Origin of the sequence: Maricaulis sp., assembly GCF_030149425.1 — a bacterium.
Lineage (GTDB): Bacteria > Pseudomonadota > Alphaproteobacteria > Caulobacterales > Maricaulaceae > Maricaulis.
In genome coordinates this window covers 1-56916 of the sequence record NZ_JASBRQ010000053.1, presented here as the reverse complement: position 1 = coordinate 56916, position 56916 = coordinate 1, and the positions used below count along the sequence as shown (strand labels likewise).

At 61.4% G+C, this 56916-nt stretch carries 54 protein-coding genes (1 of these 54 only partly in view); 14 read left to right on the top strand and 40 right to left on the bottom strand.

The window, feature by feature from the left end:
• Window positions 1–179, top strand: the 3' portion of a protein-coding gene (locus Q1V57_RS08945) for a hypothetical protein (RefSeq protein ID WP_300529794.1). The gene continues 409 nt to the left of window position 1, outside the view; only the last 179 of its 588 coding nucleotides appear in the window; its start codon lies off the left edge, out of view; it ends in the stop codon at window positions 177–179.
• Window positions 180–264: 85 nt separating this feature from the next.
• Complete coding sequence (locus Q1V57_RS08940) at window positions 265–1992, top strand: alpha/beta fold hydrolase (RefSeq protein WP_300529792.1); 1728 nt, start codon at window positions 265–267, stop codon at window positions 1990–1992.
• On the opposite strand, the gene Q1V57_RS08935 is transcribed toward Q1V57_RS08940, so the two are convergent.
• From Q1V57_RS08935 to Q1V57_RS08920, 4 genes are all read right to left on the bottom strand, one after another.
• A complete protein-coding gene (locus Q1V57_RS08935) occupies window positions 1989–2501 on the bottom strand; it encodes a DUF6702 family protein (protein WP_300529790.1) in 513 nt (170 codons plus the stop codon). The two genes, Q1V57_RS08940 and Q1V57_RS08935, sit on opposite strands and share 4 nt — an antisense overlap.
• Before the next feature lie 7 nt (window positions 2502–2508).
• Window positions 2509–4944 carry a M1 family metallopeptidase gene (locus Q1V57_RS08930; RefSeq protein ID WP_300529789.1) on the bottom strand — a complete coding sequence of 812 codons (2436 nt, stop codon included), beginning with the start codon at window positions 4942–4944 and terminating at the stop codon, window positions 2509–2511.
• A 70-nt stretch (window positions 4945–5014) separates the two neighbouring features.
• The gene (locus tag Q1V57_RS08925) at window positions 5015–6379 is read right to left on the bottom strand and encodes a polymer-forming cytoskeletal protein (protein ID WP_300529787.1); all 1365 of its coding nucleotides are present in this window, start codon (window positions 6377–6379) and stop codon (window positions 5015–5017) included.
• 53 nt (window positions 6380–6432) lie between these two features.
• Window positions 6433–7200, bottom strand: a complete 768-nt coding sequence (locus Q1V57_RS08920) for a hypothetical protein (RefSeq protein ID WP_300529785.1) — start codon at window positions 7198–7200, stop codon at window positions 6433–6435.
• A gap of 267 nt (window positions 7201–7467) precedes the next feature.
• Between Q1V57_RS08920 and Q1V57_RS08915 the strand changes: the two genes are divergently transcribed.
• Window positions 7468–9129 (top strand): AMP-binding protein, encoded by a 1662-nt coding sequence (locus Q1V57_RS08915; RefSeq protein ID WP_300529783.1) that lies wholly within the window; start codon window positions 7468–7470, stop codon window positions 9127–9129.
• 68 nt (window positions 9130–9197) lie between these two features.
• Here the strand turns inward: Q1V57_RS08915 and Q1V57_RS08910 are convergent, their stop codons facing one another.
• Together Q1V57_RS08910 and lpdA are read right to left on the bottom strand one after the other, a co-directional pair.
• The gene (locus Q1V57_RS08910; RefSeq protein ID WP_300529781.1) at window positions 9198–9863 is read right to left on the bottom strand and encodes a hypothetical protein; all 666 of its coding nucleotides are present in this window, start codon (window positions 9861–9863) and stop codon (window positions 9198–9200) included.
• Between the two features lie 303 nt (window positions 9864–10166).
• Complete coding sequence (gene lpdA, locus Q1V57_RS08905) at window positions 10167–11567, bottom strand: dihydrolipoyl dehydrogenase (protein WP_300529779.1); 1401 nt, start codon at window positions 11565–11567, stop codon at window positions 10167–10169.
• Between the two features lie 262 nt (window positions 11568–11829).
• Between lpdA and Q1V57_RS08900 the strand changes: the two genes are divergently transcribed.
• On the top strand, window positions 11830–12729 hold the full coding sequence (locus Q1V57_RS08900) for a haloalkane dehalogenase (protein ID WP_366145120.1): 900 nt from the start codon (window positions 11830–11832) through the stop codon (window positions 12727–12729).
• Between the two features lie 48 nt (window positions 12730–12777).
• Here Q1V57_RS08900 and Q1V57_RS08895 read toward each other — a convergent pair whose 3' ends face one another.
• The 11 genes from Q1V57_RS08895 to eno form a co-directional block, all read right to left on the bottom strand.
• Complete coding sequence (locus Q1V57_RS08895) at window positions 12778–13149, bottom strand: cupin domain-containing protein (RefSeq protein ID WP_300529776.1); 372 nt, start codon at window positions 13147–13149, stop codon at window positions 12778–12780.
• A 63-nt stretch (window positions 13150–13212) separates the two neighbouring features.
• Window positions 13213–14556 (bottom strand): pyruvate dehydrogenase complex dihydrolipoamide acetyltransferase, encoded by a 1344-nt coding sequence (locus Q1V57_RS08890; RefSeq protein WP_300529775.1) that lies wholly within the window; start codon window positions 14554–14556, stop codon window positions 13213–13215.
• Window positions 14557–14583: 27 nt separating this feature from the next.
• Window positions 14584–15660 (bottom strand): serine hydrolase, encoded by a 1077-nt coding sequence (locus tag Q1V57_RS08885; protein WP_300529774.1) that lies wholly within the window; start codon window positions 15658–15660, stop codon window positions 14584–14586.
• Window positions 15661–15984: 324 nt separating this feature from the next.
• A complete protein-coding gene (locus Q1V57_RS08880) occupies window positions 15985–16392 on the bottom strand; it encodes a GFA family protein (RefSeq protein WP_300529772.1) in 408 nt (135 codons plus the stop codon).
• Window positions 16389–16796 (bottom strand): hypothetical protein, encoded by a 408-nt coding sequence (locus tag Q1V57_RS08875; RefSeq protein ID WP_300529770.1) that lies wholly within the window; start codon window positions 16794–16796, stop codon window positions 16389–16391. Before Q1V57_RS08875 ends, Q1V57_RS08880 begins: the two co-directional genes overlap by 4 nt.
• 3 nt (window positions 16797–16799) lie before the next feature.
• Complete coding sequence (locus Q1V57_RS08870) at window positions 16800–18206, bottom strand: pyruvate dehydrogenase complex E1 component subunit beta (RefSeq protein ID WP_300529768.1); 1407 nt, start codon at window positions 18204–18206, stop codon at window positions 16800–16802.
• On the bottom strand, window positions 18196–18678 hold the full coding sequence (locus Q1V57_RS08865) for a DUF3291 domain-containing protein (protein WP_300529767.1): 483 nt from the start codon (window positions 18676–18678) through the stop codon (window positions 18196–18198). The genes Q1V57_RS08870 and Q1V57_RS08865 overlap by 11 nt, the downstream gene beginning before the upstream one ends.
• Window positions 18671–19084 carry a hypothetical protein gene (locus Q1V57_RS08860; protein WP_300529765.1) on the bottom strand — a complete coding sequence of 138 codons (414 nt, stop codon included), beginning with the start codon at window positions 19082–19084 and terminating at the stop codon, window positions 18671–18673. The genes Q1V57_RS08865 and Q1V57_RS08860 overlap by 8 nt, the downstream gene beginning before the upstream one ends.
• Window positions 19085–19087: 3 nt before the next feature.
• Complete coding sequence (gene pdhA / locus Q1V57_RS08855; RefSeq protein ID WP_300529763.1) at window positions 19088–20080, bottom strand: pyruvate dehydrogenase (acetyl-transferring) E1 component subunit alpha; 993 nt, start codon at window positions 20078–20080, stop codon at window positions 19088–19090.
• Between the two features lie 156 nt (window positions 20081–20236).
• Window positions 20237–20542 carry a septum formation initiator family protein gene (locus Q1V57_RS08850; protein ID WP_300529762.1) on the bottom strand — a complete coding sequence of 102 codons (306 nt, stop codon included), beginning with the start codon at window positions 20540–20542 and terminating at the stop codon, window positions 20237–20239.
• A 93-nt stretch (window positions 20543–20635) separates the two neighbouring features.
• Window positions 20636–21910 (bottom strand): phosphopyruvate hydratase, encoded by a 1275-nt coding sequence (eno, locus tag Q1V57_RS08845; protein ID WP_300529760.1) that lies wholly within the window; start codon window positions 21908–21910, stop codon window positions 20636–20638.
• A 206-nt stretch (window positions 21911–22116) separates the two neighbouring features.
• Here eno and Q1V57_RS08840 point away from each other — a divergent pair, with 206 nt between their 5' ends.
• Window positions 22117–22563, top strand: coding sequence for a hypothetical protein (locus Q1V57_RS08840; RefSeq protein WP_300529758.1), 447 nt, complete (start codon window positions 22117–22119; stop codon window positions 22561–22563).
• Window positions 22564–22640: 77 nt separating this feature from the next.
• On the opposite strand, the gene rpmF is transcribed toward Q1V57_RS08840, so the two are convergent.
• Entirely contained in the window at window positions 22641–22823 is a 183-nt protein-coding gene (gene rpmF, locus Q1V57_RS08835; RefSeq protein WP_300529756.1) for a 50S ribosomal protein L32, read from the bottom strand.
• 129 nt (window positions 22824–22952) lie between these two features.
• Window positions 22953–23603, bottom strand: coding sequence for a head GIN domain-containing protein (locus Q1V57_RS08830; protein WP_300529754.1), 651 nt, complete (start codon window positions 23601–23603; stop codon window positions 22953–22955).
• A gap of 114 nt (window positions 23604–23717) precedes the next feature.
• Between Q1V57_RS08830 and Q1V57_RS08825 the strand changes: the two genes are divergently transcribed.
• A complete protein-coding gene (locus tag Q1V57_RS08825) occupies window positions 23718–25115 on the top strand; it encodes a pyridoxal-dependent decarboxylase (RefSeq protein WP_300529752.1) in 1398 nt (465 codons plus the stop codon).
• A gap of 148 nt (window positions 25116–25263) precedes the next feature.
• Here Q1V57_RS08825 and Q1V57_RS08820 read toward each other — a convergent pair whose 3' ends face one another.
• The 4 genes from Q1V57_RS08820 to tpiA form a co-directional block, all read right to left on the bottom strand.
• Window positions 25264–26892, bottom strand: a complete 1629-nt coding sequence (locus tag Q1V57_RS08820) for a CTP synthase (RefSeq protein ID WP_300529750.1) — start codon at window positions 26890–26892, stop codon at window positions 25264–25266.
• Window positions 26893–26982: 90 nt separating this feature from the next.
• Window positions 26983–27297, bottom strand: coding sequence for a preprotein translocase subunit SecG (gene secG, locus Q1V57_RS08815; protein ID WP_300529748.1), 315 nt, complete (start codon window positions 27295–27297; stop codon window positions 26983–26985).
• Between the two features lie 111 nt (window positions 27298–27408).
• Window positions 27409–28368 (bottom strand): response regulator receiver protein, encoded by a 960-nt coding sequence (locus Q1V57_RS08810; protein ID WP_300529746.1) that lies wholly within the window; start codon window positions 28366–28368, stop codon window positions 27409–27411.
• A gap of 85 nt (window positions 28369–28453) precedes the next feature.
• The gene (tpiA, locus tag Q1V57_RS08805) at window positions 28454–29182 is read right to left on the bottom strand and encodes a triose-phosphate isomerase (RefSeq protein WP_300529744.1); all 729 of its coding nucleotides are present in this window, start codon (window positions 29180–29182) and stop codon (window positions 28454–28456) included.
• Window positions 29183–29336: 154 nt separating this feature from the next.
• Between tpiA and Q1V57_RS08800 the strand changes: the two genes are divergently transcribed.
• Complete coding sequence (locus tag Q1V57_RS08800) at window positions 29337–31283, top strand: peptidylprolyl isomerase (protein WP_300529742.1); 1947 nt, start codon at window positions 29337–29339, stop codon at window positions 31281–31283.
• On the top strand, window positions 31280–32782 hold the full coding sequence (gene trpE, locus Q1V57_RS08795; protein ID WP_300529740.1) for an anthranilate synthase component I: 1503 nt from the start codon (window positions 31280–31282) through the stop codon (window positions 32780–32782). Before Q1V57_RS08800 ends, trpE begins: the two co-directional genes overlap by 4 nt.
• A 1-nt stretch (window position 32783) precedes the next feature.
• Here the strand turns inward: trpE and Q1V57_RS08790 are convergent, their stop codons facing one another.
• A complete protein-coding gene (locus Q1V57_RS08790) occupies window positions 32784–33809 on the bottom strand; it encodes a divergent polysaccharide deacetylase family protein (protein WP_300529738.1) in 1026 nt (341 codons plus the stop codon).
• 100 nt (window positions 33810–33909) lie between these two features.
• On the opposite strand from Q1V57_RS08790, the gene Q1V57_RS08785 reads away from it, so the two are divergent.
• From Q1V57_RS08785 to lexA, 4 genes are all read left to right on the top strand, one after another.
• A complete protein-coding gene (locus Q1V57_RS08785; RefSeq protein WP_300529736.1) occupies window positions 33910–34500 on the top strand; it encodes an aminodeoxychorismate/anthranilate synthase component II in 591 nt (196 codons plus the stop codon).
• 244 nt (window positions 34501–34744) lie between these two features.
• Window positions 34745–35764 carry an anthranilate phosphoribosyltransferase gene (trpD, locus tag Q1V57_RS08780; protein ID WP_300529734.1) on the top strand — a complete coding sequence of 340 codons (1020 nt, stop codon included), beginning with the start codon at window positions 34745–34747 and terminating at the stop codon, window positions 35762–35764.
• Between the two features lie 8 nt (window positions 35765–35772).
• Window positions 35773–36573, top strand: coding sequence for an indole-3-glycerol phosphate synthase TrpC (gene trpC / locus Q1V57_RS08775; RefSeq protein WP_366145119.1), 801 nt, complete (start codon window positions 35773–35775; stop codon window positions 36571–36573).
• A 79-nt stretch (window positions 36574–36652) separates the two neighbouring features.
• The gene (gene lexA / locus Q1V57_RS08770; protein ID WP_300529731.1) at window positions 36653–37366 is read left to right on the top strand and encodes a transcriptional repressor LexA; all 714 of its coding nucleotides are present in this window, start codon (window positions 36653–36655) and stop codon (window positions 37364–37366) included.
• 109 nt (window positions 37367–37475) lie between these two features.
• Here lexA and Q1V57_RS08765 read toward each other — a convergent pair whose 3' ends face one another.
• Complete coding sequence (locus Q1V57_RS08765; RefSeq protein WP_300529729.1) at window positions 37476–39527, bottom strand: ComEC/Rec2 family competence protein; 2052 nt, start codon at window positions 39525–39527, stop codon at window positions 37476–37478.
• 69 nt (window positions 39528–39596) lie between these two features.
• Here Q1V57_RS08765 and gltX point away from each other — a divergent pair, with 69 nt between their 5' ends.
• Together gltX and gltA are read left to right on the top strand one after the other, a co-directional pair.
• The gene (gene gltX, locus Q1V57_RS08760; RefSeq protein ID WP_366145112.1) at window positions 39597–41027 is read left to right on the top strand and encodes a glutamate--tRNA ligase; all 1431 of its coding nucleotides are present in this window, start codon (window positions 39597–39599) and stop codon (window positions 41025–41027) included.
• A 28-nt stretch (window positions 41028–41055) separates the two neighbouring features.
• Window positions 41056–42360 (top strand): citrate synthase, encoded by a 1305-nt coding sequence (gene gltA / locus Q1V57_RS08755; RefSeq protein WP_300529725.1) that lies wholly within the window; start codon window positions 41056–41058, stop codon window positions 42358–42360.
• 51 nt (window positions 42361–42411) lie between these two features.
• Here the strand turns inward: gltA and lpxB are convergent, their stop codons facing one another.
• From lpxB to rpsB, 15 genes are read right to left on the bottom strand one after another with little or no spacing between them, the layout of a single operon-like run.
• A complete protein-coding gene (lpxB, locus tag Q1V57_RS08750; RefSeq protein WP_300529724.1) occupies window positions 42412–43572 on the bottom strand; it encodes a lipid-A-disaccharide synthase in 1161 nt (386 codons plus the stop codon).
• A gap of 2 nt (window positions 43573–43574) precedes the next feature.
• Window positions 43575–44444, bottom strand: coding sequence for a UDP-2,3-diacylglucosamine diphosphatase LpxI (gene lpxI, locus Q1V57_RS08745; protein ID WP_300529722.1), 870 nt, complete (start codon window positions 44442–44444; stop codon window positions 43575–43577).
• Window positions 44437–45231, bottom strand: a complete 795-nt coding sequence (lpxA, locus tag Q1V57_RS08740) for an acyl-ACP--UDP-N-acetylglucosamine O-acyltransferase (protein ID WP_300529720.1) — start codon at window positions 45229–45231, stop codon at window positions 44437–44439. Before lpxA ends, lpxI begins: the two co-directional genes overlap by 8 nt.
• A complete protein-coding gene (gene fabZ / locus Q1V57_RS08735; RefSeq protein WP_300529718.1) occupies window positions 45228–45674 on the bottom strand; it encodes a 3-hydroxyacyl-ACP dehydratase FabZ in 447 nt (148 codons plus the stop codon). The genes lpxA and fabZ overlap by 4 nt, the downstream gene beginning before the upstream one ends.
• Before the next feature lie 4 nt (window positions 45675–45678).
• The gene (gene lpxD, locus Q1V57_RS08730; RefSeq protein ID WP_300529716.1) at window positions 45679–46713 is read right to left on the bottom strand and encodes a UDP-3-O-(3-hydroxymyristoyl)glucosamine N-acyltransferase; all 1035 of its coding nucleotides are present in this window, start codon (window positions 46711–46713) and stop codon (window positions 45679–45681) included.
• A 19-nt stretch (window positions 46714–46732) separates the two neighbouring features.
• Window positions 46733–47323, bottom strand: coding sequence for an OmpH family outer membrane protein (locus Q1V57_RS08725; protein ID WP_300529714.1), 591 nt, complete (start codon window positions 47321–47323; stop codon window positions 46733–46735).
• Window positions 47324–47327: 4 nt separating this feature from the next.
• Window positions 47328–49682, bottom strand: a complete 2355-nt coding sequence (bamA, locus tag Q1V57_RS08720; protein ID WP_300529712.1) for an outer membrane protein assembly factor BamA — start codon at window positions 49680–49682, stop codon at window positions 47328–47330.
• 26 nt (window positions 49683–49708) lie between these two features.
• Window positions 49709–50887 (bottom strand): RIP metalloprotease, encoded by a 1179-nt coding sequence (locus Q1V57_RS08715; protein ID WP_300529710.1) that lies wholly within the window; start codon window positions 50885–50887, stop codon window positions 49709–49711.
• 10 nt (window positions 50888–50897) lie between these two features.
• The gene (gene dxr / locus Q1V57_RS08710; RefSeq protein ID WP_366145111.1) at window positions 50898–52100 is read right to left on the bottom strand and encodes a 1-deoxy-D-xylulose-5-phosphate reductoisomerase; all 1203 of its coding nucleotides are present in this window, start codon (window positions 52098–52100) and stop codon (window positions 50898–50900) included.
• Complete coding sequence (locus Q1V57_RS08705; protein ID WP_300529706.1) at window positions 52088–52888, bottom strand: phosphatidate cytidylyltransferase; 801 nt, start codon at window positions 52886–52888, stop codon at window positions 52088–52090. Before Q1V57_RS08705 ends, dxr begins: the two co-directional genes overlap by 13 nt.
• The gene (locus Q1V57_RS08700; RefSeq protein WP_300529704.1) at window positions 52872–53609 is read right to left on the bottom strand and encodes an isoprenyl transferase; all 738 of its coding nucleotides are present in this window, start codon (window positions 53607–53609) and stop codon (window positions 52872–52874) included. Before Q1V57_RS08700 ends, Q1V57_RS08705 begins: the two co-directional genes overlap by 17 nt.
• A gap of 24 nt (window positions 53610–53633) precedes the next feature.
• On the bottom strand, window positions 53634–54197 hold the full coding sequence (gene frr, locus Q1V57_RS08695; protein WP_300529702.1) for a ribosome recycling factor: 564 nt from the start codon (window positions 54195–54197) through the stop codon (window positions 53634–53636).
• Between the two features lie 32 nt (window positions 54198–54229).
• Window positions 54230–55009, bottom strand: coding sequence for a UMP kinase (pyrH, locus tag Q1V57_RS08690; protein ID WP_300529700.1), 780 nt, complete (start codon window positions 55007–55009; stop codon window positions 54230–54232).
• A 55-nt stretch (window positions 55010–55064) separates the two neighbouring features.
• The gene (gene tsf / locus Q1V57_RS08685; RefSeq protein WP_300529698.1) at window positions 55065–56000 is read right to left on the bottom strand and encodes a translation elongation factor Ts; all 936 of its coding nucleotides are present in this window, start codon (window positions 55998–56000) and stop codon (window positions 55065–55067) included.
• A gap of 36 nt (window positions 56001–56036) precedes the next feature.
• The gene (gene rpsB, locus Q1V57_RS08680) at window positions 56037–56891 is read right to left on the bottom strand and encodes a 30S ribosomal protein S2 (protein ID WP_366145118.1); all 855 of its coding nucleotides are present in this window, start codon (window positions 56889–56891) and stop codon (window positions 56037–56039) included.
• Window positions 56892–56916: the final 25 nt, after the last annotated feature.

Genomic DNA, 56916 nt, shown 5'->3' with positions numbered 1-56916 from the left:
CGTCCGAACAGGCCTTCAACCGGTTTGCCGGCCGGATGTTCATGCTCACCGCAGTGGTCTACGCCGCCATCTGGGCCTTCGCGCCGATTGATTGGGCCCTCTACGCAGCCATGGCTGTGCTTGTCTGCGGGATCGGCCTGGTCATGCTGCGGCGCCTGAGCGCAAGCCGTAAAGACTAGACCTCTTCACTCCCAGACCCGTTTGACCATCAAACGCCCCCAAGCGGGCGAACGCCCTCCCCTTGCCCGAATTCAGGAGCATGAAATGCCCAACCACCCTGCCAGAACCTTCCTCCTCGCCTTCTTGGTCCTCTTGATCACGCCGATACATGCATTCGCCCGGGACGAATCCGGTGACGGGGATTGGCTCGGCGCGCTCGAAACCCCGGGCGGCACCTTGCGCTTGCTGGTGACAGTGTCGACCGCCGAAGACGGTAGCCAGTCTGCGGTCCTTGAAAGCCTCGACCAGGCGCCGGGTCAGAAAATCCCGGTCAGCACGATTGTCGCCGACGATACGATGCTTGAGTTCGAAATCGCAGCGATTGGAGCGCGCTACAGGGGGCGCTGGAATGCCGATCATGACCGCTATGAAGGGGAATTTTTTCAGGGCATGGCCCTGCCCTTGAACTTTGCCCGGCCTCAACCGCAAACCGCGACCCTGATTGAGGGGCTCGATGGCCGCTGGGAAGCGGCGCTAGACCGTGAGGGCACGATCCTCCGCCTGGCGCTGAACATCGAAACCGGGACCGAGGGCACGCAAGCGACGCTGGACAGTATCGACCAGGCCGCCTACGGCATTCCGGTCACCGCGCTCTCGCGGACCGGTTCCACGGTTCAGCTGCAGGTACCGGCCGCGCAGGTGACCTATTCCGCCCAGCTTGAAGCCGATGGCTCCCAACTCACAGGCAGTTGGACACGTCCGGGCTTTCCCGATGTCGAACTGGTCTTCACCCGCGTGTCCAGCGAAGTTGTCGATGCGTATCGGCCGCAGACACCGCAAGCCCCCTATCCCTACACCATTGAAGAGGTGAGAATCGAGAACCCTGCTGCTGCCGGCGTCACCCTGGCGGGCACCCTGACCCTGCCGCACGGCGACGGCCCTCACCCCGCCGTTATCCTGATTTCGGGCTCGGGGCCCCAGGACCGCGACGAGTCAGTGTGGGAACACAAGCCCTTTGCTGTTCTGGCCGATCATCTCTCGCGCAACGGGATTGCCGTCCTGCGCTATGATGACCGCGGTTTCGCAGAATCGACCGGGGATTTCGCCTCGGCAACATCGAGAGATTTTGCCAGCGATGCCGAGGCCGCCCTGTCCTGGTTGCGGCAGCAACCCGGTATCGATGCGACAAGCACAGGGGTTATCGGCCATAGCGAAGGCGGTTTGATCGCGCCGATGCTGGCGCAGACGCCGAACGCTCCGGATTTCATGGTTCTGCTCGCGGGTCCGGGCACGTCCGGCCGGGAGATTATTCTCGAACAGACCGAGCTGATGGCGCGTGCAGGCGGGCAGGCAGAGGCCGACATCAACGCGGCTGTTGCAACGCTGAGCCGTGTGACGGCGGAACTTCTGGATGCCGAGAATGGCGCCGATGCCCGGGCGCGACTGGATGATCTGATCACGGACGATGACCTGACGGCCCTCGGCGTGCCGACAACGCAGCGCCATGTCCTGCTCTCCCAAATGGGCCGCGACTGGTATGTCGAATTTCTCCGCCATGACCCGCTCACCTATCTGCAAACGGTCGAACAGCCGGTGCTGGCTGTGATCGGGAGCCTGGACCTCCAGGTACCGGCCGGCTCCAATCTGGCCGGTCTGCGCGAGGGTCTGGCCGGCAATCCCGATGCGACCATCCTCGAGCTTGAGGGTCTCAACCACATGTTCCAGCCGGCTGAAACGGGTGCGTTGGCCGAATACGCCCTGATCGAAACCACATTCGACCCCGCTGCCCTCGCGCTGGTTTCGGACTGGATCAACCAGCACTTTGCGGACTAGTCCGCAAAGCTGACCCGCACGGGTTCGCGCCGCCCCTCGCCCTGCATGGCGGTGCGGACCCGGGAGTTGAAGCGGAAATTCGTCATCATCACCTGATCGTCGAGGACATCGGCAAGAAGGTCGTTATCGACGGTAAACCCCGTTTCATCCTGCGGCGCCGCGGAGACGAAATAGATCCAGGCAAACTCGCCATCAATCTCCGCCCCGACATAGTCAAGGTCGTACAAAAGCCCGCTCGGGTCTCCAAGCCGGAAATTGGCGAGGGCATAATCACGGACCGCGTCCAGCCCGCCAGCTTCGCGCAACACATCCTCCGCATCAGCCTCGTCCCGGCCGATAGCGACCATAAGATCATCGGCAAAGATGCGATGGACGATCTCCATCTCGCCGGTGCGCGCATTGAGGCTGATCTCGGTGGCACCTGCGTGGACTTTGTGCGCGAACGCCGGGGCGGTCATGACGACTACCCCGGCGATAAATGCGCCCATAATGTTGGCTTTCAGACTCATGGCGGCCCTATTCCGGACGGTCCTGGATGTCGTCACGGGTCACGCGACGATCCATGTCATCCATCATGGTCGAGGAGTTGGACGACGAGCGGTACATTTCCAGACGCGTCGGCTCGATCCGCGGCGGATAGTAATTGTCCGTACGATCCGCATCCGCGGTTTCCCAGAGCGGATCCAGCTCGACAGATACGACCTCGCGCTGGGTGCGATAGACCCAGGTCGCATTGACCGGGTTATAGCGCCAGATTTCGGCCGGAATACGCACCAGATCGGTCTCGCCATTAGCGAAGGTGAATTCCAGGATGACCGGCATCACCACCCCGCCCTGATTGGACAGGTCGACATAGTAGAAGCGATCGCCGCGATCGATGATCTCTTCCTCATAGGCTTCCAGCCCGTCGCGGAACCGCTCATAGGCCTCGCTTTGGCGATTGGTGACCGCATGGCGATCCGTGCGCGAGTAGAATTCGATCACTTCCGGATTGCTATCGGCGTAGGTCGAAAGACCGTTCTCGCGATTGCGCACCTGGGTCAGGCTCTCAGCGCGTTGGGCCTCGACCTGCGCGTCGAGCGCGTTTTCGATTGCCGGGTTTTGGGTGTCCAGCGTTCCCTCGATCACCCGGTCGATAGAGATATCGACATGATCGGTCGAGTAGAACCAGCCGCGCCAGAACCAGTCCAGATCCACGCCGGAAACCTCTTCCATAGTGCGGAAGAAATCATAGGGCGTCGGCCGCTTGAACCGCCAGCGGCGGGCATAGGTGCGGAAGGCCTCGTCGAACAATTCGCGACCGAGGACGGTTTCGCGCAGGATCACCAGCGCGATCGTCGGCTTGGAGTAGGCATTGGGGCCGAACTGGAGGATGGAATCCGACTGCGTCATGATCGGCATCTGATTACGCGAGACCATGTAGGACGTAATCGTATGCGGATCACCACGGCGGACCGGGAAATCCTCCTCCCAGAGCCGTTCCGCCTCGAACTGCAGGAAGGAGTTCAGCCCCTCATCCATCCAGGTCCATTGGCGCTCATCAGAGTTCACGATCATCGGGAAATAGATATGCCCGATCTCGTGGATAATAACGCCGATCAGGCCCCGCTTGGCGCGTAGCGAGTAGGACAGATTGCCGTCTTCATCCTCAACCGGCCGGCCATAGGTGCCGCCATTGAAGGTGATCATCGGGTATTCCATCCCGCCCTGCGGCCCGGCGATCGATTGCGCCACGGGATAGGGATACGGGAAGGCAAAGGAATTATAGACGTCGAGCGTGTGCTCAACCGCCCGGGTCGAGAAGCTTGACCAGAGCGGCTCGCTTTCATTGGGATAGAAAGACATGGCCATGACGAGATCGGGCGCCTCGCCCTCACCGTCCTGTTCCACGCCGACCGCATCCCAGATGAATTTACGCGACCCAGCCCAGGCATAATCGCGGACGTTCTCTGCGAAAAACTCCCAGGTGGCTTCCGAGCGGGTTCCGCGGCGTTCATTGGCGCGGGCCTCGGACGGGGTTACGATGAACACCGGCTCATCAGCGGTGCGCGCCTCGTCCAGCCGTTGACGCTGGGACTGCGTCAGCACGTCTTCGGGGTTCTGCAGCACACCCGTTGCCGAGACGATGAAGTCCTGCGGCACGGTGATGGAAACATTGTAATCGCCGAACTCGAGACCGAATTCACCGCGGCCCAGGAAGGCCTTGTTGTGCCAGCCTTCATAATCGGAGAACACGGCCGCGCGCGGGAACCACTGAGCGATCTGGTAGATACAATCGCCGCCGGTATCACCGGTTTCCTCAAAACATTCCCAACCGGCCCGGCCACCGACCACCTGGGTCTCGATCAGGCGGTAATTCCACTCAATGGTAAAGGTTACGCTGTCGCCGGTTTGCAGGGTGTCATCGAGATCGATCCGCATCAGCGTGTCGACAATGGTGTGGTCCATGTCGGCCCCGGCGGCATCGGTGACGGCCGTAATATTGAACCCGTAACCGTCATTTTCGAGGCGGTCGCGGCGACGCACCGAATAGGCTGACATGCCTTCCGGCATGGATCCGCCAACGCGCGAAGCCGCCCGTCCGCCGCCGCCAACGGTTTCGGTCATGACCGCGATCGAATCATCGCGGAAGCGGTTTTGATCGAGCAGGAACCAGAGAAAGTCGAGCTCGTCCGGCGCGTTATTGGTGTAGGTGACTGTCGCAGTCCCGGTCAGGACCTTGGTGCGCTCATTGAGGTGGATATCGATGTCGTAATCGACGTCCTGCTGCCAGTAATCCGGCCCGGGAGCGCCGGTGGCCCGGCGTTCACGGTTCGGTGTCGGCCAATCTTCGTCCTCAAGCTGGCGAAACGCATCACGCCAGTCATTTGTTGTCTGACGAATAGGCTGAGCCGCCGCGACATTGAGCGTCGCGACGGCTGCAGCCAGTGCAATAACGGTAAGCTTACGCATGTGTCCCCTTCGGTGCCGCAGACGCGGACTTTCTGTTCCGGGGACTATGTAACGCCTACTTTTCCTGGGGTCACCCTTCGCTTTCTGTAACCGCGCCGTCATCTGCCGGTGCGGGATCCTTGCGCGGGGCCTCGGCAGGCTCGTCTTGGCGGTCGTCACGGCCATCGGGATGCCGCCCGAAGGACAACAGCCAGGACCCGATACCGATAGCCAGCACAATCGTACCGATCAGCACGCCCAGTCCCGGTGCAAAGCCGAGCACATAGACCGCGACTAGGACCACCAGCAGCGACGCCGCACGCAGGGCCAGGCCGAGACCGGCATTGGGATAATTGCGGTTGAAGATCAGGTCCCCGATCGCGAAACCGCCAATCGCCATGAAGCCGATATAGATGAAGGGCAGCATCACCAGCAGCAGGATCGCCAGCGGGATGCCGATAACCGTCGCCATCAGCAAGACAATCACCACCAGGATGATCAGGAAGACCATCGGGATGCCAATGGCACCAAGGAAGAGCGCAGAAACCGGACGGCGACGGAAGGCCGACGTCATGCCGCGCAGACCCTTCGGCGACATCAGGGCAATCAGGAGACCGATAACGAAAGCGGTCGCCAGGAAGGCTGCAGGAATGTTTTCCCCGACACCGATGGCGAAATTGAGCGGGCCATCGAAATCGAAGTCGACGTCGAACTCGTCGAGGTTTTCCTTTTCGAAATCAAAGTCTCGCTGGGTGTAGTCGAGCACAGCAACACTGGACCCGGCTTCTACCAGCGGCTCGGTCGGGCCTTCGATTTGCAACGTGCCGGTGACCACAGCACTCGGCGCAATGCGAACCTGCTCTGCGAGAATTTCGACATCACCTTCGAAACGGCCGGCCAGTACGACCTCTTCCGCTTCGATTTCAACGCGATCGCGGGCAACGCCCTCAAATTCGATCAGGCCGCCGATAATCTCGACGGAACCGGCATACTGGCTGTCCGGAGCGAGCAGGACATGGCCGCCGGCAAGATGGGTTTCACCGCTGACAGAGCCATGCACATCAACGGAGCCACCCGCCGCGTTCAGGTCGCCGGAGACATTACCGGTGACCGTCACATCGCCGGCCGCCGCGTTGACGTCATTTCCGACATCGGCGGAAATGCTGATATCGCCCGCTGCCGCGTCGACTTCGCCGGCCACCGTACCCGCAAGGGTCAGGTCACCGCCGAAGAATTGGACGTCGCCGGTGACATTGGCATCAATCCGGGCATCGCCCGCCATGCCGAACACATCACCTTCAACGGTGCCGGAGACCTGCATCTCACCACCGAGGAAAATGACATCGTCACGACTGCCATCGACGACCACGTCGCCGCCGATGATCTGCGCCTGGGCAGCCCCGGTAAGAACAGCTAAGGCCAGCCCCCCGGCCATGATAAGCTTTTTGAAATCCATGATTTTTACTCCCTGCGCCCCCCGGCGGTCAGGTTCCTTATTGTGGATATCGACTAGTCGAGAATGGTGTCGCAGTCGCGGTCGTCGCGATATTCGAAATCGACCAGACGGCTATCAATGCTCGACGGCAAAGTCGGTTCGGTTTCCGCCCAGACCTGCAGCGTGTCGCCAAGTCGCGCACCCGGTTCGAAGACGACAGTCCGGGCACAAATCTCACCGCCGCGCTGAAGATCCGCGGCAATTTCGATCAGGCCATGATCGGGATCATCCATCCGGCGGCGTCGAATTTCGTCAGCTGCAACCAAGCGGACCGGACCGGCAATGCGGCCCTCGACCAGCATTTCGTCCGCCTGGGCAACGACCTCGTCGGCAAAATCCGCGTCGAGATGCATATTGGCTGCGGCCATCGCCGCTTCGCCACCGATATCACCGCGAACGGTCAACTCACCGGCCGCGATGGCAAATTCACCACCCGCAGAGCCAAGCCAGTTCACATCACCGCCTGCGATGGAAACTTCGCCATCGACTGAGCCGGTGAAATCAACATCACCCGCCGCGATAGAGACATCGCCGCCAACCTCGAGCTCGTCGGCGTCAACATCGCCGCTGATCAGGCTGAGATCGCCGCCGATACGACCGCGAAGATTGATGTCCCCACCGATCCGGCTGTAGTCGCCATTGCGGTCAAGGACCTGAAATCCTTCGCTGTAACTGTGGTTAGACCAGCTCTTGCCGTCACCATCATCGCCAACCACGACAACGCAGCCCGATGTTGCCAGCGACGCCGTCATGACGCCTGCCAGAAGCCATGCCTTGCGCATGTCCCAAACTCCCGTATCAGCCCCGCCCGCAACCCTTGCGGCAAGGTCTATGACGCTCCCCAGCGTTCATGCGGACCATACATTATCGAAAAACGATATCAAGCGATTTTTTGTTTATCGATAAATTATTCTTGTTTTACGAGAAATCGCGCGCGGATACAGCGCCTTGCGAATGGTATCAGGACTTCCCTACCCGCCCCGGCGGAGTAATATCCACGGCAGAAAAACAATGCGCCACAACGAATCGGCGCAAGTGGGAGGACATATATGGCTGATCAAACAGCCGCCGATCCGGCACCGGAAACTGCTCCGGAACCGGCCGGCCTCGCCGATACCATCTATACCGGCGCGAACTTTAACGAAGGACGGATTCGTAAATCAGTCTTTCAGGCATTGCTGCATTCAAAGGGCCGATATGGCGGCAAGAAGATCGCCGCGATCGACGCTGATGGCCGCGAGCTCAGCTATAATGACCTGGTCAAAGCATCCTATGCGCTCGGCCACGCCCTGAAAGCAGGGACGGAACCCGGCGAAGCGGTAGCCATCCTGCTGCCGACGGGCGTTGGCGCCATCATCTCCTTCTTCGCGATCTCGGCATATGGCCGCGTCCCGGCCATGTTGAACTTCACCGCCGGTGACCGGGCATTGAAATCGGCCTGTAAAGCAAGCCAGTGCAAACGCATTGTGACCGCTCGTCGTTTCATCGAGCTGGGTGAGCTACACGACCTGGAAGCCGAGCTCGCGCGCGATCATGAGATGATCTACCTGGAGGATGTGCGCGAGAATCTGTCGACGATGGACAAGGTGGCGGCTGCCATCGGCATGGTCGCACCCTGGGCGGTCCGTGCCTGGCCATCCCCGGATGACGCCGCAGTCTATCTTTTCACATCGGGCACCGAAGGCGAGCCGAAAGGCGTTGTGCTGTCCCATGCCAACCTGCTCGCCAATGTCGAACAGGTCCGGGACCATATCCAGCTCTTCCCGGATGACGTGGTTTTCAACCCGATGCCGACCTTCCACTGTTTTGGCCTGACAGGCGGCGTCCTGCTGCCGCTTAATCTGGGCATACCGGCGGTTTGTCATCCAACCCCGCTGCAGGCGAAGACGATCGTCAAGCGTGTCGCGGAAACGGGTTCCACTATCCTGTTTGCTACGGACACCTTCATCAATCAGTACGCCCGCGCCGCGGATCAGGAAGATCTCAAATCCCTGCGCATGGCGGTCTGTGGCGCTGAGCGCGTGAAAGACGAAACGCGAACCGCGCTGAAGCGCAATTTCAGTCTTGAGATTGTCGAAGGCTACGGGCTGACCGAGGCGGCTCCTGTTCTTGCGGTCAATCAGCCGGAGAATAACAAGCCGGGTACGGTCGGCCAGCTGCTTCCGGGCTGCCAGGCCAAGCTGGTCAGCGTCAACGGTATTGATGATGGCGGTCAGCTTCACATCCGCGGACCCAACATCATGAAGGGCTATATCCGCCCGTCCGCCCCTCTGGTGCTGGAAGCGCCGATGGAAGGCTGGCACGACACGGGTGATATCGTCAGCATCGACAAGGATGGCTTCCTGCGGATCCGTGGCCGCGTCAAACGCTTCGCCAAGCTGGGCGGGGAAATGGTCTCATTGGCTGTGGTTGAAAACTGCGCCAACTCGCTCTGGCCGGACAGCATGCATGCGGCAGCGGCTCTGCCAGACAAGCGCAAGGGCGAGCAGATCATTTTGTTGACCACACAGAAAGACGCTGACCGGGCCAGCCTCGTGTCTTTCGCCAAGAACCATGGCGTCACCGAGCTGGCGATCCCGAAGAAAATCATCGTTGTCGATGAGGTCCCGGTGCTCGGCACCGGCAAAACCGATTATGGACGGGTTCAGCGCACCGCAGAGGAAGCCATGGCGGCGCCAGCCGCGCCGGCTCAGCCGGAACCTGCCCAGTAATTCCAAGCCTAAAACGAGAAAGGCCCGGCGGTTTGCGCCGGGCCTTTTTTGTTCCTGATCTCGGCCGATTAGAGATCGATACGGTCGCATTCGCGGCCGTCCAGCGCTTCGAACACGGCACTGGCCGGGAGATTGGCCGGCTCTGCATCAGCGGCGAAGACGAAATCACCGCTGAACTCGGCGCTGCGCTTGATCTCGATCTCGCTGGCGCAGAAGGTACCGCCGGACATGAAACGGCCAGAGAGCACCAGGCTGCCATTGCCTTCATCGCCCTCGCCGATCATCTCCACCGGCCCCATGACATCACCCTTGAGTTCGACATTATGGCCGAAGATCTCGAGCTCGCCTTCGATAAGGCCGTCCAGTTCGATCTTGGCACCGGCCATGGAGACGTTGTTGTGGAAGGTCGCATCGATATCGATTGAGGCACCGGCAAGCTCGGCATCCCCATCAACTTCGCCGGTAAAGCGCAAGCGTGCGGCCGCCGCTTCCAGATCACCGCCGACCTTGGCATCGGACCGCACCGTGGCCCCGGCCATGGACAGGTTACGCCCGACATCACCATTGACGCGCACAATCATGCCCGCGAACTCGGCATCGCCGGCGATATCGACATTGCGCGAGGCCACAAGGCCGGCGCCTTCGATCGAGCGATCATCGCCGGAACCATGGTGGGAATAGGTACAGGCCGAAACGGCCAGTGCGGTCGTGGCGACCAAGATCAGCTTATGCATTTTTCGCTCCCGATGCGCCTGATGCGCGTATCTTGAGCTTATGATGCACACGCTCGGGGAATCGGATGCAGGGAACGTATCGGCATAATTCCCCCCTTTGCGAGCAGGGTTATTCCGAGCGCTCGGATCTAGCGGCTACGTCCGCCGCTTTCTCCGCCAAAGCGCGTTCTTTTCCAATTGCTTAGCCGAGGTTATAGGCACCCGCCATCAAAGCCAGCACAGCGCCCACAAGCACTGCAGCGAAGAAAATATGCCTGGGACCGGCCGCGTCATCCATGAATTGGTCCTGCTTAGACTGCAGGCTTACATATGGATAACCTTGCCATAGGCGTCCAGCACGCTCTCATGCATCATTTCCGACAGGGTCGGGTGCGGGAAGACCGTGTGCATAAGGTCCTCTTCCGTCGTCTCCAGCTGCCGCGCAACGACATAGCCCTGGATCATCTCGGTCACTTCGGCCCCGACCATGTGCGCCCCGAGCAATTCACCGGTCTTGGCGTCAAACACGGTTTTGACCAGGCCCTGGTCATCGCCAAGTGCGATGGCCTTGCCATTGCCGACGAAGGAGAACCGCCCGACCTTGACCTCATGACCGGCTTCCTTGGCCTTGGCCTCGGTCAGGCCGACGGAGGCGACCTGGGGGTGGCAATAGGTACAGCCCGGGATATTGCCTGTCTCGAACGGGTGAACCGCCTCACCGGCGATCTTCTCGACACAGACGACGCCTTCATGGCTGGCCTTGTGCGCCAGCCAGGGCGGACCCGCTACGTCGCCGATCGCGTAGACGCCGGGCACATTGGTGCGTCCGAAACCATCATTGATGATATGGCCCCGGTCGGTTTTCACTCCGACAGCCTCCAGGCCAAGCCCTTCGGTATTGCCCTGAATGCCGATGGCGAGGATGACCTTCTCCACTTCGACGACCTGGACCTTGCCCTTGGCGTCCTTGACATGGACTTTGACCCCGCCGGCTTCCTTGACCAGTTTTTCCACCTGGGCCGACGTCATCAGCTTCATGCCCTGCTTGGTGAAAGCCTTGGCTGCGAACTTGGAAATCTCGGCGTCTTCAACCGGCAAGACGCGATCCATCATCTCCACCACGGTCACATCCGCGCCCATGGTTTTGTAGAAGCTGGCAAACTCGATCCCGATTGCGCCAGAGCCGATGACCAGAAGCGATTTCGGCATGGTCTTCGGCGTCATCGCTTCTTTATAGGTCCATATCTTGTCGCCATCAGGCTCAAGCCCGGCAGCCGGTACGGTGCGGGCCCGCGCACCGGTGGCGATGATGACATGCTTGGCCTTATAGCGTTCCTTGCCCACCAGCACGTCCGGCGTTCCTGCCGTCTTGGCCAGCTTGGCCTCCCCGTCGATCACGGTGACCTTGTTTTTCTTCAACAGCATGGCAACACCGCCGGACAGCCGGCCGGCCACACCGCGCGAGCGCTTGACCACCGCTTCAATGTCGAAGCTGATCTTCTCTGCAGACAGGCCGAAATCCTTGGCATTGTGCATCAGGTGATAGACTTCCGACGTCCGCAACAGCGCCTTGGTCGGGATACAGCCCCAGTTCAGGCAGATGCCGCCGAGATGCTCGCGCTCGACAACTGCCGTCTTGAGACCGAGCTGGGCTGCGCGAATGGCTGCCACATAACCACCCGGACCGCCGCCGATAATAATCACGTCGAAGCTGGTACCCGCCATGCCGGAGCCTTTCTTTACATACGAAGTATAGCGCTAACTCTTATTGCTCGATAGCAGTGCCGCACCACTTGATCAATGCCGCCGGAAGCGAAGATCTCGAATTTAGTTTCGAATGCAGAGTGATAGATAGAACGGGCTGGATCGGTCCGGTCGGTATTGGCGCATAGCCGCGATGCGAGCCCGGATCACCAATTATATTTGTCTCCCCCCAGATCCGCCGCTTAGGGTGTTGGCCAAATGATAAAGGGAGGCTCCCATGACCATGACGCTCGACATTGTCCGCACCCCGGATGACCGGTTTGCCGATCTGCCCGACTGGCCCTACGAACCCAATTATATCGACGACCTGCCCGGTTATGAGGGCATGCGCATGCATTATGTCGATGAAGGACCGAAATCCGGTGCACCTGTCTTCCTGTGCCTGCATGGCGAGCCGAGCTGGGCCTTCCTCTATCGCAAGATGATCCCGGTCTTTCTCGAAGCCGGGGCCCGCGTGGTCGCGCCGGACTTTTTCGGTTTCGGCCGCTCCGACAAACCGGTCGCCGATGCCGACTACAGCTTTCATTTCCACCGCAACATGCTCAAAGCCTTCCTCGAGCGGATGAAGCTCGAAGATGTCTGCCTGGTCTGCCAGGATTGGGGTGGTCTTCTCGGCCTGACCCTGCCGATGGACTATCCGGATCGCTTCACCCGACTGCTGGTCATGAATACCGCCATCGGCACTGGCCGTCCGGCCGGCGAGGGTTTCAATGCCTGGCGCGACTATGTCGCCAACACGCCCGACTTCAATGTCGGCGAGCTAATGAAACGTTCGACCCCGATCCTGACCGAGGCGGAGATTGCCGCCTATGACGCGCCCTTCCCCGGGCCGGAATACAAGGCCGGGGTGCGGCGCTTTCCAGCACTGGTTCAGACGGATCCGGACATGGAGGGGGTCGATACCGGTCTTGCCGCAGCGAAGTTCTGGAAAGACGACTGGAACGGCGAGAGCTTCATGGCCATCGGCATGCAGGACCCGGTTCTTGGTCCGCCGGCCATGCAGGCCCTGCGCCGGCTTATCCGCAATTGCCCGGACCCCATGGAAGTGGCCGACGGCGGGCATTTCGTCCAGGAGTGGGGCGAAGAGATTGCCCGTAATGCCCTGAAGCATTTCAATCTTTGACGAACGCCGAAGTCTTCGGGCGGGCCGTTTATCGCTACAGGCGGCCCGCTAGAGGTCCTCGATCACCTGGGTCAGATCGCTGTCGGGGTTATCGCCGGTATTGGTCACACCGCGTTTTTCCATCAACAAGAGATCGACCACCTCCGTGCCCGCCACGGGGCGATGACGTACACCTTTCGGGATCACGCACATTTCACCCGGCCCGAGCACGATTGTGTCCTGGCCTTCGATTTCGATGTGCAAGATGCCTTTGATGATGACAAAAAGCTCGTCTTCCTCATCATGCTTGTGCCAGTCAAACGCCCCCGACGCCTTGGCCAGCTTGATCTCGTAATCATCAACCGTGGCGATACGCTTGGGTGACCAAGGCTCGGAAAACAGGGCGTGTTTTTCCACCAGGGAAATCGTTTTGACGGTCATCTCATCCTCCGTTCGTGCACTATAGAGTGAAACCCGCCACTGAGGACAAGCCCGGCTGAGTGATCACATCAGCATGGTCATCGGGTCTTCGACAAAGCCCTTGAACGCGGCCAGCCAGCGCGCACCGGTCGCGCCGTCGACCACCCGGTGATCACAGGTCAGGGTGACGCTCATCACCGTCGCGATGGCCAGCGCATCATCCTTGACCACCGGACGTTTCTCACCCGCACCGACAGACAGGATCATGCCCTGAGGCGGGTTGATGATGGAGGAGAAGCTTTTGATCCCGAACATGCCGAGATTGGAGATCGAGAAGGATCCGCCCTGGAACTCCTCCGGCTTCAGCTTGCGGTCCCGGGCACGGGCTGCCAAGTCTTTCATATCACGGGAAATTTGCACCAGCCCCTTGCCGCCGGCGCCGCGCACGATCGGGGTGATCAGGCCACCTTCAATGGCCACTGCAACGGAGACGTCGGCGACCTTGTGACGGGCAATCCGGCCATCACCGACCCAGGAAGCATTGGCTTCGGGCACCTTGCGCAGGGCCAGTCCGGAGGCCTTGATCAGGATGTCATTGACCGAGACCTTGTCGCCATCCGCGGCGGCGCGTTCATTGACCTGTTTGCGGAAGGCCATCAGCGCGTCGATTTCCAGATCCATATTGAGCGGGAAATGCGGAATATCGCGGAAGCTTTCGGTCAGACGCTTGGCCGAGATCTTGGTCACATTGTCGGCGTTGATCAGGCGGTAACGGTCTGAAGAAATACCGAATTTTGCCAAGGGATCGTCACCCATGTCGGCCGGAGCACTGGCTGCGGCAGCCGGCGCGCTCGCTGCGGGCGTCGGGGCGGCTTTCGGTGCGGATGGTGCGGGTGCCGGGGCGGCTTTCGGTGCGCTGAGTGCGGCTTCCACGTCACGCTTGATAATGCGGCCGCGCGGGCCGGAGCCTTCCAGGGCGGACAAATCGAGCTTGTTATCGGCGGCGATCCGGCGCGCCAGGGGTGAGGACAACACCCGGTCAGCGTCCGATTTCGGTGCGCTTTGCGCGGGTTTGGCGTCTGCTTTCGGCGCGGATGCGACGGGCTTTTCGCTCGCAGCCGGTGCGCTTGCGGCGGGCTTGCTGTCCGCCTTGGGTGCCGGAGCGTCCAGCGCCGAGGCATCCTCGCCGTCTTCGAGCAGGAGCGCGATCAGCGCATTGACCTTCACGCCCTCCGTCCCCTCGGCGACGAGGATCTTGCCGACCTTGCCCTCGTCGACCGCCTCGACTTCCATCGTCGCCTTGTCGGTCTCGATCTCGGCAATCACGTCACCGCTTTCAACGGTGTCGCCTTCCTTGATATTCCACTTTGCAAGCGTGCCCTCTTCCATGGTCGGCGAGAGCGCGGGCATCAGGATTTCGACCGGCATAATCAGCTCCTAAAAGAGCCCTCTCAGCTATTCGATCGCGGCAGCGGCCGTGATCGTCTGGAGGACGCGTGTGTAATCCCGGCCGCCCATGCGCGGGCCGTCGGGGATGTCAGTATTCATACGGTTCACAATCACCAGGTCCAGTGACGGAACCACGGTGACATACTGGCCGCCATAACCGGCGCCGGTATACATATCGGCCGGAAGGCCGTTTTCCTCGGCCACGGCATCATCGGCCGGGCGCCACCACATATAGCCATAGCCGCCCATCCACGGGCCCGGCCAACCGGTTTGCGAGGTGGTTTGCGTGCTTTCGCTGACCCAGTCTTCCGACAGGATGGCTTGGCCATTCCATTGACCGTTCTGCAGGAAGAGCTGGCCAAACAGGGCCATGTCCCGGGCCGAGGTCCGCATGTGATAGGCGGTAAACATCGTACCGGGCGCGTGCTGGCGATAGGTCTCGGACACGTCGAAATCGGGCATGCACAGCGTCTGCGCAAAGAGATCGTCGAACACGGTATTGTAATTGCGGTTGGTGACGCGCTCGAAAATATGACCGGCGACGTTGAAGTCCCAGTTATTGTAATACCAGTGCTCACCCGGCGCGTATTGGCCGCGCTCCGGGCGGCTTTCGCGCATTTGCGGGGTCTCGGCTGCCGAGGGGATATAAACCCCGGAGCGGGACATGATGACATCGCGCACCGTGGCGGCGCGCTCCTGCTCGGTCAGGCCAGGCAGATCATCAATACCCAGATCGGCCAGCGTGGCATCAAGATCGAGCGCGCCCTGATCGACGGCAAAACCGATCAGCGCACTCATTAGAGATTTGCGCAGCGAGTGGACCATGATCAGCCGCTCGGTCTCGCCATGGCTGAAAACGACCTCGCCGCCCTGCACCACCATCATGGCGGTGGATTGCAGCTCATTGGCGAGCGCTTCGAGACCGGCGAGTTCCTCTGCCGTCCAGCCCAGCGATGCCGGATTGCTCGCGGTGGCGAGCGGATAGCTGCCGTCGCACTCGGCCATAGCGGTCTCTTGGGCGAAGGCAATGGAACTCAGGCCCAGCGCACTCACGCCGGCCAGCAGGAATTGGCTGATTTTCATATCTGTCCCCGATGCAAAGCGGGAACACGGGTCTGCCCGGACTGCAACCGCGCAAACGCCCACCCCCGCGGTGTTTGACCGCGGAAATCTGCCGGGGCGAACCCGGCCTGAGCGTGACAGCGAGATTGCAGTTCAGACATCATGCAGCAGCCTCCCGGCGAGCCCTGCCTTTGCCTAGACCGGACAGGCGGGACTGCGCGAAGCGCGGGCTCGGATGGGGTGCGGCAGGAGTCCTGGTACGCCTTCGGCGCGCACCCACTCCCCCGCTTGGCGGGACCTCGCCCATCAAGGGCGAGGAAGTGCGTATGCTGGCCAGGCCGTGCATCACGCCCGCCCCGCCTCGCCTTCAATCTGGGCGATATTGTCTTCCCAGTTGGCGCCGTCGAACTCTTCAAAGCGCAGCTGGAGATCAGCGTCGGCATCGAGGCAGCGCAGATTGACCGACCAGCTGTCGGGATGCGAGCGCGGCACGTAGAAGGCCTTCACCCCGCATTTGGAACAGAAGGTGTGTTTGGCCGTATGGCTGCCGAATGTGTAGGTCGTCAGGCTTTCCGCCCCGCGCTCAATGGCGAAGTCGGGCTTTTGCACGATGAGATGGATAAAGCCGGTCTTGGCGCAGATCGAGCAATTGCACGACAGGGCAACCACGGCGTCGGGCAGGTTCACCTTGAACGCGACCTCGCCACAGTGGCACTCGCCATGGCGCCAGGATTTTTGCGGGGTGTTGGTCATGTATCCTCGCCGAAAATCGTTCGCACCTTTGGTTCATCCAGCGCGAGAATGTGAATGCATTCCTGTATGGTCAGAATAACCCAATGCCGAGCCTTCGCGTCCGGCTTGTCAAAAACAATCTCATTCTCGACAAAACCGGAGATGACAGGGGAATTGAGCACTTCAAACATGTTGACCGACGTCAAACGCAAGAGCTGGTCTTGGTGCCTCTCATCCTCGACTATGCAGTGCCAGAGCGGCGTGGAGACGAACTCACAGGCAAAAGAGTCTTGGCGATCATTTGCGCGCGACATCAGTTTCAGCGAAAGCTCCCCGAGTTCCGCGTGACAGGAGATGAAGTCGTACGGCCCGGGCGGAATCGCTGGCTTCCACTCCCTGAATTCTGATTTCGAAAAATCGAACACAGCCTACTCCGCGTAACAAACGGCCTTCGCCGCTGCCACAATATCGTCCGTGCCCGGGAGCGAGAGTTTTTCCAGATTGCCGGCATAGGGCAACGGCACGTCTTCCTGGTGCACGCGGGCCGGCGGGGCGTCGAGATAGTCGAAGGCTTCCGCTGTGACCACGGCAGCGATTTCCGCGCCGACACCCATACGGCCCCAGCCCTCCTCGGCGGTGACGAGACGATTGGTCTTCATCACCGACTGCACGATGGTATCGGTATCGAGCGGGCGCAGGGTACGCAGGTCGATGACCTCGGCGGAAATGCCTTCACCGGCGAGAATTTCAGCAGCCTCCAGGGCGAAACCGACCATGCGCGAATGCGCGGTGATGGTGACGTCCGTGCCCTCGCGGCGGATCTTGGCCTTGCCGATCGGCAGGACGTAATCATCCATCTCCGGCACATCGAAGCTCTCGCCATAGACCAGCTCGTGCTCGAGGAAGACGACCGGGTTGGGATCGCGGATCGCGGCCTTCAACAGGCCCTTGGCATCGGCGGCATCCCACGGGGCGATGACTTTCAGGCCCGGGACATTGGCATACCAGGCCGAGAAGTCCTGGGAGTGCTGGGCGCCCACACGGCTGGCGGCCGAGTTGGGACCGCGGAAGACGATCGGGCAGCCCATCTGGCCGCCGGACATGTAGAGCGTCTTGGCGGCAGAGTTAATGATGTGGTCGATCGCCTGCATGGCGAAGTTGAAGGTCATGAATTCGACGATCGGCTTGAGACCGTTGAAGGCCGCACCGACACCCAGGCCGGCAAAACCGTGCTCGGTGATCGGCGTGTCGACGACGCGCTTGGGACCGAATTCCTGCAGCAGCTCGCGGGTGACCTTGTAGGCGCCCTGGTACTCAGCCACTTCCTCGCCCAAGACGAAGACGGTGTCGTCACGGCGCATTTCTTCCGCCATGGCATCACGCAGCGCATCGCGCACCGTGGTCTCGACCATATTCGTACCCGCCGGCACATCCGGATCAGACAGCGAGGCGACGTTGGCGGCCATCATGGCCGGGCGTTCATCGATCGCCGGGGTGGCCGCAGCCGGGGCCGGCTCAGGCTCAGCCGGAGCCTTTGCAGCCGGTGCTTCAGCGGCCGGTGCCGGCGCGGTAGCCGCGGCGGACACATCCTCACCGTCTTCGGCCAGGATGGCGATGACGGCATTGACCTTCACGCCTTCCGTGCCCTCGGCGACGAGAAGCTTGGCGACGACGCCCTCTTCCACGGCTTCGACTTCCATCGTCGCCTTGTCGGTCTCGATCTCGGCGATGACATCGCCGCTCTCGACGCTGTCACCTTCCTTGATATTCCACTTGGCAAGCGTGCCCTCTTCCATGGTCGGAGAGAGCGCGGGCATCAGGATTTCAATCGACATGAGCTTGGGTCCTGTTGGAAGTAAGCTTGGCCAGCGGCTGGCCGTCTGCATCAAAGGGGACGCCGAAGGAGAAAGCCTGCGCCGTCGGTCCGTGTTCGTTGAGATGGTCAAGGCGCCGCGTGGCGTCCTCGAAATCCGGGCCCGTCCCGTCATCCTCGAACCACCAGAGCACGTTGTGCGGGCGGCCGAGCGGCACGAACCATTTGTCGCGTTTGGAGAAAATCTCCCCATGCGCGGTGCGGTAGGTAAAGGTCTTGAGCGCCTCGAGGCTTTCCCAGACGGTCAGATTGGGCAGAACCTGCTCATCGCCCCAGGGCTTGTAGCCGCCATCATCGATGAGGCGAACAAAGCCCGGCGAGCGCTGCGCCAGCTTGTGAATCCCAGGCACGGCCGCGCTGAAATCATCCATCACCGGATCATCCCCCGCACCGCGCATCTTGGCGACATTATATTGCGCCAGGTGTTTAGGCATTGGCGGCATTGTCCGGCTTGTAAGCCAGCGCGTGTTCGCGCATGCGGGTGGCGAACTCGATCAGCGTGTTGAGCGGGCGCATCATCACCTCGATGCAGACCATCTTGCCGTTTTCGTCCAGCGTGATGCGGTCGATCGCGGTCAGGCCCTTGCCGTCCACTGTGCCGGTAAATTCGAGAATGATCTCATTCTCCTTGATCCACTCATCGCGGTATTCAAAACCTTCCACGACGGTGATCACACCCATCAGGATGTGTAAGAGATAGTCCTTGTCCGCCGTCGGCTTCCAGACCACCGGCGAGCGCAGCTCACAGCCCTCGGCAATGATCGAGGAGAGCAGTTCGCGATCGCGGTGTTTGACGGCCTTGTGCCAGTCAGCGAGGAATTCCTTGGTGAGAGCGCTCATGGCTTACGCCTCCACCAGCACGTCGGTGTAGAGCTCGCTCGGATCGGGCTCCGGGCTCTCCTTGGCAAATTCGGCGGAGGCGTTGACGATCGCCTTGACCTCTTTGTCGATCGCCTTGAGGTCCTCTTCGGTCGACCAGCCCTTGTCGATAATCTTGGCTTTGACCATGTCGATCGGATCGTGATGCGTGCGCATTTCATCGACCTCGTCGCGGGTGCGGTATTTGGCCGGGTCGGACATGGAGTGGCCGCGATAGCGGTAGGTCTTCATTTCCAGAATGTACGGACCCTTGCCGGAGCGGGCGTGCTTGGCGGCCTTTTCGGCGGCCTTGCGGACCGCTTCCACGTCCATGCCGTCCACTTCCTCGCCCGGGATGGCGAAGGAAATGCCGCGCTTGTAGAGATGGGTTTCCGAGGAGGCGCGCTTGACCGCCGTGCCCATGGCGTACTGGTTATTCTCGATCACGAAGATGACCGGCAGGTCCCAGAGCTTGGCCATGTTGAAGCTCTCATAGACCTGGCCCTGATTGGCTGCGCCATCGCCGAAGTAAGCGACAGAGATCTTGCCATTGTCCTTGTACCAGTTGGCAAAGCCCAGACCGGTGCCGATCGAGACCTGGGCCCCGACAATACCGTGACCGCCATAGAAGTTCTTCTCGCGGGAGAACATGTGCATCGAGCCGCCCTTGCCGCGCGAATAGCCGCCCTCGCGTCCGGTCAGCTCGGCCATGACCCCATTGGGATCCATGCCGCAGGCGAGCATGTGCGCGTGATCGCGATACCCGGTAATAACCTGGTCGCCCTCTTCCAGCGCGGCCTGGATCCCGGTCACCACCGCTTCCTGGCCGATATAGAGGTGACAGAAGCCAGCGATCAGGCCCATGCCATAAAGCTGACCTGCTTTTTCCTCGAAACGCCGCATCAGCAGCATCTCGCGATAATAGGCAAGCATCTGTTCTTTAGAGGTCGATTTCGAGCTGCTACGCTTCGTGGCCATTCTTTTGCTCGCGAAATTGTTTCCGCGCTCCCGGATGTTTCGTATCGGCCATAACAGAATTGCGCCCGGCGCTGCAAGCACCCGGCGAAATAAAATGTGGTTACACTTGAAACGACCTGGAGATTTAATTCCGCGTGCGAAATTTATACGAGGCGGTCAGCGCTGTTCGTCAGGCTCGATCTCGACAATAAATTCACGCGGATGCGCGACATTGAGGACGTCGCGGGCGCGCTCTTCGAGATAGTCGAGATCCAGGCTGTCGGACCGCAGGCGCGCTGCGGTTTCTTCCAGCCCTTCACGCTGGGCCGTGGCGACCGCCAGCTCGGTTTCGGCCTCGCGGATCTCCGCCTCGACCACGAGCCAGTTCAACACACCCTGCTCACCGGTCAGCGCGTGATAGCCGAAATAGGCAATCGCGAGTGCGAGAAAGAAACTGGGAATGAGGCGCTTGATCGCGTCCACCGGTCCATCCTGATTGCCGGCCTTTTGGCCGTGTCGATGGACTTAGGTAACGCGATCAGCGTGAAGGAAGCGTTACTGCAGCGCCGCCCGGGACTAGCAGCTCACCGCCGTGTCGCCGGCATAGACGCCCGTCTCTGCCAGCTCGCTTTCAATGCGCAGCAGCTGGTTATACTTCGCGGTGCGGTCGGAACGGGCCAGCGAGCCGGTTTTGATCTGGCCGCAATTGGTGGCGACGGCGAGATCGGCAATGGTCGAATCCTCGGTTTCACCGGAGCGGTGGCTCATGACCGCGCCATAGCCCGAGCGCAGCGCCATATCGACAGCGTCGAGCGTTTCCGACAGCGTGCCGATCTGATTGACCTTGACGAGGATGGCATTGGCGGCACCGACTTCAATGCCGTGCGCCAGGCATTCCGGATTGGTGACAAAGAGATCATCGCCAACCAGCTGGCACTTGCCGTCGAGACGATCGGTCAGCGCCTTCCAGCCTTCCCAGTCATCTTCGGCCATGCCGTCCTCGATGGAGATAATCGGGTATTTGCCGACCAGCTCGGCGAGATATTGCGAGAAGCCCTCGGCATCGTAATCGGTCTTGGCGCCTTCGAGCACATAGCGGCCGTTCTTGTAGAACTCGGTCGAGGCGACATCGAGCGCCAGGGCGACTTCCTCGCCCGGCTTGTAACCGGCCTTCTCGATCGCGGCCATGACGGCGTCGAGCGCCTGTTCCGCGGTGGCGATATTGGGCGCGAAACCGCCCTCATCGCCGACATTGGTGTTGAGGCCCTTGGCTTTGAGATCGGCCTTGAGCGCCTGAAAGACTTCCGCGCCGCAACGCACGGCTTCGGAGAAGGTCGGCGAGCCGACCGGCATGATCATGAATTCCTGGAAGTCGATCGGATTGTCCGCATGGGCGCCGCCATTGAGGATATTCATCATCGGGGTCGGCAGGACGCGGGCATTGAGACCGCCGATATAGCGATAAAGCGGCATGCACTGGGCGTCGGCTGCCGCCTTGGCGATAGCCATGGAGACACCGAGCATGGCATTCGCGCCGAGGCGCGCCTTGTTGCTGGTGCCATCAAGCTCGATCATCACCTCATCGATACGGCGCTGATCTTCGGCATCATAACCGGCGATGGCTTCGAAGATCTCGGTTTCGACCGCGTCGATGGCCTTGGTCACGCCCTTGCCGCCATAGCGGGTATCGCCATCGCGCATCTCCACCGCTTCGTGGGCACCGGTCGATGCCCCGGACGGGACAGCGGCGCGGCCAAAGCTGCCGTCCTCCAGCGCGACATCGACCTCAACGGTCGGGTTGCCACGGCTGTCGAGGATTTCGCGGGCGGTGATGTCGGTAATGGCGGTCATGGAAGCTCTCGTTTGGAAAAACGCAAAAGTCTTGGCGCGCTTCATAAACAAGGCGAAGCCGGGCGCAAGCCTAAGCGGAGCTTGTTACCGCTAACCCAGCTGTAAAAACCCGGATTTTCTAAGGACTGTTTCCCAAAGCCCCGGGATAACGCGGATTTAACTGCAATGCCCCAATCTCACGGCGTCAATCGGCCAAGGGTGAATGCGTGTCGAAGTGGGAAGAATTCCGCGTTGCAACGGTGCGGGAAGTATTTGGCGGCAAGGCCGTCTATATCGCCCTGAGCGGGGATCAAAGCGGTGTCGATGCCACGGTGCAATTCGCTAAGCTGACCGACTGGCTGTTCCTGAAAGGCAAGACCAAGTTCGTGCTCGATTTGCGCCAGGCGCGCTATCCGGATGACGCTGTTGATCGCATCCTCGCCCGGGCTGAACGCATTCTGGTCGGCGCACCGCCCTATACCAGCGCCATCGTGCACCAGGGCGAACATCACTATGCGCTGCAGCAGATGTTGCGGCTTAACATGCGACTGGGCAATGCGGTCAAAGCTGTGCGCAGCGTATCGGAAGCCAGAAGCTTCCTGGTCCCCCGAACCGCCTCATCGGATGTCGCCTATATCGAGGACTTCCAGCCGGTCGCAACTGCGCGGCGCTGAACCTTGAGCTCCGGACAAAGCAAAACGCGGCGGGCCAGGCCCACCGCGTCAAATCGCTTGAACAAGCTCAAGACGGTTTAGTCGTCTTTCGGCTCGAGGATCTGCTTGCCGCGGTACATGCCGGACTTGAGATCGACGTGGTGCGGGCGACGCAGCTCGCCGCTGTCCTTGTCCTCGACATAGGCCGTGCTGCTGATGGCATCATGGCTACGACGGAAACCGCGCTTGGATTTCGTGACTTTACTCTTAGGGACGGCCATGAGCCTCTCCACCGGGTAGAAAACTGTTGGGATGGCACACGCCATCTGTTCGAGCCGCGCCGTATACCCGCTTCGCCGCGAGCGCGCAACCACCTCAATGCCGTCCGGCACAGATCGGGTCAGGCAATATCAGCTGCGCGGGCGGACCAGACGCACGCTGGCCCCCATCGTCGAGCGCAGTTCGCGGTAGTCCGGATTGCCATAAACATCATAGCTGGCCCCCATGGACGCGCGCACATCGGCATGCGCGGTTGCATGCACATCGCCGGTCGCGCCGGTCGAAGCGCGGGCATAAACCCTCGCGCAGACAAAGCTGTCAGCATAGAGGACACCGCCTGTCGACATGGACAGATCGAGCTCGTCACACGTCCCGGTCAGACGCGCCACGGCACCGGTAGATATCTCCAGATCAAGCTCTGCGGTATCAAAATCGCGCACTTCAGCGCCGACACCGCGGCCGAAATCCATGTGGGTAAAGTCCGGAGCCGTGACATAGACGGTGACATCAAGGCGCGGATTATTGCCGAACCAGCGTGTGTCCTGATCGAGCTCAAGCTCGCCACGGCGCACCGACACTTCGATCTCGGCGAAATCATCGCCATCGCCGTCCAGGCGCACGGAATGCGAATCACCCTGCAGCAGAATCACCCGGAAGCTGCCGGCCGCATCGATACGGTCGAAGACTTCGACATTCACATCCTGGCTGTCCTGCGCCAGGGCCGGCACAGAGAGGCCTGCCGAAAGAGCCGCCACCGCAGCCAGTGAAGCAAGTTTGCGCATTTGTGATCTCCTCTTGCCCCACAGACACACTGCGGGCTTTTGAGTGAGATGCATGCGGGGATGGGTTTGGATGCACGGCAGCGATAAAAAAGTTCACGCAAGGGGGAGGCAGACATGAAACTGGATCAATTCGAAGCCTGGTCAAAGCGGATCGCCAGCTGGTCCAAAGCCTATCTGGCCGGCCTGCGACGACGGCCCGTACGGGCCCAGGGCGAGCCGGGAGATGTGCTCGCCGCCCTGCCCGCATCAGCGCCAGAAAATGCCGAGGACTTCGAGACCATCTTCGCCGATTTCGAACGCCTCGTCCCCGACGCCATGACGCATTGGCAGCATCCCCGCTTCTTTGCCTATTTCCCGGCCAATGCCGCCCCGGTTTCCATGCTGGCCGAACAGCTCGCCAATACCATCGCGGCGCAGTGCATGTTGTGGCAGACCTCTCCGGCGGCCACCGAGATGGAGACCCGCATGGTCGACTGGCTGCGCCAGGCCATGGGCCTGCCCCAGGGCATACGCGGCACTATCCATGACACCGCCTCCACGGCCACCCTGGCAGCGCTGCTGACCATGCGTGAGCGTGCGCTCGACTGGGCCGGCAATCGTGAGGGGCTCTCGGGCCAGCCGCGCCTGCGCATCTATTCCTCCGCCGAGGGCCATTCCTCGATCGACAAGGCCGCCTGGATCGCCGGTATCGGTCAGGACAATCTGGTCAAAGTGGCCTCGACTGGCCCGCTCGACGGCATGGATCAGGCCGCACTGCGCGCCGCGATCGCTGAGGACCGGGCCGCCGGATACAAGCCCGCCGGCCTGGTCATCGTCACCGGCGGCACCTCGGTGGGCGCTATGGACCCGGTGGCCGAGCTGATCGCCATCGCCCGCGAGGAAGGGCTTTATACCCATGTCGATGCCGCATGGGCGGGCTCGGCCATGATCTGCGAGGAGTTCCGGCATTACTGGGCCGGAGCCGAGGGCGCCGACAGCATCGTCTTCAACCCGCACAAATGGCTCGGCGCCCAGTTCGAGTGCTCAGTGCAGTTCCTCGCCAATCCGGAGGCCCAGGTGAAGACGCTCGGCCTGCGCCCGGATTATCTCGAAACGCTGGGACAGAGTGATATCGTCAATTATTCCGAGTGGACCATTCCGCTGGGGCGCCGCTTCCGGGCGCTGAAACTCTGGTTCCTGATGCGCGGCTATGGCCTCGAGGGTCTGCGCGACAGGATCCGCAATCATGTCGCCTGGGCCAAGGACGCAGCGTACGAGATCAGCACCATTGACGGACTAGCGATCGTCACTGAACCGCGTCTCTCGCTCTTCTCCTTCGCCGCTCAAGACGATGCGGCGACAGAAGCACTATTGCAGCGCATCAATGATGATGGCCGCACCTATCTCACGCAGACACGGCACAAGGGTCGTTTCGTCATCCGCTTCCAGATCGGACCGTTCGAGTGCACGCGTGAGGATGTGATGACGGCGGTGAAGGCTGTGCGGGAACTTCACAGCACGGCGACGTCCTGATTGACGCCACCCTATTGCAAGCTTGTCATCCCGGACGGAGGCCCGGCCCTGAGCCGGGCATAGATCCGGGACCGGAATGATCCAGGCTGGGTCCCCGCTCTGCGCCCGATCAAGTCGGGGCTCCGGCGGGGATGACAATAGTGAAAGCCTAGACCATGCGGCTTTGATGCAGAGCGGCCGCAATGAAGCTGGCGAATAGCGGGTGCGGTTCGAAGGGCCGGGATTTCAGCTCCGGGTGGAATTGCACGCCGATGAACCACGGGTGGTCCTCAATCTCGACGATCTCCGGCAGCACCCCATCAGGTGACAGGCCGGAGAATTTCAGGCCGGCTGCTTCGAGCTGTTCGCGATAGGCGACATTGACCTCATAGCGATGGCGATGACGCTCCTCGATGTGAGCGGCGCCATAGATTTCGCGCACGCGGCTGCCTTCGGTCAGCACAGCCGGATAGGCCCCAAGGCGCATCGTCCCGCCCATATCGCCCTCGGCGGAGCGGGTTTCAACCTCATTGCCACGGGTCCACTCGGTCAGAAGGCCGATCACCGGCTCACCGCCCTGCCCGATCTCCGTCGACATGGCGTTTTCGATCCCGGCCATGTTGCGGGCCGCTTCCAGCACCGCCATCTGCATGCCGTAGCATATACCGAAATACGGGACATTTCGCTCGCGGGCGAAACGGGCCGCGGCAATCTTGCCCTCAGCGCCACGCTCACCAAAGCCACCGGGAACGAGCACGGCGTGCACGTCTTCCAGCGGTTCATAGGGATCGTCCTGCTCGAACTGTTCGCTATCGAGCCATTTCAGATTGACCTTCACCCCGTTGGCGATGCCGCCATGGTGCAGGGCCTCGATGAGGGATTTGTAGGCGTCCAGCAGGCCGACATATTTGCCGACGACGCCAATGGTGACCTCACCATCCGGCTCGGCAACGACCTGGGAAATCGTCTCCCAGCGCGTCAGATCCGGTTCCGGCGCATCTTCCATACCGAAACAGCGCAGCACTTCGCGGTCCAGACCCTGCCGGTGGTATTCCAGCGGTACATCATAGAGCGAGGCCGCATCTCGACCCTCAATGACGGCGCTTTCGCGCACATTACAGAACTGGCCAATCTTGCGCTTATCGCCGGGCTCGATCGGGATTTCACAGCGGCACAAAAGGATATCCGGCTGGATACCGATCGAGCGCAGCTCTTTCACCGAGTGCTGGGTCGGCTTGGTCTTCATCTCACCGGCCGCCTTGATGAAGGGCAGCAGGGTGACATGGACGAAGACAGCATTGTCCGAGCCCAACTCCTGGCCGAGCTGACGGATGGCCTCGAAAAACGGCAGGCCTTCAATATCGCCCACCGTGCCGCCAATCTCGCACAGAACGAAATCGACATCGCCGGCATCGGACAGCACGAATTGCTTGATCTGGTCGGTGACGTGCGGAATGACCTGAACCGTCGCTCCGAGATAATCGCCACGGCGCTCACGCTCGATAATGCGCGAATAGATCCGGCCGGTGGTGATATTGTCGGACTGGCTCGCCGGAACGCCGGTGAAGCGCTCATAGTGACCAAGATCGAGATCGGTCTCGGCACCATCATCCGTCACATAGCATTCGCCATGCTGGTAGGGCGACATCGTGCCCGGATCGACGTTGAGATAAGGGTCGAGCTTGCGCAAACGGACCCGGTAACCCCGGGCCTGCAGCAAGGCACCCAAAGCGGCGGAGGCGAGGCCTTTTCCAAGAGAGGAGACCACGCCGCCCGTGATAAAGATATAACGCGGCATGGGCCGTCTGATTATCCGAGATTCGTGCGCCCCGAAAGGGACGAAATGCGATTGATGCGGAAAACGGCTAACGCCGCGTCAAATTCAGGCTTAGCCGTCGGTGGGAACCTGATCGGCTTCCTCTTCCAGCAAGGCCGGCGTCGACAGGTCAACCGGATTGTCGAAAATGCTCGACCCATCCGAGTTCACGCCCACGAGAACAGCCATGAAGATGGAATTACCAATGAAGAGTGCCGCGAGCACCATGGTGGTGCGGGTGAGCACGGTCGCGGCAGACCGGCCGGACATCATCGACCCCTGACCGCCGCCAATGCCAAGAGCGCCGCCCTCGGACCGCTGCAGCAGCACCACGACCGTAAGGGCCACGGCGATAAGAACCTGGATGATGAGAAGTACCGTCGTCATGAAACCTGCTGCCTAAAGACACTGTGCCCGCACACCGTATAACACATGGGTGCGCGCGCTCCGATCACAAGGCGTGGGGTTTTATACTAGGCTTGCAGGCTTGGCCAGCACCTAAGCGGCATTGCCTGCAGCGGCTTGGGCCCGGGCCTGGATTCGCTTGCGCAGGTTGGCAACAGTGCGGTCGATTTCATCGCGCGAACGCTCCAGCGACTCGCCGTTGGCAAAGGCAGCATAAGCGCCCATGGCCAGCTCCTTGGTCAGCTTGAAGCTGGCAGAGCTGGTGTCATTGCCTGACTGCATGGTGCTGATCTGTTCAATCAGCGCCTCGGCGACCTCTGCGGCTTCGGCGCGTGAGAGTTTGAGCAGCTGAGCCTTGAGCTCACGGGCCGTGCGCAGCATGTCCTCGTAATCGATGCGGGCATTGGACGCATTATCACCAAGCTGCAACTCGGCTGTGACCACGATACGCATGGCCAACCGGCGCAGGCGTTCGGCGATTACCGTGCTCTTGGCTTCCTTGATCCAGTGGCTGCCACGCGCCAGGGCCGCGGTATCGCCTTCCACCGTGGCTTGCAGGAGGTTTGGAACTTCCAGCGCCTGGGCGTCGGACTGACGGGCTGAGTTCCCCTTGCGACGATCAGGACCGATATAGTCCGAAGTCACGATGAACTCCTTGCGCGCCTTGATCAGGGTGCGCACCCGTTCTTCCGCAAACATGGTCGAGAACGGTCGCACGATGACATCATCGGCGCCGCACTCAATGGCCCGGCGGATATGAACCGTGTCGCGACTCCAAGTCGTCAGCAAAATGACCATGAAAGGATTATTGCCGAGCTCGCTGCGGCGCATCGACCGGACGATCTTGAAGATATCGGCGTCGGTGGCGCTGCTTTCCATCACGGCGAGGACCGGATTGCCTTCGGTCAAACCGGTCTTGAGATCGGGAAGCGAGGAGACGCACTCGATCTGACGGAAACCTATTTCATGCAAAGCGTAGCGCGTGGTCCGCTGGTTCGCATGAACCGGATCGAACAGCAAAACCGGGGCGCGGGCATAATCGGTATCGGCCATACGCGGCGGAACTCCTGGAGACAAAAATCGCGATGTTCAACCAGCGATGATTATCCCAAGAAGTTTCAATGCCCTTACCGCAAACTTATACGGCAGTATTTTTTATGATCTGGGCGAAGTCCGAAGCTTTCAAAGACGCCCCGCCAATCAGGCCGCCATCGACATCCGCCAGGGCGAAAATCTCCGCGGCATTGCCCGGCTTCACCGAGCCGCCATAAAGAATGCGCGTTTTCTCGCCGTCCGGCAGACGCCCGCGGATAAAGCCGTGCATGGCTTGAATATCCTCAAGACTGGCCGTCAATCCGGTGCCGATGGCCCAGACCGGCTCATAGGCGATGACATAGGCGCCATCAGTTGCTTTCGGCAGCGAGTTGACCACTTGTTCGGCAACGACCGCTTCGGCCCGCCCATCGCGCCGCTCGGCTTCACTTTCGCCAACGCAGATAATCGGCGTCAGGCCGGCAGACAGTGCAGCAGCCGCCTTTTCCGCGACACTGGCAGAACTCTCGCCATGATCGCTGCGCCGCTCGGAATGCCCCAGGATGACATAATCAGCGCCGGCATCGACGAGCATATCGGCGGACACATCCCCTGTGTGCGCACCGGAGCTGTTTGCATGGCAATCCTGGCCGCCAATCTTGATGGAGGCGCCCGACGCCGCATCAACCGCTGCCGCCAGCAAGGTGGCCGGAGGGCAGATCAGGATTTCGGCAGCAGATGCACCGGCTGCCGGCGCGACCTCGTCGAAAAAGGCCAGCGAGTCCCGCTTGCCATTCATCTTCCAATTGCCTGCAATGAGCAGCTGTCGCGCCATCAATCCCCTCCCCGATAGCCGGTCTGCAGGATTAATTGGCATCGGCCATGGGCGCAACGCCTTCAACTGATGCCGATTTCACAGCCACACACGCTTGTATCCGCGATTCTGCGCCGCTACGTTCCGCGACACGCTTACCAACGGTTTTACCATCATGCTGTCTATACTCCGCTCTTTCGCCAAATCCCCGGCGGCTTTCGTCATCATCGGCCTGCTCGTCCTGGCCTTTGCAGCCTACGGCGTGGGCGGGATTTTCACGGGCAGCGGCACAGCTGTCGTGGTTGTCGGCAGCGAACAGATTTCGATGCGTGAGCTGGCGCGCGAACATGACCGTCAGCTGCGGACAATCCAAAGCCAAAATCCGGGCTTTACCGTCGAAGATGCGCGCGCTGAGGGCCTCGGCGACATGGTGCTCAACGGCATGGTCAACCGCTCAGCCTTTGTCGCCCGCGCCCGCGAGCTCGGCCTGACCGTCTCTGCAGGCCAGCGCGTGCGCGCCGCGGCCGACATTCAGGCGTTCCGCAACCCGGCAACGGGTGAGTTCGACCGCACGACGATGGAAAACGTTCTGCTGCAGAACGGTTATACGCTGACCGAGTTCGACAATGAGCTGATCGCCGACCTGACCCGGGCGCAATTGGCTGACACGCTGACCCTGTCGACGCAATTGCCGTCGACCTGGGATGAGATCGCCTACCTGCATGCCAATGAAAGCCGCACGATCCGGGGGCTGTTCATCGATGGCGGCGGGCTGGATGCGATCGATGACCCGACCGATGAGCAGCTGCAGGCCTATATCGATGAAAACCGCCTCGACAGCCTGCCCTTCATCAATCGCGAAGTCCTGCTCTACATCGTACCCGAGCGCCGCAGCTTCACGCTGATCCGTTTCCAGGTCGCCGATTTCCTGCGTGATGTCGAGGTCGATGAAAGTATCCTGCGCGAAACCTATGACTTCCAGGTCGATAACGGCTTCATCGGCTCCCCGGCCCTGCGCAGCTACACCCAGCTCACCGTACCGGACGAAGACACCGCCAATGCGGTAGCTGCCCGTCTTGAGGCCGGCGAGACCCTCGCTGACGTGGCTGCCGATCTCGGCCTGACCGCCCTGGTCGAGCAGACCGATATCCAGATCTTCGACATTCCCGATACCGATCTCGGCGAAGCCGTGTTCAACCTGCCGCAGGGCGCCAGCGCAGCGGTCCAGGGCTCTTTCTCCTGGTATGCGGTTGAGGTCAGCGCCGCGACCGACGAAGTCATGCCGACTTTCGAAGACATGCTGCCCGAGCTGCGCGAACAAGCCGCCGGTGAGGCTGCGACCGATCTCATGTATGCCAAGATCGACGCTTTCCAGAACGCGCGCGAGACCACGGGCTCGATGGAAGATGCCGCCGCAGAAGCCGGCGTTCCGATCGAGTTCTTCGGCGCCATGGATGATCTCGGCCGCACCGCTGATTTGCAGTTCGACTTCGAGCGCTACACGACGCTGGGGGCAGAAATCCTGCCCTCCGTCTTCCAGCAATTCCAAGGCGTTGAAACTGATCTGATCGATTTCAACGGATCCGATTTCTTCATCGTTCGGGTCGATGAGGTGCAGCCGCAGCGCAATGCCGAGCTCGACGAGGTCCGCGACATCGCCGATGCGCGCTGGCGTGTCGCCCAGATCGGGGCCGAGCTTGAAACCCGGGCGGCCGACGCCGTGGCCCAACTGGAAGCCGGTGACGATCTCGACCTCGTTGCCCTGACCAGCAATGGCCGGGTTGAAACCACGACGCTCACCCGCTCCGGATCCGCCGGCATGTTCACGCCGCTGGCCGTGTTCCAAGCCTTCGAGCTGGAGCCGGGCGTCTATAGCGATGTGATCGAGCTGAGCGATACGATGCGGGCCATCCTGATCGTCGATGATGTCATGGAAGCCGACCCGGCAGCCAGGACTGACGCCTTCACCGTATCCGGTCAGGGCGAGACCTACACGCTGTCGCAAATCGCCAGCAACACGATCCTCAATGCGGCCCAGAGCGCGGTTATCGGCGACTACGCCCCGACGATTGATACCCGCCTGCGCGATCAGGCCCTCGGCCTGACCGACGACCAGCAATGAGGCCGGCCGGACGCGTCCAGATCGCGCCGGACTTCAGCGAGGCGGCAGAACGCTTTGAGCGCGGTGAGAGCGTCGTCCTGACCGCGTCTCGCGCCGATGATCTCCTAACTCCCGTCGCGGCCTATCTCAAGCTCGGCGGCGAGCGCGAAAATGCCTTCCTGCTCGAATCCGTCGAGGGCGGGGCTTGGCGCGGTCGTTTCTCCGCGATCGGCCTGGACCCGGATCTGATCTGGCGCTGCCGCAATGGCCGGGCCGAGGAAGCGCGTGGTGCGGATGCCGCCAGCCAGGCCTTCACCCCGCTCGACGGCGATCCGATGAGCTCAATGCGCGCCGTGATCGCGGAAACGCGTTGTGAGCTGCCTGAAGGTGCACCATCGATTGCCTCCGGGGTGTTCGGCTATCTCGGCTATGACATGATCCGGCATATCGAGCGCTTGCCCGAAGGCGCCGCGCCGGATCCGCTGGATGTCCCCGAGGCCATTCTCATGCGGCCGCAGACCGTCGTGGTGTTCGACGCATTGAAGCAGGAGGTGCAGGTTTTCTGCCCCATCCGGCCCGGTTCGTTCAGCGCCCGCGAAGCCTATGATGCCGCCGCTGAGCGCATCGATCAGGTTTTCCGCACTCTGGACGGTGCGGTCCCGGCACAGGCCGAACCGGCAGGCCAGCTGGGCGAGCGGCGCTCCAATCGCACGCCGGAGGACTATGGCACTGCGGTCAACCGGGCCCGCGACTATATCCGCGCCGGTGATGCTTTCCAGATTGTCCCCAGTCAGCGTTTTTCAGCCGAATTCAAGGCCGATGCCTTTACGCTTTACCGGTCGCTGAGACGCCTCAACCCCTCGCCTTTCCTGTTCTTCTTCCGCATGCCCGGCTTTGCCATTGCCGGGTCCAGCCCGGAAATCCTGGTGCGACTGCGCGATGGTGTCGTGACCGTGCGGCCGATTGCCGGCACCCGCAAGCGCGGCGCCACTCCGGCCGAGGATGATGCTCTGGAAGCGGATCTTCTCGCCGACGCCAAGGAACGCTCGGAACATCTGATGCTGCTCGACCTCGGGCGTAATGATGTCGGTCGGGTGGCCAAACCGGGCACGGTACGTATTACCGAGCGCGAGATCGTCGAACGCTATTCCCATGTGATGCATATCGTCTCCAATGTCGAAGGCGATCTGGCAGAGGGCGAAGATGCCGTCTCGGCCCTGTTCGCCGGTTTCCCGGCTGGCACCGTCTCTGGCGCTCCGAAAGTGCGGGCAATGGAAATCATCGATGAGCTCGAACCGCACCGCCGCGGCATCTATGCCGGCGCGGTCGGATATTTCTCTGCCGATGGCGGTATGGATACCTGTATCGCGCTACGCACCACGGTGATCAAGGACGGCCAGATGCATGTCCAGGCGGGTGCCGGTGTGGTGCTGGACAGCGACCCCGTTGCCGAGCACGAGGAATGCGTCAACAAGGCCGCGGCGCTGTTCCGTGCTGCAGAGCAAGCGCTTTCGGACTGATTTAGCGGATTGAGGCCTGAATCTGGGCCTGCGGCTGATCCGGCCTGGTATGCTGGACCAGCTCGCTGACCGTGATGAAGTCGATCCCGCGCGCTTGCGCGCCATCAATCCAGGCTTCCAGCGCGTCCAGCGTCACATCATGCGGGTGACCGATAACCAGGGCCCAGCCCCGTAGCTCGGCCAGCGCCTCGGCGTCGGCAAGCCGCGCTTCGATCGCGGAAGCATCCTGGACATGATCGAGGAAGAGATCCCGTTCCAGCACATTCAGCCCCAGACCACGCGCAACAAGCGCGCCGCGGCTCTGCGACGTTGTTACAGAATCCAGGAAGAGGCCGGCTTCATCCGGAACGGCGCTGAGCGCAAGGCGCATGGCCTCCGCATCCCGGGTGAAACGGCTGCCCATATGGTTGTTTATACCAACCGCTCCAGGCACCCGGGCCAGCCCCCACAAGATACGGGCTTCGATATCGGCCTCGCTGAGACCGATGCGCAGAGCATTGGGCCCCGGGTCCGCCAGACCGACCGGCTCCATCGGCATGTGCACAAGCACATCATGACCGGCCTGCCGCATCTCGCGCGCAACCTGCACGGAGTGTTCGGCATAGGGCAAGATCGCCGACGTCAGCGGCACTGGAAGATCGGCGAGGCGATCGACCGCCGCCAGATCAAGCCCCACATCATCGATGACCAGCGCAATACGCGGCCGGGCCGCTGGGATCGCCGGTGCCGGGATTTCGGACGCCCTTGCAGTCGGCGGCACAGAGCGGGCGTAAGTCACGGTGCGGCTGCCCGAACGCTCGGCCAAACGCTCAGCCGGGCGCTCCAAAGTCCGCTCGGTCGTGCCATCCCCCGCAAACGCTGCGAAGTCGATCAAGGTCCGGTCGGGAAGGTCCGACGTCGCATCAGCGCTGGCGATGGAGAACACAATCGCTCCCAAACCATAGGCCGCAGCCACGACAACACTGGCCATGGCCGGCGTGGCAGATTGCAGAACCCTGCGCAGCGGATGAGCGTTACGGCGTCGCATGGTGCGATGCAGCAGAGAGTCGGTTAATCCAGTGTTAAACAGCAAGCGGCGTTGGCGTTTTTCCGACCGAGGCCCTAGTTTGCCCGGCAGGAGATCCGCCATGCTTTTGATGATCGATAACTATGACAGCTTCACCTACAACCTGGTGCACTATTTCCAGGAGTTGAAGGCCGATATCGAGGTCGTGCGCAATGACGCTTTGAGCGTCACCGAAGTCCTGGCCCGCCAGCCCTCGGGGATTGTCATTTCACCGGGTCCCTGTGATCCCGACCAGGCGGGCATCTGCCTGGAACTGATCGATAAACTGCCTGACAATCTACCGCTTTTCGGCGTTTGCCTTGGCCATCAGTCAATCGGTCAGGCGTTCGGCGGCAAGGTCATCGCCGCCAAGTCGATCATGCACGGCAAGACCAGCCCGATCCAGCATACGGGCAAGGGCGTATTTGCCGGTCTGCCCTCACCGTTTGAAGCGACCCGCTATCATTCGCTGGCGGTGGAGCCCGATAGCCTGCCGGACTGCCTGGAGGTGACGGCGCAAACGGCCGATGGTGAGATCATGGGGCTGCGCCACAAGACCCGCCCGATCGAAGGGGTCCAATTCCATCCCGAATCGATCGCCTCGGAACATGGGCATGACATTCTGGCCAATTTCCTGGCATTGACCCGGTCGCCCGGCGCCAAGGCCGCTTAGATCGCTGCGCGCAGGCGCACTCGGGCGTTGAAATTCCTTGCGCGGCCGATAGATTTCATCCCGTTCGCAGGATTTACCAGACGAGACAGCCGGTATGCCGACCCAATCCGCCCCAGCCTGTGCGCCACAGCGCCGCTGCGCAATGGCGATGTCGCGCGTTCGATACCGTGTGCTGGATCGGCGATGGCGCAGCATAATTGCTCCATCCTGATCTTTCGACCTGACACAATACAAAGAGAGCGGCATGACTGATCTTGCCCAATGCCTGAAGGCCCTTAGCCAGGGTCAACGGCCAGACGACGCCCATATTGCCGGTGCGTTCAACGAGCTGATGGAAGGCGACGCCACGGACGCCGCTATCGGCGGTTTCCTCATAGGCCTTGCCGCGGTCGGCGAGCGCCCCTCCGATATCGCCGCCGGCGCCAAGGCGATGCGCAGCCGCATGCTGACCATCCAGGCCCCGGAGGGCGCGATCGACACCTGCGGGACCGGCGGGGATGGTAAAGGCGCGTACAATATCTCCACTGCTTCCGCCATTGTCGCTGCCGGCGCTGGTGCAACCGTCGCCAAACATGGCAATCGGGCCGCCTCTTCCAAATCCGGTTCTTCCGATGTCCTGGCGGCGCTGGGCATTGCCCTGGACACGCCAAAAGACCGGGTCGAACGCTCGATCCGCGAGGCCGGTGCCGGTTTCCTGTTCGCCCCGGCGCATCATTCTGCCGTTCGCCATGTCGCCAGTGCGCGCAAGGGACTGGGCGTTCGTACCCTGTTCAACCTGCTGGGCCCCTTGTCCAACCCGGCCGGGGTCAAACGCCAGCTGCTCGGGGTCTTCGATCCGCGCTGGTTGGTGCCGATGGCCGAAGCGCTGCGCGATCTGGGCTGTGAACATGCCTGGGTCATGTGGGGTGAGGACGGAATGGATGAAATCACCACCACCGCCCCAACCCGAATTGCCGAGCTACGCGATGGCACGATCCGCGAGTTCTCCGTAACCCCGGAAGATATTGGCCTTGAGCGCGCGCGCGAGGAGGACCTCCAGGGTGGAGACCCGGAGTATAATGCGGCAGCGATCCGGCGCCTTCTGGAGGGCGAGACGGGACCATTCCGCGATATCGTCCTGCTCAATGCCGGGGCAGCGTTGGTCATTTCCGGCCTGGCTGATGACATTGCTGACGGCGCCGCCAAGGCAGCCGCGGCGATCGATGATGGCCGCGGCAAGGCCACGCTGGAGAAAATGATCGCGATTTCCACGGGAGAGGCGTGATGACTGCCATGCCTGACGCGCTGGCGCGCATCACCGCCTACAAGCTGGATCATATCGCGGCCTGCAAGGCCAAACGACCATTCGACGACATCGCGGCGGCGGCGCGCGATGTTGCGCCGGTCCGGGGCTTTTTAGGCGGGCTCGAGCGCGCGTCAGCCGATGGCGGGCTCGGGCTGATTGCCGAGATCAAGAAAGCCAGCCCGTCCAAGGGACTGATCCGCGATGACTTCAACCCGCCGGAGCTGGCCAAGGCCTATGAAGCAGGCGGCGCGACCTGCCTGTCCGTTCTCACCGACACGCCCAGCTTTCAGGGCGCCGACCGGTTTTTGACCGCCGCAAGAGACGCCGTCTCGCTCCCCGCCCTGCGCAAGGACTTCATGTATGACGTCTATCAGGTTGCGGAAGCCCGGTTGCTCGGCGCCGATGCGATCCTGGTCATCATGGCTGCCGTGGATGACGACACCGCCATGGCACTGGTCGAGGCCGCCACCGAATGGGGTATGGATTCGCTGATCGAAGTGCATGACGACGCCGAGCTGGAGCGGGCCCTGACGCTGCCCTCGCCGCTGCTAGGCATCAATAATCGCAATCTGCGCACGTTTGAGACCTCGTTGGAAACGTTCGAACGTCTGGCACCGCAAGTCCCCGAGGACCGGCTTCTCGTTGCCGAGAGCGGTATTTTCACCCCGGACGACGCCGCCCGTGTGCAGCGGGCCGGTGCGCGCGCGCTTCTGGTCGGCGAAAGCCTGATGCGCCAGGACGATGTCACCCGAGCCACCCGGACCCTGATGGGGCCGCAGCCCGCTTGACGCCCTTTTGGAACACATGTAGAACACGAGATGATTTTCCCGGTTTGTTCCGAACCGGTCACCGCTCTTGGGGGTGCTCGTGCTTACGCGTAAACAGAACGAACTTCTGCTGTTCATCCATAAACGGATCAAGGAAACGGGCGTCTCGCCCTCATTCGACGAGATGAAAGGCGCGTTGCAGCTGGCTTCGAAGTCCGGCGTACACCGTCTGATTACGGCACTGGAAGAGCGGGGATTTATTCGCCGCCTCGCCCATCGCGCCCGCGCTCTGGAAGTGCTCAAACTGCCCGAAAGCGCCGTGCCTGACACGCCGGAACAAGCACCGGACGCGCCGGCACCTGAGAGCGATGCCGGATCGAATGTGGTACGCGGTGTGTTCGATACCTCTGCTGATCAAACCGGTCCGGAAACTGTCGAAGTCCCCCTCCTGGGCCGTATCGCAGCGGGTGTTCCGATCTCGGCGATCCAGCATGAAACCGACCGCCTGCCCGTGGCGTCGGGCATGTTGGGCCAGGGTGAGCATTTCGCGCTCGAGGTCAAAGGCGATTCCATGATCGAAGCCGGTATCCTCGATGGCGATACCGTCCTGATCCGCCGCTGTCAGTCCGCTGAGAGCGGTGAAATCGTGGTGGCGCTGGTGGATGACGAGGAAGCCACGCTGAAACGCCTGCGCAAGAAAGGCGGTTCTGTCGCACTGGAAGCCGCTAATCCGGAGTATGAAACCCGGATTTTCGGCCCCGACCGGGTCAAGGTGCAGGGCAAGCTCGTCGGACTGCTCCGGCAATATCACTAGGCCCTCCCCCGCTTGCGCGGGGGCTGGAGCAGCGTGCACCAACGCGCCAATTGAGATTTCGCCTCGTAACGCCCCTGACCAGTTTCAGGGGCGTTGGCTTGTGTGGGGGTCAAGACATCCAGCGTCGCGTGGGGCCGTTGGGATCGGCGTAGCGCAGACGTTTAATCACGCTGCCGTCCAGCCAGGCGACGACCGCGCCGTGTTGCCGTAGGCCCGCCGCATCAATTATCGGAGCGGCGCAACGGCGGGCGAGCCAGGGCGGCACCTCCACGCTGGCTATGATCAGACTGGCCCGGCGGCAATCTTCTTCAAGGTCCTCCAGTGCGTTCAAACGAACGAGCCGGCCATCACCCAGCGGGTAGCCGCAGCCTAATGCATCACACTCGCCTAGCGCCCGTTCAGCCGGGTCGGTCGCCGCGCGGCGTTCCAGGAAGACCCGGCGAGCAAATCGGTCGCGCCGGCGATCACTGGCCTGCCATCCGTCCTCTCCACGGAAGATCAGATGGCCGTTCTCGGTAACCAGCAGATCCGGCTGCGGCGCTGTCGCCCAGACCATCATCGCCAGGGCGAGCCCGGCCAGACCGGCAAGACGCGCCAGTGACCGGCCCAGAACGACCAACCCAAAGCCGGCCGCGTAGAGCGCGAAGATGCCTGCGGGCGCCGCCGGTACAGGCGTGATGGATCCGGGCAGGCCGGCGACCCAGTCGGCGATCAGAAACACCAGTCCGATACCCTGCCCCATCAGCCAGAGCGGCACGCCCTCCAGGCCCAGCGGCATCAGGACGAGCGCCGCAATCCCCAAGGGCATCACCACGAAGGAGAAGACCGGCATGGCCAGGAGATTGGCGAGAAGTCCGAACTGCGCCAGCCGGTGGAAATGGAAGGCGGCGACACCGGCTGTCGCGGTGCCGGCGACGAGGCTGGTCATCGACAATCCCGCCATGGCCTGGCGCAAACGGCCGCCACCTCCTACCCCAGGCCAGCGCTCGGCGACCACGATGAGTGCGGCAACGGCAGCAAAAGACATCTGGAACCCTGCCCCCATGACCGCTTCAGGCTGGATCATCACCACAGCAATAGCGGCAATCGCCAGGGTGTGGCGCGAAACCGGTCGGCGATCGGCCATCACCGCCAGGAGCGCGATAACGGCCATGATATACGCCCTTTGGGTCGGAATGGCGCCGCCGGAGAGGACCAGATACACGCTGGCTGCCAGCAAGGCCGCAATGGCGGCCGGTTTTGAGGTATCGCCACGCCCGGCCCAGGGCGTAAGGGCTGATGTCAAAAGCCGCACAAAGACAAACACCCCGCCAGCCAGCAACGCCATATGCAACCCGGAAATAGCCAGGATATGCCCCAAGCCAGAGGCGCGCAGCGCTTCCTGGTCTGCGCCTGTCAGATATCCGCGCTGCCCGGTCAGCAAGGCTGCGGCCAATGCCCCGTTTCGCCCGTCAAGCTGCGTGGTCACGCGTTCAGCGATGTCTGCGCGCAGCGCCGCAATTGAGCGCGCCCAGCCGTCCTGGTCGAGCGCTTCGCCGTGGCGAACCGGCGTCACGGCATAGCCGGTTGCAGCAATCGCCCGGAAGTAAAAGAAGAAGCGGGAATCATAAGCCCCCGGAACCGCAGCCCGCCGCGGTCGATCGAGTACAGCCTCAAGCTCCACACTGTCACCGGGCCGAAACGCACCGGGTTGGGCGAGGATGCGCACGCGCATCGGTTTGTCGCTGCCCCTCAACCGGATCAAAAGGCGCGGCCGCCCATTGGATGCCCGGTCAATCGTTTCGATCCAGCCGCTGACGGTCTGCGCGCGGCTCTGGGTTTGAAACTCACGATCGAAACCCGCGCTCCGCATTTCTGAACGGGCAAAGCCCAGAGCCGCCCCGCACAACAGCGCCAATACCATCAAGACGACGAGAGAGCTGCGAAACTGCAGCACGGCGAGGCCAGCCAATAAGACAATAAAGACGCCTAAAGCGCTCACCGCGGCTATCGCTCCCGGATCCACCGGCCAGGAGAAGAATATGGCCGCTCCGGCAATCAGTCCGCCAGCAAAAGCCAAAGCGGTATTTCCGACCTGCCCTGTGCGCACGCGCGGCCCGTCCAGCCGCTCAAGGAGCCGGGTTATCCAGTGAATGACGTTACGGGCTGCAGCTGCAAACATGAATGTAGCTTCACTCTATCGCCAGCGATCCAATCCATGCTAACACCTAATTCCTTCCCGCAGCGCAGCATGATCTCGCAAGTGCAAGAAAATAATTCGATGATCCGTACCCGATTTGCGCCTTCGCCGACCGGTTTCCTCCATATTGGCGGGGCCCGCACGGCTTTGTTCAACTGGCTGTTTGCGCGTCATCATGGCGGCGAATTCCTGCTGCGAATCGAGGACACGGACCGTGCCCGCTCCACCCAGGAAGCGATCGACGCGATTTCCGAAGGTCTTAGTTGGTTGGGACTGGATTGGGATGGTGACGCCATTTCCCAGTTTGCCCGCGCGGATCGTCATGTCGAGGTGGCCAATACCCTGATCGAAAAGGGCCGCGCTTTCCGCTGTTACTGCACGCCCGAGGAAGTCGACGCACTGCGCGAGCAGGCCTTCGCCGAGGGCCGTGCCCTGCGTTCGCCCTGGCGTGATCGAGATGCCGCCGAAGCGCCGGCCGATGCGCCCTTTGTCGTGCGCTTCCGGGCCGGCGATGAGGATGTTGTCATCGAAGATGCGGTTCAGGGCGATGTGCGCTGGGCCGCCAAGGAGTTTGACGATCTCGTTATTCTGCGCTCCGATGGCACGCCGACCTATAACCTCGCCGTAGTGGTTGATGATCACGACATGGCCATCACCCATATTATCCGAGGCGATGATCACCTGGTGAATGGTGGTCGCCAGAGCCAGATCTATGATGCCATGGGCTGGGCGCGCCCGGTGTTTGCCCATATCCCGCTGATCCACGGCCCGGACGGCAAGAAACTGTCCAAACGCCATGGCGCCCTCGGCGCGGAAGCCTATCGCGATATGGGCTATCTGCCCGAAGGCCTGCGCAATTACCTGCTTCGCCTGGGCTGGGCCCATGGTGATCAGGAGGTGTTTACCGACGCCGAAGCTGTTGCGGCCTTCTCCATGAAGGGGCTCAACAAGGCCCCCGCGCGCATGGATTTCGACAAGCTCGCCCATATCAATGGCCATCATCTGGGCAAGGCTGATGATGCCCGCCTTGGCGCGCTTGTCCGGCCGTTTGTCGACGCGCTGGAAGACCGGATCGATGACGCAGACGTGATCGCGGCGCGCTATAATGCCGCGATGCCGGTGCTGAAAACTCGCGCCTCAACGCTGGAAGAGCTGGCCCAACAAGGCTATTTTCTCATCAAGCAGCGTCCGTTCGAGTTTTCCGGCAAGGCCGCCAAGGCCTTAAAGGACGAGGCGCGCGACCGTCTTAACCGCCTTTTCACTCATCTGTCCGATCTCACGGTCTGGAATGAAGATGAGTTGGCGAACGCACTACAGAGTTTCGCGGAATCCGAAGAGGTCGGATTCGGCAAAGTCGGCCAACCGCTGCGCGCGGCATTGACCGGCGGGGCTCCCGCCCCAGATTTGGCGCAAGTCATGGTCTTCCTGGGCCGCGACGAAGCGCTCGATCGCATACAGGAACAAATGTCGCCGGCGAACTGAGCCGGTCACCGCGTATAGGGATGATGTCATGGATAGCAAAGCCAAGCCGAACGGAACTGCCACGCTTAACTATAAGGGCGAGAATTACGAGCTTCCGGTCTTCTCCGGCGAGATCGGCCCGGATGTGATCGACATCCGCACGCTCTACAAGCAAACCGGCGCCTTCACCTATGATCCGGGCTTCACCTCGACGGCGAGCTGTGAAAGCCAGATCACCTATATCGATGGCGATGAAGGCACCCTGCTCTATCGCGGCTACCCGATCGATCAGCTGGCAGAGAAATCCAACTTCATGGAAGTCTGCTACCTGCTGATGAAGGGCGAACTGCCGACGGCCAGCGAATTCGAGACCTTTGACTGGACGATCCGCCGCCATTCCATGCTGCACGACCAATTCGAGATGTTCTTCCGCGGCTTCCGCCGCGATGCGCACCCGATGGCCATCATGGTGGGCACGGTCGGCGCTCTGTCGGCTTTCTATCACGACTCAACGGACATCAATGATCCCGAGGCGCGCACGATCGCCTCGCACCGCATGATCGCGAAAATGCCGACGATCGCGGCCCGCGCCTACAAATACGCTATCGGCCAGCCCTTCATCAGCCCGCGCAACGAGCTGGACTATGCCGCCAACTTCCTGCGTATGTGCTTTGCCGTGCCGGCAGAAGACTATGAAAACAATTCGGTTCTGGCGCGCGCCATGGACCGCATCTTCATCCTGCACGCCGATCACGAGCAGAACGCATCGACCTCCACCGTGCGCCTGGCCGGTTCGTCCGGTGCCAATCCGTTCGCCTGTATCGCTGCCGGCATCGCCTCGCTTTGGGGCCCGGCGCATGGCGGTGCCAACGAGGCGGCGCTGAACATGCTCAACGAGATCGGTTCCGTCGACAAGATCCCGGAATATGTCCGCAAGGCGAAAGACAAGAACGACCCGTTCCGCCTCATGGGCTTCGGTCACCGCGTCTATAAGAATTACGATCCGCGCGCCAAGGTCATGCGTGAGACCTGTCACGAGGTCCTCGATATTCTCGGCGTCCGCAATGACCCCACCCTGCAAGTCGCGATGGAACTCGAGCGTATCGCACTGGAAGACGAATACTTCGTCGAAAAGAAGCTGTATCCGAATATCGACTTCTATTCGGGCATCACGCTCAAGGCGATGGGCTTCCCGACCGAGATGTTCACCGTGCTCTTCGCCCTGGCCCGTACGGTCGGCTGGATCGCACAGTGGTCGGAAATGCTGGAAGATCCGAGCCAGAAGATTGGCCGTCCGCGCCAGATCTTCACCGGCGCCCAGTCCCGCGACTATATCGACGTCTCCAAGCGCTAGACCGCTTGTATCCCACAAAAAAGGCCGTCCCATCCGGGGCGGCCTTTTTTTTCATGGCTCAAGAACGCCCAAGACCGTCTGTGCCGCCCTGTCGCTGGCTTCGCCACGCCCGCGCATCTGGACCGTGGTTTCGATCAGTCGCCGACTGACGATCGCACGCCCGGCCGCATCATCCAGAAGTGCACTGACCGCCTGCGCCATCAGTCCGGCCCTGACGCGGGTCTGGACGAATTCCGGAACCAGCATTTCGCCCGCCGCGATATTCACCAAGCTGATGAAGGGTGCTTTCATGATGTTGAAAGCACGGATAATGGCCCAGGTCAGCCAACCTAGCTTATAGCCGGTCACGGTCGGCACGCCGGCAGTTGCCAGCTCGGTCACCACAGTACCGGAACAGGCCAGGGCGACATCTGCGGCCGCAAAAGCATCGGTCTTCTCATCTTCCTCGACAATCACGGCCCCGAACTCATCGGCAAACCGTGCCGCCAGCGGGGCAAGTCGCTCAGCCACCGGACCTGCGATGACAATAATCGGCCGCACCGAACGGCTATCGGTGAGCTGCTGTATGGTCTGGGTGAAATCACCGGCCATACGATCGATCTCAGACTTGCGGCTGCCAAACAGCACCAGCACGGTCTCTTCATCCGCGGCTACGCCATGGCGCGCCCTGAAACCGGCGCCGTCTCCCGGCTCCACCCGATCCAGCGTCGGATTGCCGACAAAGGTCACGGGCAAGCCGTAAGGCTGATAATAGGGCGCGTCGAAACTCAAAATCGTCATCAGATGATCGACTGCGGCCGCTAAGGTCTTGGCCCGGCCCGGACGGGTCGCAAATACCTGCGGGCCGACATATTTGATCAGCTTGATCGTGGGGTCGATGGCGCGCACCCCTTGGGCGACGCGAAGCATAAAGCCCCAACTATCGATCAGCACGACCGCATCCGGCTTGTGCCTGATGATATCGGAGACGGTCTCGGCGACCCGAGCCTTGACCCGGCCGAAGGCTTTCAGGCCATCAAAAAAGCCGAGAATGGAGAGGCCGGATATATCAACGGCGCTGTTCACACCCTCCGCGGCCATGGCCGTACCGCCAACACCGTGAAACTCAACCTCGCCGCCGGTCTGGGTTTTGAGCGCCTTGATCAACCCGGCGCCGAGAAGATCACCGGACCGTTCTGCAGCGACAACATAGATCGAGGGGCGCAAGGTCATATCTATCCCGCCTTGCCCACAGGCGGCACGATAGCCAGGAACATGCCGTTTTCTGCCATAGCGGCGTTTACGGCCTCCCGTTCCAAGATCAGCGCAGCACCGGCCTCCAGCACGATGCCAGCCAGACCCGCCTCAGAACATCGCTGCACCGTGCCGACGCCGATAGTCGGAAGATCAACCCGGCGTTCCTGCTCGGGCTTGGGCATTTTTGCCAACACGCCACGGCGTTTTTCGGTCGAACCGCGCAGGGCTCGATCAAGTCCGGCCACCCGGTCCAGCATCCCATTGGTGCCTTCCTGGGCTTCCACGGCCAGAACCAGACCATCGGCAACCACACAAGCCTGTCCGATATCGAGCTCACCGATTGACCGGGCGATTTTTGCCGCTTTCTCGATATCGGCTTGATGGCTTCTCGCCAGTTCCGGCGCTATGGCATTGTCTGCCCCCGGCGCCAATCCGGCGAGCACTTCATCGGCACCCGCAACACGAAATCCGGCTTGCTCGAACTCGCCAACCACGACACGGATCAAGGCATCATCGCCCTTGCGGCCTGCGGCGAGCGCCTTGGGCACCAGGATCAGACCACGCGTATCCATTTTCAGCGCCTTGACGTCCGGCCGTGTGACATAGCCGGCGAAGCAGACCGCGTCGCAATTCGCTTCATGCAAGGCTTTAATAATCTTGCCGATCTGCCCGACAGAAATGGCTTTTGTTTCGAAACCGGAATAATCCCGGTCGGCAAAGCCGGACAGCTCCACCACGAACGGGTTTTCCGCGGCGATCGCTCGCGCCAGGGTCAAAGGCAGATCGCCACCACCGGCCAAAATCCCCAGCCGCGACCAATTTCCGGCTTGAGGCGTGGCGTCAGTCATTGGGCATGCACAGTGAGCGTTTGGAATCAGCCCGGATGAAATCGATGATCTCTTTGACCGGGGCGTTTTCCGTATAGGCGTTCGACACATCGTCGATCCGCTCCTGGAAAGTACCCTCTGCGGCGAACAGCAAGCGATAGGCGGTCCGCAGATCACGCAGCGTGTCTCGCGGCATGCCGCGGCGTTTCAGGCCCACGACATTGAGCCCGGCGAGACGGGCATGGTTACCAATGACGGAGCCATAGGGAATGACATCCGCCGTCACCATCGCCATGGCACCGATAAAGGCGTGGCGCCCAATGCGGCTATTCTGGTGCACACCGGCATAGCCGCCCAGAATTGCGTGATCGGCCACGGTTGTACCGCCGCCGATAGCAGCGCCATTGGCGAAGACCACACGATCACCGACCACGCTGTCATGGGAAACATGGCTGTTGACCATGAAATAGCCGTCGTCACCCACCCGGGTTTCCCCACGACCGACGCTGGTACCAGGGTGCATGGTAACATTCTCGCGAATGATATTGCGCTGACCGATCACCAGCTTGGTATCTTCGCCCTGATATTTGAAATCCTGCGGCGGATGGCCGAGATGGACACCAGGATAAAGCACGCAGTCTTCACCGATCGTGGTATTCCCGGCGACAGTTGCGTGCGACAGCATGCGAACCCGATCGCCGAGCACAGTGCGCGGGCCAACCATGCAGAATGGGCCGATTTCAACGCCCTCGCCCAATTGTGCAGCGGCATCGACGATGGCGGTTGGATGGATCACCGGGGCGCTCATGCGTGTTCCACCGCTTTGGCCGCGAATTCTGCCTGCGCCGCCTTGGCACCGTCGGCATAGACCTCGCCCTTGAACTTGAACACGCCATGGCGCGCAGCCGTAACCACGACCGGCATGCGCAACATCATGCCCGGACGTACCGGCGTACGGAATTTCACCTTGTCAGCGCCCATGAAGAAGATCGTCACCTTGGACGGGTCCGCCTGTAGTGTCTTGGACATCAAAATGGCACCCGTCTGCCCCATGGCTTCGATCATCAGAACGCCGGGCATAACCGGATTTCCGGGGAAGTGCCCCGGAAAAAACGGCTCATTGGCCGTTACCCCTTTAAGGCCGGTGATCGAGGTGCCTTCGACATAATCCTCCGCCGCGTCCACAAGCAGGAATGGATAGCGATGCGGGATCAATTGTTGGATTTCGGTGCTTTCGATCCGATCGGACATGGCATCAGCCCCCTTTTTTGCTTTTGTCCTTGGACTTTACCAACCGCCGGATCTCGGCGATTTCACGCATATGACGGCGGATCGGCTGGGCCGGTGCCCCGGCATAGGTTTCCCCCGCGGGCACATCATTCATCACCGCGGAATTCGATCCAATGCGCGCACCCTCGCCGATTTCAACATGATCTGAAATCCCGACCCGTCCGCCGAACATGACCCCGTCGCCGATCGTGGTCGAACCGGAGACCCCGGCATAAGCCGGCATCAAGACAGACCGGCCAACACGAACATTGTGCGCAATATGACAGAGATTATCGAGTTTGACGCCGTCATCGAGACGGGTTTCGCCAAAGACGGCCCGATCCACACAGGAATTGGCCCCGATCGTCACCCGGTCTCCCAGCCGCACCATGCCGAGATGCGGGATGTCGATGACGGTACTACCGGCCACCGCGACCCCGAACCCGGCTTCCCCCAGGACAGCGCCGGCGAGAATTTGGCATTCGCGGCCGATATCGCTGCAGGAAATCGACGCATTCGCACCGATAACGCTGCCTTCGCCAATCCGGCACCCGGGTCCGATATGGGCGCCCGGGCCAATCCAGGCTCCTGCGCCAATCTCCACGTCCGGTCCAATCACGGCATTGGGGGCGATCACCGCATCCGGGGCAATCTTTGCGCTTTGATCAATAGCCTCGGGACCGGCGATGCGACGCGGACGGAATAGTGAGGCCGCGATAGCCGCAAAACCGGCGCGCGGCGCCGCATGCACGAGGACAATCGCTCCACGCTCAACGAGGGCATCCTTGAGCGCTTCCGGTGCCAGAATGACAGCATCATCCAGATCTGCCGCCTCAGCGGCAGCGAGCAACTTGGCCGACTCGACATAGGAAACCGCACCGCGGCTCGCCTCACCGAGCGGAGCGACCGCATCTACCGTTGTCTCCCCAGCCCCAGAATCAGAAATCGCCGCGTCGGACAACGCAGCGATTTCCGTGATCGTTCGGGGGCCAAGCCGGTCGTAGAACCTGGGGTCAGCCACGTGTCATCCGATCCTTGTCTTACTCGCCGCCTTCCGAGGCAGCCGGATCGACAGACACGCGGACCCGGTTGACCGGAACGGTCGGCAGTTGAGCGTTGAGCTGGGTGATCAGCTGCTGGCTCATATCGACGCTCTCGCTGGCGTAATAAACCACCGAGCGATCGATCAGCAGGTCAGGCGCTTCGTCAGCCACCAGCTGCTGTACAATTGCATCGAGCGCTTCACCAACCGGGCGCAGGGCCTGGACGCGCGTGCGCTCCAATTCTTCCGCGCGGATGCGGCGGGCCTGCTCGTAAGCTGCCGCATTCTGGTTCAGTGTCTCGATACGCTGCATCAGATCCGGACGCGCCTGCACAGCGGCCTGGGTCATGTTCGAGGTTTCGGCATTAAGCGCTTCACGCTCGGTTGCGAGGGGTGCGCCGATGGCCTGCAGCTCAGCGGCCATCTCGGTCTGGATCGTGTTCAAGCGCTCGGCCACATGCTGGCCGACCTCGCTTTGAGCCAGGACGCGGTCGCGGTCGATCACGATCACCTTGGTCTGCGCCATCGCCGGACCGGCGAGCGCCACCACCGCCAGCGGAAGAAGCAGAAATGCTTTGAGAAATTTCATAACTTTAGAACCCTGTTCGTGTGCTGAAGCGGAAGAATTCCGTTCTGTCGTACTCTTCCGCCATAAACGCCTCTGCGAAGTCGAAACGGACCGGACCGAACGGAGAATCCCAGAAGATACTCACGCCAGCCGAAGCCCGTAGCGCCAAATCGTCGACCGTAAAGATCGGACTCGTTCCCTCGTCAATCTGGTCCACGGAGTCGAGGAGACCCAGCGTACCAAACTCAGTGAAGACGCTTCCGCTGATGCCGTATTGCTCCGGCAGTCCCAGCGGGAAGCTGACTTCAAGTGCGCCAATTGCATAAAGCCTGCCACCCAGGCTATCGCCACGATTCAATTCCCCGGTTTCGTCATTACGCGAGACAGTACGCGGTCCCAAGCCGCCTACGTCAAAGCCACGGAAGCTGTTGCCGCCTTTGAAGAAACGGTCGTTGATCCGGATTGAATCGCCGCCCCATCCCAGAATGAAACCGGTATTTGCGGTGAAGCTCGCCACCATGTCGCGCCACAGTCCGTAATAGAAGGCGGACTGAATTTCGGTACGCACATAGTTCACATCGCCACCGACACCTGCGAGATCCTGGCTCACCGTGAGACGGAAACCGTCGCTTGGTTCGATCGGATCATTCAACTGCGACCAGCTGAAGGAGTAGCCCAGAACCGAGGTCGTCCGATTGCCGGACTGGCCCTGCAGGGCAGCTGAAGCGCTGGAGAAGACAAAGACATTGTCGTTCCGGATCGTGTAGCGCAGCTGCATGTTCGTGTTGGCCGTCACCGGGAAACCGAGACGCACGGAGCCACCGGTCGATTCCGTTTGGAAGGACGCTTCGCTCAGGAAGTCGGAATTGACCCGGAAGAGGTCGAAACCGGCGGCCAGATTGCGGTCCAGGAAACGCGGCTCGGTAAAGCGGATATCGATCGTCTCCCGGCGCGAACTGGCCGAGATGCGGAACCGCAGGAACTGACCGCGGCCGCGCAGATTGCGCTCTGAAATCGACAGATCAACCAGGAAGGCATCGGTCGAGGAGAAACCGGCACCAAAGGCCAGCTCACCGGTCGGCTGCTCGGTCACATCCACCTGCAGGCGCGCGCGGTCGGCGCTCGAACCCGGGGTTTCCGTAACTTCGACTTCCTCGAAGAAGCCCAGACGGCGAATATTATTACGCGAGCGGTCGATCAGGACGCGGTTGAAGGCATCGCCTTCAACGACATCAAGTTCGCGCCGGATGACGCGATCAAGCGTCCGCGTATTGTTCACGATATCAATGCGCTCGATATAGACGCGCGGACCTTCGTCGAGAATGAAGTTCACATCGACGGTCTGGGTCTCGCGGTCACGCTCGATGATCGGGCGGATATTGATGAAGGCATAGCCCGATGCGCCCGCTGCGAAGGTCAGCGTGTCAATCGATGCCTCAATGGCATCCGCGCGATAGGTGTCGCCGGTCGTGATCGGCAGGATGGCCTGCAGGAACTCGTTGTTGAGCTCTTCAATCTGGCTGTCGACGGTGATCTCGCCGAAGTTATAGACCTCGCCCTCATCAATGGTGATGGTGAGGTAGAAGCTCTCCTGGTCGGGCGTCAGCTCGGCGACAGAGGACAGGACGCGGAAGTTGGCATAGCCACGGTTCTGGTAGAACTGGCGCAGCAACTCCTGATCATACTCCAGGCGATCCGGGTCGTAATTGTCGTTCGAGGAATAGAAACGCCACCAGCGCGATTCCTGGGTCACCAGTTCGCGACGCAGACGGCGGTCCGAGAAACTTTCATTGCCTATGAAGTTGATCCGGCGAACACCGGTCACCGGGCCTTCGGAAATTTCGAAGATGAGATCGACGCGGTTTTGCGGCAGCTCGATGATCTTCGGCGTCACGGTCGCCGCAAAACGGCCCGAACGACGATAAACCTCGATGATTCGCTGCACATCCGATTGAACCCGGGCACGGGTGAAGATGGCGCGCGGCTGAGCCTGGATCTCATCGGTGATCTTGTCATTGTCGATCGCGCGGTTCCCTTCCAGGACCACGCGGTTGATGATCGGGTTCTCCTGCACGCGAACGACCGCGATATTGCCGCGATCTTCAATCTGCACGTCAGAGAACAGCCCGGTTGCGAACAGTGTCTGGATCGACAGGTTCACAGTGCGCGGGTCCATGGGCTGGCCCGGCTGGATCAGCAGATAGGAGATGACCGTATCGGCCTCGACCCGCTGATTGCCCTGGACCAGGATCTGCTGGATCACCGGCTGAGCCTGGGCGGCGGGCTGCCCCGTTTCAGATGCCGGATCCTGAGCCTGTACAGCCGCCCCCAGGCTGCAGGTCATCAGGGCCGCGAAGAGCACACGCAAAACACTCGCCATGGAAGATCGCCGCTTTCTGAGCTCAGTCAAAACCATTGACTGAGCTTGTAGTTAATATCGTTCCAGGTCGCTAAAAGCATCATCCCAAGCACAAGTGCAAGCCCCAACTGAAAACCAAGTTGTTGCGCTTTCATGCTCAACGGGCGTCTCGCGACCGCTTCATAGCCGTAATACACTAAATGACCGCCGTCGAGGATCGGGATCGGTAACAGGTTCACCAATCCCAGTCCGACCGACAGGAAAGCAGCCAGATTGATCATGTTTCGCAGCCAGAAATAAAAGCTCTCTGCCGGGTTCCGACCCGCCTCAACGCTGACCTGCGCCGTTTGACCGGCCACCTCGGCAATGCCGAGCGGACCGTTGAGCATGGTCGGCGGCGCACGCAGCGTGACCACATAAGACACATAGCGCGCAGTCATATTGACCACAGTCCAGGTCTGGTTGACGCCATGAGCCACAGCCGTGAACGGATTATAGCTGCGTTCGGCAATCTGGGCTCCGGGCCCGGAGCCCAGTCCAAGCTGAGCGATCTCGCGGACACCACCGAAACGGTCTTCGACCTCGGTCAAACGCGAAGCGGCATGAATCACGACCGTCTCACCATTGCGCTCGACCTCGAAGCGCAATTCCTCGCCCGGACGCCAGCTCACCTCGGTGGGAATATCCCGGAAGCGATCAACAGATTTGCCACCGATAGCGGTAATCCGGTCACCCGGCAGGAAACCGGCTTCCGCAGCAGGCGACCCCTCGACAACCGACCCGACCACCGGCTCGAGATAGCGCTCGCCATAGACCTGCGCCAGCAGCGCGAAAATGAAGATTGCGAGGATGAAGTTCGCGATGGGGCCGGCTGCCGTGATGAAAGCCCGCTGCCAGATCGGTTTGAAGTGATAACACTTGTCCGATGCGTCCCCCATGCGTTCTCGAAGCTCCTTCAGCTTCTCCGCATCGGGCTCGCTGGCAGCCCCGGCATCGCCGAGAAACTTCACATAGCCGCCGATCGGCAGTGCCGCGATGCGCCAGACCGTCCCATGTTTGTCCCGCCAGGACATCAAGGTCGGGCCGAAGCCCATGGAAAAGGCTTCTGCGTGCACACCGCACCAGCGTCCGGCCCAGTAATGCCCCAGCTCGTGAATCACCACGACAATGGAGATCAGGAACACAAAGGAGACGATGGCCAGCAGGGAGCCCAATATCACGCTCATGAGGAAATCCTTATCCGTTCTGTGCGGCCGGCACGCCCATCAAGTCGCGTGCCAGCTCCCTCGCCCGCTTATCAATCGCGAACACGTCGTCGAACGCCCCTAATTGCGACGGCATGTCCTCATCCCCCGCCGCTCGGTCCAGAGCCTCGGCAACACTTGCGGCGATGTCAAGAAAGCCGATCCGGTCGTCCAGAAAGGCCGCTACTGCGATCTCGTTGGCAGCGTTGAGTACGGTGGGCGCAATGCCCCCCGCCTGAACCGCCTCGCGCGCCAGCCGCAGGGCCGGAAAGCGCTCCAGGTCCGGAGGTTCAAAATCGAGACGGCCGGCCTGTATCAGATCGAGCCGTTCCACCGGTGCGGTCATGCGCTCGGGCCAGGCCAGGGCATGCGCAATCGGCGTCCGCATGTCGGGAGACCCCATCTGGGCCAAGACGCTACCATCACCGTAATGCACCATGCCATGGACGATGGATTGCGGATGCACAACGACGCGAACCTGGTCCTCTGGCAGATCAAACAGCCAGCAGGCCTCGATCACCTCCAGACCTTTATTCATCATCGTCGCGCTATCGATGCTGATCTTTGCGCCCATATCCCAGGTTGGGTGCGCCAGTGCGTCTGCCCGCACCGCACTTTGCATGCGAACTTCATCCCAGCTCCGGAACGGGCCACCGGAGGCCGTCAGCGTAATGGCATCGATGTTCGCGCGGTGTGCCCCGTTAAACACCTGAAAGACGGCGTTATGTTCACTATCGACCGGCAGCAGACGCGTGCCGCACCGGGCTGCTTCCTGCATGAAGAGCCCACCGGCACACACCAGACATTCCTTATTGGCGAATGCGAGGGCTGTACCCTGTCGCAGGGCCGCCAGGGTCGGTCGCAGCCCTGCCGCACCGACAATGGCCGCCATGATCCAGTCCGCCCGGCGTTGGGCAGCCTCGATGACACCACCCTCACCGCTGGCGATTTCGATGGGCTGCCCCAAGAGCGCCTGCCGCAATTCGGGTTCGCAAGCCGGATCGGCTATGGCGACAAACTCGGCCTTGTGCTGGATGGCCAAACGCGCGAGCTCACGAGCATTGGTGCGCGCGGTCAATGCGACGACTTCATACTGCCCAGGCGAAGCCCGGTCGATCAGATCGAGGGTCGCAGCGCCGACAGAACCGGTCGCGCCCAGCACGGATATCCGCCGCGGTGCGCTCACAAAGCCCATCCTAAATCAATAAAACGCTGGGCGATCACGGCAATGATGACAGCCAGCATCAACGCATCGACGCGGTCCAGCACCCCGCCATGCCCAGGGATCAACGTACCGCTATCCTTTACCCCGAACGAGCGCTTGAACAAGGACATGGCAAGATCACCGGCAATTGCAGCAGCGGCAACGACAAGCCCGAAAATCAGAACAGCCCCGGTTTCCAGCCCGAAAATCATGCCAGCCGCCCAGGCCGCTGCCATGCCGGCCGCGAGCCCGGCAAGGAAGCCTGACCAGGTTTTATTGGGGCTAGCCTGCGGCACGAGTTTGGGTCCTCCGATCCAGGTCCCCACAAGGTAGGCGAAACTGTCGGCCGCCCATACGATGGAAAACAGCAGGATGACAGCCGCCAGCCCGGACGGCTCCTGGGCTCGCATCGCGGCCAGCAAAGCTGCCGATAGCGCGACATAAAGCACGCCCAGCACTTCCATAGACCAGCCGCGACGCCAGCGCTCGACCCCGCTACCCAATGTCCCCAGAGCGCCCCAGATCACCGCATCGGTGATCGAGGTCTGTCCGGCAAGCAAGACCGTGCCTGAGGCGGTTGCGCAGGCGATGGCATAGGCTACCGGCGGAGCCTCGCGGTCCGACATCTGGATCCATTCCCACGCCATGGCTGCCGCAAAGGCCGCGACCCAGGCGGTGAAGGCCAACTCGCCATACCACAGCAAAAGAACTGCAAGTGGACCAAGGATCAGGGCGGATAGCAGGCGCTTGCGGAATACGGGATCATGCCGCGCCGGCATTCACGCCTCCATAGCGCCGGTCACGCGCCGCATATTCGCGTACAGCGCCTTCCAGATGAGCGGGCGAGAAATCCGGCCACAAGACATCCAGGAACAGCAACTCGGCATAGGCCGCCTGCCACAGAAGGAAGTTGGAAATGCGCTGTTCGCCGCTGGTGCGGATCAAGAGGTCGACATCGGGAATGCCGGCCGTGTCGACCCGTGTGCTGAACAATGCCTCATCAATTCGCGCAGGATCGATCTGCCCACCAGCCACATCGTCGGCGATAGAGCGGCAAGCCCGGACGATCTCATCGCGCCCGCCATAATTGAAGGCAATGGTGAGGAAAAAGTCCGTATTGTCGGCCGTCTGGCGTTCGGCGCGTTCGATGATCTCCAGAATATCCGGAGACAGGTCATCGCGCCGCCCGGCGACCTGCACCTTTACGCCGCGCCGGTCGAGCGTGTTGAGGTCAGCCTCGACATAGCGCTTGAGCAATTCAAACAGCGCTCCGACCTCATCGGCCGGGCGGTTCCAGTTTTCCGTAGAGAAGCTGAAAAGCGTGAGATGGCGAATGCCAAGCTTGCCCGCTGCCTCAACCGTCTTGCGAACCGCATCGACACCTTTGGAATGCCCAAAGGAACGCGGCCGCCCGCGTTGTTTCGCCCAGCGTCCATTGCCGTCCATGATGATCGCCACATGGCTCGGCACAGTCAGGGTTGCGGGCGCCGTCTCGGTCATTCTGGTCTCCGCGAGAACCGGCAATCAGACCTGCATAATCTCTTCTTGCTTGGTCTTCAGGCTGTCATCGATGCCCTTGATGGCATTATCAGTCAGTTTCTGGACGTCTTCCGCGAACATTTTGTGCTCGTCCTCGGACAGATCGCCATCCTTTTCCATTTTCTTCAGCGCGTCCATGCCGTCGCGGCGCACATTGCGCACAGCCACGCGTGCATTCTCGGCATAGGTGCCGGCAAGCTTGGCAATCTCGGCGCGGCGCTCTTCATTGAGCGGCGGGATCGGAATACGCAGAAGCTGACCTTCAACCACCGGGTTAAGGCCAAGAGCGGAATTGCGGATCGCCTTGTCCACTGCGCCGACAAGGTCCTTGTCCCAGACCTGGACCGAAATCATGCGCGGTTCGGGAACGGAAACCGTACCCACCTGGCTGATCGGCGTCGGCGAGCCATAGGCCTCAACCTTGATCGGATCGAGCAGCGCGGCACTGGCGCGACCAGTACGCAGACCGCCGAACTCCTTTTTCAGCGAATCCACTGCGCCATCCATGCGGCGCTTCAGGTCCGCCTCATCGTAATCCACATCGCTCATGGACGTTTCCCCTTATTATTGTCTTGGACGGTTCAGGCCCCGGCGGCCGCAGGCTCGCGGACTTCACCGATAATGGTGCAGACGCCCTCGCCGGCGAGCACCTGGGCCAGGCCGCCCTTGGTGTGAATATCGAATACCACGATCGGAATCGCATTTTCGCGCATCAATGTCACCGCCGAAGCGTCCATGACCTTCAGATCGCGCGTCAGCACATCGAGATAGTCGAGCCGGTCGTAGCGTTCCGCATCCGGGTTTTTGCGCGGATCGTCGGAGTAGACGCCATCGACCTGGGTGCCCTTGACCAGTGCATCGCACCCCATCTCTGCCGCGCGCAGGGCAGCAGCGGTATCGGTCGTGAAGAAGGGGTTGCCGGTACCGGCGGCGAAAATCACCACCCGGCCCTTTTCCATATGCCGTGTGGCACGGCGCCGGATATAGGGCTCGCAGACCGTGGTCATGGGAATGGCGGACTGCACCCGGGTCTGCACACCAATGCTTTCAAGAGCGGTCTGCATCGCCAGGGCGTTCATCACCGTTGCCAGCATGCCCATATAGTCGGCGGCGGTGCGGTCCATGCCCTTGGCTGCGCCGGACAGACCACGGAAGATATTTCCGCCGCCAATGACCAGGCACATTTCCGTGCCTGCATCGACGGCCTGTTTGACCTCGCCGGCGATCCGGTTGGCGGTTTCCAGATCAATGCCGAATTGCTGCGAACCCATCAGGGCTTCGCCGGACACTTTGAGCAGAACCCGCCGGAATTGCGGCGGGTTTGTATCGCCCGAAGGCGCGGAGGAAGCAGAATCAGTCACGAGGGTCAGCCTATAGAAAATGGCGGCGCTGAAACAGCGCCGCCATGTTGCTTGATTAGGCTTGGCCGGTAGCGGCCGCGACTTCAGCAGCGAAGTCTTCTTCTTTCTTCTCGACACCTTCGCCCTTGGCCATACGGACAAAGCCGGTGATCTCGACCGGGGAGCCGAGCTCCTTGCCGGCATCCTCGAGAACCTTCTCGATGGTGCGGTCCGGGTCCATGACGAAAGCCTGCTTCAAGAGCACGACTTCCTCGAAGAATTTGCGCATGCGGCCTTCCACCATCTTCTCGATGATGTTGTCCGGCTTGCCCGAGGCGCGCGCCTGGTCGGCGAAGACTTCGCGCTCCTTGTCGGCAATCGCGCTGTCGACGCCGTCAATGTCGACGGAGACGGCAACCGCCGGGGAGCCGGCCGCGACGTGCATGGCGATCTTGCGGCCCAGCTCGGCCAGCTTGTCCTTGTCGCCTTCCGACTTCAGGCCCACGAGCACGCCGAGCGCGCCCATGCCGTCAGCTTCGGCATTGTGGACGTAGGACGCGACAACACCCGGCTCGGCCGTGATGACCTGGGTGCGGCGCAGGGACATGTTCTCGCCGATCGTGGCGACCAGGTTGGTCAGCTTATCTTCGACGGTCTCGCCAGACGGCAGGGACGCTGCCTTGAGCGCGTCGACATCACCGCCCGTGGTCAGGGCCAGGGTCGCAATGTCCTTCACTGCAGCCTGGAAGGTCTCGTTACGGGCCACGAAGTCGGTCTCGGAATTGACCTCGACAACGGCGCCGTTGGAGCCGTCCGTCGCAACGGCGACAAGGCCTTCAGCGGCGACGCGATCAGCCTTCTTGGCAGCCTTGGACAGGCCCTTCTTGCGCAGCCAGTCGACAGCGGCTTCGAAATCGCCGTCCGTCTCGTTCAGCGCTTTCTTGCAGTCCATCATGCCTACGCCGGTTTTCTCGCGCAGTTCTTTTACCAGTGCAGCCGTAATTGCAGCCATCGGTATTCTCCTGGAGTATTCGGTCGGTTGAAGCCGTTAGGCTTCGGTTTTGTCGGTGTCGGTGGACGCTTCCGCCGGGGCTTCAGCGGTTTCGGCCGGAGCTTCAGCAGCGGCTTCTTCAGCAGCCGGAGCTTCCGCTTCGATCATGGCTTCGACCGGGGCTTCAGCTTCGCCTAGGTCAACGCCCATGGCGAGCTGGCTGTCGGCCATGCCGTCGAGGATGGCGTCGGCAATGAGGTCGCAGTACAGGGCGATCGCGCGGCTGGCGTCGTCATTGCCCGGGATCGGGAAGTCGATCGGGTCCGGGTCACAATTCGTGTCGACGATGGCGACAACCGGAATGCCGAGCTTCTTGGCTTCCTGGATGGCGATCGCTTCCTTGTTGGTGTCGATCACGAACATCAGGTCCGGCGTGCCGCCCATGTCCTTGATACCGCCCAGCGAGCGTTCCAGCTTGTCGCGCTCACGCGTCAGCATCAGCTGTTCTTTTTTGGTCAGACCTTCAAGGCCGCCCTCGCTGTCGAACATGCCCTCCAGTTCGCGCAGGCGCTGGATGGAGTTCGAAATCGTCGACCAGTTGGTCAGCGTACCGCCGAGCCAGCGCTGGTTCATGTAGTACTGGGCGCAACGGCCAGCTGCCTGAGCGATCGGCTCCTGGGCCTGACGCTTGGTGCCGACGAAAAGAACGCGGCCGCCCTTGGCAGCGGTTTCGCGCACTTTCACCAGGGCCTGGTGCAGCAGCGGGACCGTCTGCGACAGGTCGATGATGTGAATGTTGGAGCGATCGCCGAAGATGTAGTCTTTCATCTTCGGGTTCCAGCGGTGCGTCTGGTGTCCGAAATGACAGCCAGCTTCGAGCAGCTGGCGCATGCTGAATTCAGGGAGAGCCATCGATGTATCCTTTTCCGGTTGGCCT

What these genes read in the sequence shown, in the direction of transcription:
- Q1V57_RS08900 (WP_366145120.1), top strand. Translation starts at nt 11,830, where the DNA reads ATGACGCTCGACATTGTCCGCACCCCGGATGACCGGTTTGCCGATCTG.
- lpxA (WP_300529720.1), bottom strand. Translation starts at nt 45,231, where the DNA reads ATGAGCGCCCCGGTGATCCATCCAACCGCCATCGTCGATGCCGCTGCA.
- Q1V57_RS08885 (WP_300529774.1), bottom strand. Translation starts at nt 15,660, where the DNA reads ATGAAAATCAGCCAATTCCTGCTGGCCGGCGTGAGTGCGCTGGGCCTG.
- Q1V57_RS08785 (WP_300529736.1), top strand. Translation starts at nt 33,910, where the DNA reads ATGCTTTTGATGATCGATAACTATGACAGCTTCACCTACAACCTGGTG.
- eno (WP_300529760.1), bottom strand. Translation starts at nt 21,910, where the DNA reads ATGACCGCCATTACCGACATCACCGCCCGCGAAATCCTCGACAGCCGT.
- lpdA (WP_300529779.1), bottom strand. Translation starts at nt 11,567, where the DNA reads ATGGCGGGTACCAGCTTCGACGTGATTATTATCGGCGGCGGTCCGGGT.
- Q1V57_RS08930 (WP_300529789.1), bottom strand. Translation starts at nt 4,944, where the DNA reads ATGCGTAAGCTTACCGTTATTGCACTGGCTGCAGCCGTCGCGACGCTC.
- Q1V57_RS08725 (WP_300529714.1), bottom strand. Translation starts at nt 47,323, where the DNA reads ATGAAATTTCTCAAAGCATTTCTGCTTCTTCCGCTGGCGGTGGTGGCG.
- rpsB (WP_366145118.1), bottom strand. Translation starts at nt 56,891, where the DNA reads ATGGCTCTCCCTGAATTCAGCATGCGCCAGCTGCTCGAAGCTGGCTGT.
- fabZ (WP_300529718.1), bottom strand. Translation starts at nt 45,674, where the DNA reads ATGTCCGATCGGATCGAAAGCACCGAAATCCAACAATTGATCCCGCAT.
- Q1V57_RS08925 (WP_300529787.1), bottom strand. Translation starts at nt 6,379, where the DNA reads ATGGATTTCAAAAAGCTTATCATGGCCGGGGGGCTGGCCTTAGCTGTT.
- Q1V57_RS08705 (WP_300529706.1), bottom strand. Translation starts at nt 52,888, where the DNA reads ATGCCGGCGCGGCATGATCCCGTATTCCGCAAGCGCCTGCTATCCGCC.
- pdhA (WP_300529763.1), bottom strand. Translation starts at nt 20,080, where the DNA reads ATGGCCACGAAGCGTAGCAGCTCGAAATCGACCTCTAAAGAACAGATG.
- rpmF (WP_300529756.1), bottom strand. Translation starts at nt 22,823, where the DNA reads ATGGCCGTCCCTAAGAGTAAAGTCACGAAATCCAAGCGCGGTTTCCGT.
- trpE (WP_300529740.1), top strand. Translation starts at nt 31,280, where the DNA reads ATGAGGCCGGCCGGACGCGTCCAGATCGCGCCGGACTTCAGCGAGGCG.
- Q1V57_RS08940 (WP_300529792.1), top strand. Translation starts at nt 265, where the DNA reads ATGCCCAACCACCCTGCCAGAACCTTCCTCCTCGCCTTCTTGGTCCTC.
- gltA (WP_300529725.1), top strand. Translation starts at nt 41,056, where the DNA reads ATGGATAGCAAAGCCAAGCCGAACGGAACTGCCACGCTTAACTATAAG.
- secG (WP_300529748.1), bottom strand. Translation starts at nt 27,297, where the DNA reads ATGACGACGGTACTTCTCATCATCCAGGTTCTTATCGCCGTGGCCCTT.
- gltX (WP_366145112.1), top strand. Translation starts at nt 39,597, where the DNA reads ATGATCTCGCAAGTGCAAGAAAATAATTCGATGATCCGTACCCGATTT.
- frr (WP_300529702.1), bottom strand. Translation starts at nt 54,197, where the DNA reads ATGAGCGATGTGGATTACGATGAGGCGGACCTGAAGCGCCGCATGGAT.
- Q1V57_RS08935 (WP_300529790.1), bottom strand. Translation starts at nt 2,501, where the DNA reads ATGAGTCTGAAAGCCAACATTATGGGCGCATTTATCGCCGGGGTAGTC.
- Q1V57_RS08895 (WP_300529776.1), bottom strand. Translation starts at nt 13,149, where the DNA reads ATGACCGTCAAAACGATTTCCCTGGTGGAAAAACACGCCCTGTTTTCC.
- Q1V57_RS08920 (WP_300529785.1), bottom strand. Translation starts at nt 7,200, where the DNA reads ATGCGCAAGGCATGGCTTCTGGCAGGCGTCATGACGGCGTCGCTGGCA.
- Q1V57_RS08715 (WP_300529710.1), bottom strand. Translation starts at nt 50,887, where the DNA reads ATGAGCGTGATATTGGGCTCCCTGCTGGCCATCGTCTCCTTTGTGTTC.
- tpiA (WP_300529744.1), bottom strand. Translation starts at nt 29,182, where the DNA reads ATGGCGCGACAGCTGCTCATTGCAGGCAATTGGAAGATGAATGGCAAG.
- dxr (WP_366145111.1), bottom strand. Translation starts at nt 52,100, where the DNA reads ATGGGCTTTGTGAGCGCACCGCGGCGGATATCCGTGCTGGGCGCGACC.
- trpD (WP_300529734.1), top strand. Translation starts at nt 34,745, where the DNA reads ATGACTGATCTTGCCCAATGCCTGAAGGCCCTTAGCCAGGGTCAACGG.
- Q1V57_RS08880 (WP_300529772.1), bottom strand. Translation starts at nt 16,392, where the DNA reads ATGACCAACACCCCGCAAAAATCCTGGCGCCATGGCGAGTGCCACTGT.
- tsf (WP_300529698.1), bottom strand. Translation starts at nt 56,000, where the DNA reads ATGGCTGCAATTACGGCTGCACTGGTAAAAGAACTGCGCGAGAAAACC.
- lpxI (WP_300529722.1), bottom strand. Translation starts at nt 44,444, where the DNA reads ATGACTGACGCCACGCCTCAAGCCGGAAATTGGTCGCGGCTGGGGATT.
- lpxB (WP_300529724.1), bottom strand. Translation starts at nt 43,572, where the DNA reads ATGACCTTGCGCCCCTCGATCTATGTTGTCGCTGCAGAACGGTCCGGT.
- Q1V57_RS08810 (WP_300529746.1), bottom strand. Translation starts at nt 28,368, where the DNA reads ATGGCCGATACCGATTATGCCCGCGCCCCGGTTTTGCTGTTCGATCCG.
- trpC (WP_366145119.1), top strand. Translation starts at nt 35,773, where the DNA reads ATGCCTGACGCGCTGGCGCGCATCACCGCCTACAAGCTGGATCATATC.
- bamA (WP_300529712.1), bottom strand. Translation starts at nt 49,682, where the DNA reads ATGGCGAGTGTTTTGCGTGTGCTCTTCGCGGCCCTGATGACCTGCAGC.
- Q1V57_RS08765 (WP_300529729.1), bottom strand. Translation starts at nt 39,527, where the DNA reads ATGTTTGCAGCTGCAGCCCGTAACGTCATTCACTGGATAACCCGGCTC.
- Q1V57_RS08825 (WP_300529752.1), top strand. Translation starts at nt 23,718, where the DNA reads ATGAAACTGGATCAATTCGAAGCCTGGTCAAAGCGGATCGCCAGCTGG.
- Q1V57_RS08790 (WP_300529738.1), bottom strand. Translation starts at nt 33,809, where the DNA reads ATGCGACGCCGTAACGCTCATCCGCTGCGCAGGGTTCTGCAATCTGCC.
- Q1V57_RS08910 (WP_300529781.1), bottom strand. Translation starts at nt 9,863, where the DNA reads ATGCATAAGCTGATCTTGGTCGCCACGACCGCACTGGCCGTTTCGGCC.
- Q1V57_RS08700 (WP_300529704.1), bottom strand. Translation starts at nt 53,609, where the DNA reads ATGACCGAGACGGCGCCCGCAACCCTGACTGTGCCGAGCCATGTGGCG.
- Q1V57_RS08830 (WP_300529754.1), bottom strand. Translation starts at nt 23,603, where the DNA reads ATGCGCAAACTTGCTTCACTGGCTGCGGTGGCGGCTCTTTCGGCAGGC.
- Q1V57_RS08915 (WP_300529783.1), top strand. Translation starts at nt 7,468, where the DNA reads ATGGCTGATCAAACAGCCGCCGATCCGGCACCGGAAACTGCTCCGGAA.
- Q1V57_RS08800 (WP_300529742.1), top strand. Translation starts at nt 29,337, where the DNA reads ATGCTGTCTATACTCCGCTCTTTCGCCAAATCCCCGGCGGCTTTCGTC.
- Q1V57_RS08890 (WP_300529775.1), bottom strand. Translation starts at nt 14,556, where the DNA reads ATGCCGGTCGAAATCCTGATGCCCGCGCTCTCGCCGACCATGGAAGAG.
- Q1V57_RS08860 (WP_300529765.1), bottom strand. Translation starts at nt 19,084, where the DNA reads ATGAGCGCTCTCACCAAGGAATTCCTCGCTGACTGGCACAAGGCCGTC.
- Q1V57_RS08820 (WP_300529750.1), bottom strand. Translation starts at nt 26,892, where the DNA reads ATGCCGCGTTATATCTTTATCACGGGCGGCGTGGTCTCCTCTCTTGGA.
- Q1V57_RS08865 (WP_300529767.1), bottom strand. Translation starts at nt 18,678, where the DNA reads ATGCCTAAACACCTGGCGCAATATAATGTCGCCAAGATGCGCGGTGCG.
- Q1V57_RS08870 (WP_300529768.1), bottom strand. Translation starts at nt 18,206, where the DNA reads ATGTCGATTGAAATCCTGATGCCCGCGCTCTCTCCGACCATGGAAGAG.